This is a genomic window from Streptomyces sp. NPDC059224 (assembly GCF_042754285.1).
Classification (GTDB): domain Bacteria; phylum Actinomycetota; class Actinomycetes; order Streptomycetales; family Streptomycetaceae; genus Streptomyces.
Genome location: NZ_JBHZAN010000038.1, coordinates 20048 through 66789 on the forward strand (window position 1 = coordinate 20048; position 46742 = coordinate 66789).

A 46742-nucleotide genomic window follows, 5' to 3' on the forward strand; every position below is an offset into this window, starting at 1 on the left:
GGTTTTGTTTTTTTTGTTTCCCGCGTCTGCGGGGGGTTGGGGTGGTCGGATTGGTCATGTGTGGTGGGGGGGGGGGGCGGGGGGGCGCGCCCGGGGGTTGGGGGGCGGGCGCACAGGCCGTCGTCGGGAGGAAGCCGGCCGGGTCAGCCCACCAGGCCCAGCTCCCGCGCGATCAGCATGCGCTGTACCTCGCTCGTGCCCTCGCCGATCTCCAGGATCTTCGAGTCGCGCCACATGCGGGCCACCGGGTACTCGTTCATGAAGCCGTAGCCGCCGTGCACCTGGGTGGCGTCGCGGGCGTTGTCCACGGCGACGGTGGAGGAGTAGAGCTTGGCCAGTGCCGCCTCCTTCTTGAAGGGCTCGCCGGCGACCAGGCGGGAGGCCGCGTCGCGCCACGCCAGGCGGGCCGTGTGCGCCTTCATCTCCATGTCGGCGATCTTGAACTGGATGGCCTGGTTGGCGCCGATCGGGCGGCCGAAGGCATGGCGTTCCTTCGCGTACCGCACCGACTCGTCGACGCAGCCCTGCGCGAGGCCGGTGGCGAGGGCCGCGATGGCGATGCGGCCCTCGTCGAGGATGCGCAGGAACTGGGCGTAGCCGCGGCCTTCCGTGCCGAGCAGGTTGGCGGCGGGGACCCGGACGTCGGTGAAGGACAGCTCCCGGGTGTCGGAGGCGTTCCAGCCGACCTTGGAGTAGGGCGCGGCGACCGTGAATCCGGGGGTGCCCGACGGGACGATGACGGACGAGATCTGCGGCTTGCCGTCGGGCTTGCGGCCGGTGACCGCGGTGACGGTGACCAGTCCCGTGATGTCCGTGCCCGAGTTGGTGATGAAGCACTTGGTGCCGTTGATCACCCACTCGCCGGTGGCCTCGTCCAGCCGGGCCGTCGTACGGGTCGCGCCCGCGTCGCTGCCGCCGTCGGGTTCGGTGAGGCCGAAGGCGCCCAGGATCTCGCCGGAGCAGAGCCGGGGCAGCCACTCCCGCTTCTGCTCGTCCGTGCCGAAGAGATGGATCGGCATGGCGCCGAGCGAGACGCCCGCTTCGAGGGTGATCGCCACCGACGAGTCGACGCGGGCCAGTTCCTCCAGGGCGATGCCGAGGGCAAGGTAGTCGCCGCCCATGCCGCCGTACTCCTCGGGGAACGGCAGCCCGAACAGGCCCATGCGGCCCATCTCGCGGACGATCTCGTAGGGGAACTCGTGGCGCTCGTAGAAGTCGCCGATCTTCGGCGCCACGACGTCGTGGGCGAACTCCTCCACCGTGCGGCGGAGTTCGTCCAGTTCGGGGGAGAGGCGGTGGTCCATGGTCGTCACTCCTGGTGGGAGAGGGCGCGGACGGTACGGGACGGGCTGGGTCGGCCCAGTCGTTCGGCCATCCACACGCTGGTGGCGGTGAGTCTGGCGAGGTCGACTCCGGTCTCGATGCCGAGGCCCTGGAGCATCCAGACCAGGTCCTCGGTGGCGAGGTTGCCGGTGGCGGACTTGGCGTACGGGCAGCCGCCGAGCCCGCCGGCGGACGCGTCGACCGTCGTCACGCCGTGTTCCAGGGCCGCGTAGGTGTTCGCGAGCGCCTGGCCGTAGGTGTCGTGGAAGTGCACGCCGATGACGTTCGTCGGCACGCCCTCCTCGTTGAGCAGGGAGAGCAGTTCGAGCACGTGGCCGGGGGTGGCCACGCCGATCGTGTCGCCGAGGCTCAGCTCGTCGCAGCCCATGTCGCGCAGCGCCGTGCAGACCCGGACCACCTGGTGGAGCGGCACCGCGCCCTCCCAGGGATCGCCGAAGCACATCGACACGTAACCGCGGACATGGGCACCGGCGTCCTTCGCCTGCCGGACGACCGGGTCGAAGACCGCGAGCGACTCGTCCACCGTGCGGTTGAGATTGGCCTTGGCGAAGGACTCGGTGGCGCTGGCGAAGACGGCGACCCGGCGGGCGCCGAGGGCCAGCGCCCGGTCCAGGCCCCGCTGGTTGGGCACGAGGACCGGGAGTTCCACGCCGAGCTCGGCGACGAGGGGGAACAGCTCCTCCGCGTCGGCCAGTTGGGGCACCCATTTCGGGTGTACGAAGCTGGTCGCCTCGATCGTCGTCAGGCCCGCGTCGGCCAGCCGGCGGATGAACTCGGCCTTGACCTCGGTGGGGACCGTCGACTTCTCGTTCTGCAGGCCGTCGCGGGCACCGACCTCGTGGATCCGGACCCGGGCGGGGAGATCGGTCGCCGGTACGGCCATGGGAAGCGTCATTTCTCCTCCTCCACCGGGTTGATGACCGCCAGCACCTGGTCCATGGCGACCGTGGCGCCCGGTGTCACGTCGAGCTCGGCGACCGTGCCGGCGTGCGGGGCGGAGATGACGTGCTCCATCTTCATCGCCTCCACCACCAACAGGCTCTGCCCCGCGGCCACTTCGTCGCCGACCGACACCTTCACGACCGTCACGGTGCCCGGCATGGGCGCGGTGAGGGAGTCGGCGCCGGCGTGTGCGGCCCGGTTCAGGGACGCGGCGACCGGGTCGTGGTCGCGGACCTGCCAGGCGTCCCCGTCCCGCCCGATCCAGTCCGCGGTGTGGAGGAAGGTGTGGCGGACCCCGTCCAGGGTGACCGCCACGCGGTCCTGAGTGACGGAGTGCGTGCCCCGCGGGCGGTACTCCACCGGGTCCTGCACCCGCAGGTGGAAGCCGACCGGCTTGGGGGTGCCGCCGAGCCGCCAGCCGCTGGGCACCGAGAAGGGGTCCGTCCAGCCCGCGCCGGCTGCGGGCTCCAGCGCCTCCAGGCGTACGGCCGCGGCGGCCTCGTACACCTCGTCCGGTACGTCGGTGGAGACCAGCTCGTCCACCACCCGTTCGACCAGGCCCGTGTCCAGCTCGCCCGCCACCACCGCCGGATGCCCGAGCAGCCGGCGCAGGAACCCGGCGTTGGTCTGCACGCCCAGGGTGACCGTCCGGGCGAGGGCGCCGCGCAGCTTGCGGAGCGCGGTCTCGCGGTCCGGGCCGTAGGCGATCACCTTGGACAGCATCGGGTCGTAGAGGCTGCCGACCTCGGTGCCCTCGCTGAGCCCGGAGTCGGTGCGGACGCCGTCCCCCGAGGGCTCGTGCAGCAGCAGCACCGTGCCGCCGGTGGGCAGGAAGCCGCGTGCCGGGTCCTCGGCGCAGATCCGGGCCTCCACCGCGTGCCCGGTCAGCCGGACGTCCTCCTGCGCGAACCCGAGCCTTTCGCCGGCCGCCACCCGCAGCTGCCACTCCACCAGGTCGACGCCGGTGACCAGTTCGGTCACCGGGTGCTCCACCTGGAGGCGGGTGTTCATCTCCATGAAGTAGTACGACGAGGGGTCGCCGCCCGGCACGATGAACTCCACCGTGCCCGCGCCCCGGTACCCGCACGAGCGGGCCGCCTGCACCGCGGCCTCGCCCATCGCGGCCCGTGTCGCCTCGTCCAGCAGGACCGACGGCGCCTCCTCGATCACCTTCTGGTGCCGCCGCTGCAGCGAGCACTCGCGCTCGCCGAGGTGCACCACGTTCCCGTGGCCGTCGGCCAGCACCTGGATCTCGATGTGCCGGGGGCGGTCGACCCAGCGCTCGACGAGGAGAGTGTCGTCGCCGAAGGAGGCGCGGGCCTCGCGGCGGGCGGCGGCGATCTCCTCGTCGAGCAGGGTCAGGTCGCGCACCAGCCGCATGCCCTTGCCGCCGCCGCCCGCGGACGGCTTGAGCAGCACGGGCGCACCCAACGCGCGCGCGGCCTCGGCGAGTTCGGGATCACGGCCGCCCGGCACCACCGGCACCCCGGCCGCGCTCACCGTCTCCTTCGCGCGGATCTTGTCGCCCATCAGCGCGATCGCGTCGGCCGGCGGGCCGATGAACACCAGCCCCGCCTCCTGGCAGGCGCGTGCGAAGGCCGCGTTCTCGGCGAGGAAGCCGTAGCCGGGGTGGACCGCCTGGGCGCCGCTCACGGCGGCCGCCGTCAGCAATCGCTCGACGGACAGATAGCTCTCGCCCGCCGGCGCCGGACCGAGCCGTACCGCCGTGTCGGCCTCCCGGACGTGCCGCGCGTCCGCGTCGGCGTCGGAGTACACCGCGACCGAGCGCACGCCCAGCGACCGCAGCGTACGGATGACCCGGACGGCGATCTCGCCCCGGTTGGCCACGAGTACGGTGTCGAACACGAGTCCCCTCCTCACATCCGGAAGACGCCGAACTGGGGCTCACCCAGCGGCGCGTTGCCACAGGCCGTCAGGGCGAGGCCCAGCACCTGGCGGGTTTCGAGGGGGTCGATGACCCCGTCGTCCCAGAGCCGTGCGGTCGCGTAGTAGGCGCTGCCCTGGCGCTCGTACTGCGCGCGCACGGGGGCCTTGAAGGCCTCCTCGTCCTCGGCCGGCCACTCCTCGCCCCGCGCCTCCAGCTGGTCCCGCTTGACGGTCGCCAGCACCGACGCGGCCTGCTCGCCGCCCATGACGGAGATCTTGGCGTTGGGCCACATCCACAGGAAACGGGGGGAGTAGGCCCGGCCGCACATGGAGTAGTTCCCCGCGCCGTACGACCCGCCGACCACCACGGTCAGCTTCGGTACGCGCGTGCAGGCCACCGCCGTCACCATCTTCGCGCCGTGCTTGGCGATGCCGCCGGCCTCGTAGTCCTTGCCCACCATGAAGCCGGAGATGTTCTGCAGGAACACCAGCGGGATGCCGCGCTGGTCGCACAGCTCGATGAAGTGGGCGCCCTTCTGGGCGGACTCGGAGAAGAGGATGCCGTTGTTGCCGATGATCCCGACCGGGTGGCCGTGGATGCGGGCGAAGCCGGTGACCAGGGTCTGCCCGAACTCGCTCTTGAACTCGGCGAACCGGGAGCCGTCGACGACGCGGGCGATGATCTCGCGCACGTCGTAGGGGGTGCGGGAGTCGACCGGGACGGCGCCGTACAGCCCGTAGGGGTCGACCTTGGGCTCGACGACCGGGGCGGCCTCCCAGGGCAGGTCGCGCCGGGCGGGGAGGGTGGCCACGATGTCCCGGAGGATCCGCAGCGCGTGCGCGTCGTCCTCGGCGAGGTGGTCGGTGACACCGGAGACCCGGGAGTGCACCTCGCCGCCGCCCAGCTCCTCCGCCGTCACGACCTCACCGGTGGCCGCCTTCACCAGCGGCGGGCCGCCGAGGAAGATCGTGCCCTGGTTGCGGACGATCACCGCCTCGTCGCTCATCGCCGGGACGTAGGCGCCGCCGGCGGTGCACGAACCGAGGACGGCCGCGATCTGCGGGATGCCGGCCCCCGACATCCGGGCCTGGTTGTAGAAGATCCGCCCGAAGTGGTCGCGGTCCGGGAAGACGTCGTCCTGCATGGGCAGGAAGGCGCCACCGGAGTCCACCAGGTAGAGGCAGGGCAGCCGGTTGTCGAGAGCCACCTCCTGCGCCCGCAGGTGCTTCTTCACGGTCATCGGGTAGTACGTGCCGCCCTTGACCGTGGCGTCGTTGGCGACGATCACGCACTCGCGCCCGCTGACCCGCCCGATGCCGGCGATCACGCCGGCCGCCGGGGCCGCTCCCTCGTACATCCCCTCGGCGGCCAGCGGGGCCAGCTCCAGGAACGGCGAGCCCGGGTCCAGCAGGGTGTCCACCCGGTCCCTGGGCAGCAGCTTGCCGCGCGCGGTGTGCCGGGCCCGCGCCTTCTCGCCGCCGCCCAGCGCGGCCGCGGCCAGCTTGCCGCGCAGCTCCTCGACGAGGACGCGGTGCGCCGCCTCGTTGGCCCGCCAGGCCTCCGAGGCGGGGTCCGCCGCGCTCGTCAGCTCCGGTGCCTGGTCCATGCCCGCGATCCCCTCACTTTGTTAATGAGCGTTAACGCATTTCCCATCAGGTTAACGACCGCTAACCTCCCTGTCTAGAATTGCCTCATGGCCACGAGAACCGATGCCCCGACCCGGCGCGAGCAGATCCTCAAGGAGGCGGCCCGGCTCTTCGCCGAGCGCGGCTTCCACGGTGTCGGCGTGGACGAGATAGGCGCCGCGGTCGGCATCAGCGGGCCCGGTCTCTACCGGCACTTCCCGGGCAAGGACGCGATGCTCGCGGAGCTGCTGGTGGGGATCAGCGGCCAGCTGCTGACGGGCGCGAAGCGGCGGCTGGCGGAGGCCGACGGGGACACCGCGCCCTCGGTGGTCCTGGACTCCCTCATCGAGGGCCACATCGACTTCGCCCTCGACGACCGCCCGCTGATCACCCTGCACGACCGGGAGCTGGACCGCCTGCGCGACAGCGACCGCAAGCTGGTGCGCCAGCTCCAGCGCCAGTACGTCGAACTGTGGGTGGAGGTCCTCCGCGAGGTCTACCCCGCCCTCCCCGAACCCGCGGCCCGTTCCGCGGTGCACTCGGTCTTCGGCCTCCTGAACTCCACCCCGCACCTGGGCCGCCCGGGCTCCCTGCCGGGCCGCGGCGTGACGGCGGTACTGCTGCACCGGATGGCGCGGGGCGCGTTCGGCGCGGCGGCGGACGGCGGCTGACCCGAGGCGCGGGCCGGTGCCGTACCGTCTCGCTACGCTGAATCCATGGGCATGGACTACGCGAGGATGCGCGCGATCGCCGAGGAGCCCGGCGCCTACGCCGAGCGGCTCGAAGGGGCTTGGAGCGTCGAGATCGGCCCGTCAGGCCCGGTACTCGCCATGATGTGCCCGTCGAAGCGGCACGAGGGCACGATCCGTCGCATCTGCAAGCAGCTGGACGAGCAGCTCCTGTCCAGTCACCCTGGCTACATCTGCGCGAGTGGTCCAGAGATCGAACACCCCGCCCTCGGGCGCCATGCGTCTCCCCGACGCGGTCGTCATCCCCGAGGAGGCCCTCGACGAGGAGGAGGGCATCGCCGTTGACGCGACCCAGGTGCTCGCGGCCGTCGAGATCGTCTCGCCGTCCAGTCCGGACAACGACTACGTCGAGAAGCTCGACGACTATCCGGCCATGGGGATCGCCCGTTACCTGATCGTCGATCCGCGCACCGGCACGGTCGAGGTGCCCTCCGAGCCGTGCAAGGGCCGCTACACCCGAAAGGACCCGTACATCTGCGGGGACTCGGTGCCGTTCGGTCCCTGGACGGTGGAGACCTCCGCCTTCCGCCGCTACGGCAGGGCCGGCAACTGACACCCGTATCCCGCGCGTCCGTGTTCCGTGGGTGGGCAAGGTCACCCTGGACGCCTGAACGTACTCGCCGGTACCTTGAGATCTGAGCAAGCGCTTAGACATATCGAAGCCGGTGGAGGTGGCGGCCGTGCGCCGTACGTTGTTCAACGAGGATCACGAGGCGTTCCGGGAGACCCTCCGCGCCTTCATCGAGGCCGAGGTCGTACCCGCGTACGACGAGTGGTTCGCGGCCGGTCAGGCGCCCCGCGACTTCTACTACAAGCTCGCCGAGCTGGGTGTCTTCGGCATCCGCGTCGACGAGGAGTACGGCGGCGCCGGCATCGACTCCTACAAGTTCGAGGCGGTCCTGTACGAGGAGACCGCCCGCGCCGGTGTCTCCTTCGGCGGCTCCGGCGTGCACGTGCTGCTCGGCCTGCCGTACATAAAGCTGCTCGCCACCGACGAGCAGAAGAAGCGTTACCTGCCGAAGTTCGTCTCCGGCGAGGAGATGTGGGCGATCGCGATGACGGAGCCGGGCACCGGGTCCGACCTCGCGGGCATGAAGACCACCGCCAAGCTCTCCGAGGACGGCACCCACTACGTCCTCAACGGCGCCAAGACCTTCATCACCGGCGGTGTGCACGCCGACCGCATGATCGTCTGCGCCCGTACCTCCGCGCCCACCCAGGAGGACCGCCGCCACGGCATCTCCCTGTTCGTGGTGGACACCAAGGCCGAGGGCTACTCGGTCGGCCGCAAGCTCGACAAGCTGGGCCTGAAGACCTCCGACACCGCCGAGCTGGCGTTCGTCGACGTCAAGGTCCCCGCCGAGGACCTCCTCGGCGAGGAGAACAAGGGCTTCTACTACCTCGGCCACAACCTCGCCTCCGAGCGCTGGGGCATCGCCTTCGGCGCCTACGCGCAGGCCAAGGCCGCCGTCCGGTTCGCCAAGCAGTACGTGCAGGAGCGGGTGGTCTTCGGCCAGCCCGTCGCCGCCTTCCAGAACACCAAGTTCGAGCTGGCCGCCTGCCAGGCCGAGGTGGACGCGGCCGAGGCCGTCGTCGACCGCGCCACGGAGGCCCTCGACGCCGGTGAGCTGACCCCGGCCGAGGCCGCCAGCGCCAAGCTGTTCACCACCGAGGTCGCCCACCGCGTCATCGACCGCTGCCTTCAGCTGCACGGCGGCTACGGCTTCATGAACGAGTACCCGATCGCCCGCCTGTACGCGGACAACCGCGTCAACCGCATCTACGGTGGCACCAGCGAGATCATGAAGACGATCATCGCGAAGGACATGGGCCTGTAAGGTCCACGCAATTACCCACCAGTAGAAAAGGTGCCATGAACGAGGCACTGAATGATCTTCTCGATCTGCTCGACCTGGAGCAGATCGAGGAGAACATCTTCCGAGGCCAGTCCCGGTCCGCCGTGGTCCCACGCGTGTTCGGCGGGCAGGTCGCGGCCCAGGCGCTGGTCGCCGCCGGGCGTACCGTCCCGGCGGACCGGCACGCCCACTCGCTGCACGCGTACTTCCTGCGCCCCGGCGACCCGGGCGCTCCCATCGTCTACAACGTCGAGCGGATCCGTGACGGCCGCTCCTTCACCACCCGTCGCGCGGTCGCCGTCCAGCACGGCAGGCCGATCTTCACGCTCTCGGCGTCCTTCCAGCTGTACGAGGACGGCCTGGACCACCAGACGCCGATGCCGCCCGCGCCGGACCCGGAGACCCTGCCCACCTCGGCCGAGCGGCTGCGCGGCTACGACCACCTGCCGGCCACGGTGGTGGAGAAGTTCCTGGAGGCCCGCGAGGCGATCGACCTGCGGTACGTCGAGGAGCCGCCGTTCGGGAAGTTCGGCGAGCCGCGCGATCCGCACAGCCAGGTCTGGTTCCGCACCAACGGCAAGCTCGACGACGACCCCCTGCTGCACGTCGTGCTCGCGACGTACGTCTCCGACATGACCCTGCTCGACTCGGTCCTGCTCGCGCACGGCCGCGGCGGCTGGGCCGTGGGCGACGTGGTGGGGGCCTCGCTGGACCACGCCATGTGGTTCCACCGGCCGTTCCGCGCCGACGAGTGGCTGCTGTACGACCAGGAGTCCCCCTCCGCGTTCGGCGGCCGCGGGCTCGGACAGGCCCGGATCTACACCCAGGACGGTTCACTGGCCATTTCCGTGATCCAGGAGGGTGTCGTCCGCGTCCCCAGGTAGAACTGGGGGCATGTCCGAAACCGAACACAGTGCCGGAGCCGGCCGGAGCGGCGGAGCCGAACAGGGCGGCGGCGAGAGCACCGTCACGGTGATCGTCGCCGCCGTCGCCAACCTCGGGATCGCCCTCGCCAAGGCGGTCGCCGGGGTGATCAGCGGGTCCAGCGCGATGCTGTCCGAGGCGGCGCACTCGTTCGCCGACACGGTCACCGAGCTGCTGCTGCTCACCGCGCTCAGACGCAGCGAGAAACCCGCCGACGAGGACCATCCGCTCGGCTACGGCCCCGAGCGGTACATCTGGGCCATGCTGGCCGCCGTCGCCACCTTCGTCGGCGGCGCGGTCTTCTCCCTCTACGACGGCATCCACACCCTGGTCGCGGGCGAGGAGCCGGGCAGCCCGCTGGTGTCGTACCTCGTGCTGGCGGTCGCCTTCGTGCTGGAGGGGTTCTCGCTGCGTACGGGGCTCAAGCAGGCGTACGGCGAGGCGGCCCGCTTCCGGGTGTCGTTCAGGCTGTATCTCCGGCGCACCCCCGACACCGCCGTGAAGGCCGTGGTGATGGAGGATTCGGCGGCGCTCGTCGGCCTGGTGCTCGCGGCCGGCGGCCTGCTGGGCGGGCAGCTCACCGGCTCCGGCGTCTGGGACGGCCTGGCCTCCCTCCTCATCGGCGTGCTCCTGCTGTACGTCGCCTGGGTGCTGGGCCGCTCGAACGCCGAGTTCCTCATCGGCCGGCCGTTGCCGAAGGCGGTGCGGGAGCGGATCCGCGCGGAGCTGCTGGAGTCCGAGCACATCGTGGCCGTGCTGGAGCTGACCACCCTGGTCCAGGGCCCGAACGAGGCCCTGGTCGCGGCCAAGGTGGACTTCCGGGACGTGTCGACGGCGGCCCAGATCGAGTGGGCCTGCGAACGGGCCGAACAGCGGCTGCGGGCCGCGTTCCCCATGATCGGCCGGGTCTACCTGGACCCCACTCCGGGGCCCGCGACCTCGGAGGATCACGGTCGGTGATCGTCCGACGTGCCGGGCGCTTTGTGCCGGATTAAGCTCTATGAGTGAAATGCCGCACAGTGCATGTGCCGCATAGCGGACGTGCCGCGTAGCGGACGTATGTCCGGCAGAAAGGTATTTCCCATGCGAGTACAGCGCGCGAGGCGCATCGCCGCGATATCCGCCGCCGGTTTGCTGCTGGCCGGTGGAGCGGCGGTCGGCGCCGCGGGTACCGCCTCGGCGGCCCCCGCCTCCTCCCACCAGAACGTGATCACCGGCGGCTTCGGCTGCAACTCCCGCTTCGGCGGCTTCAACAACTGCCGTGGTTACGGCGGCTTCGGCTACGGCGGGGTCGGGGTCGTCCCGGTCGTCCCGGTCGTGGTCGTACCCACCGTCGGCTACGGCATCAGCGGCTTCGGCGGGCTCGGCTACGGCGGCTTCGGCTACGGCGGGCTCGGCTTCTGATCCCACCGGACGCGAACGGACATCAGTCAATTCGGGGTCTAGGCCAGGCCATGAGGTGCGGTTCCCGGCTCCCGGGGGCCGCACCTCGCCCGGTCGTGCCCGGTTACGCGAGCCCCGCCTCCGACAGGAGGTACGCGGTCATCGGGTCGTAGTGGCGCGGGCTGAGCACATGGTCGTCGAGCGGTACGGCGACCTGGAGGGTGCCCTCCGACTCGGCGAGGAAGAGCGCCGGGTCGTTGCAGTCCGCGTACCCGACGGAGTCCAGGCCCGCCTGCGCCGCGTACCCCGCCCAGCCGTGGTCCGCGACGACCAGGTCGGGCAGCGGGCGGCCCTCGCGCTCCAGTCCGCCCAGGATGGCCTTCATGGGCTCACCGGAGTGGGTGTGCCACAGTGTCGCCCCGTGCTCCAGGACGGCCACGTCGGCGAACTGCAGGACGTAGCCCTCGTCCGTCTGCAGTCCGTCCGGGATGACCACGACCTCGCAGCCGGCGGCGCGCAGCGCGGCCGCCGTCGCCCGGTGCACGTCCAGCAGGCCGCCCGGGTGCCCGGTCGCGAACAGCACCCGCTGCTGCCCCTCGGCCGCCTTGCGCAGCCGCGCGGCCAGCCGGTTCAGGCCGTCCACGGTCAGCTCCGGGTCGATGGTGTCCTGGCCGTAGCGGTACTCGGGGTCGTCGTTCACCCCGACCCGTTCGGCCATCACGGCCAGCACGTCCTGCTCGTCGGTCCACCGGTCGCCGAGTTCCAGTCCGAGCCACCAGTTGCGCTCGCCGTTGGCCAGCTTGCGGTAGTGGAGCAGGTTGTTCTCGCGGGGTGTGGCGACATCGCCCGCGATACGGGTCTTCACAAGGTGCTCGACGAGCTCGGCGCGGCTGGGTGTCCCGGGTATCGGCATGGCTCCCATTGTGAGGCAGGGCGCCGTGCGATTCCCCTGCGTATCGCACGCTGGGACGCGCGTCACTCACTCCTGCCGCAGCGCGAACCACAGCTCCATCCGTACGTCCGGATCGTCGAGTTCGCTGCCGAGGAGGGTCGCGCAGCGGGCGATGCGCTGGCGCACGGTGTTGCGGTGGACGGCCAGTGCCACCGCTGTGCGGTCCCAACTGCCGTGCAGGGAGATCCAGGTGCGGAGGGTGCCGACCAGGGCGGGGTGCTCCGCGAGGGGGGCGAGGAGGCCACGGGCGTGGGCCCGGGCGTCCTCGCGGGGGACCAGGGCGTCGAGTCCGGTGTGGGCGCCGTGGCGGATCAGTGGGGAGCGGGTCGCCCGGGCGCGGGCGAGGGCGCGGGCCGCTCGGGCGTCGGCGGCCGGGAGTTCTCGTGCGGGGGCGGGGGCGCTGACGCCGAGGGTCCAGCCGGCCTGCGGTTCGGGTGCGCGGTCTCCGGGAACCAGGACGCGGACGACTTCCCCTTCCGGGTCGATGAGGGGCGAGCCGAGTGCGGCGCCCAGTGCGGTGGCGGCCAGGAGGTCGTGCGGGTGCGGGTGCGCGGGGGCTTGCCCCGCTCCGCGGCGGAGCTGCACATCGGCGAAGTCCCGCGCCCCCGAGAGGCCGGCGCGGTCCCGCCGGTCGTTCCTGCGGGCATGCACGACGAACCAGATGTCGCCCGCCCCCAGCAGCGGCGCCGCCTCCTCCGCCGTGCCGCCCAGCAGCAGCCGTACCAGGGCCGCGGTGCGGGCCGCGCCCGGACCGCTGTGCTGGTCGCCGGTGAGGAGGGTGAGGAGGACCGCGGCCACCGAGGCGATGGTGTGGTCGCCCGGTTCGCGGGCCGGGGTGGCCACCCCGAGGACGAAGCCGGTGCCGAGGGCGTAGGCCGCGAGGTGGGTGCCCGCCGTGGCGTGGGTCGCCGAGGTGGGGGTGCCGGGGCCGGACGGGCGCACGACCGCGGAGAGCTCGGCCAGGGACCCGCGCACCGGATCCTCCGGGTGCCGGCCCGCCGACGCGGTCTCCGTGCCCTCCGGCCCGTACAGCGCGGTCCAGCCGCCGAGCCGCCGGGCCAGCTGCCGGAGCACGGACGGCACCGGGTCGGGACGGGCGGCCGCGGCCGCCAGGCTCTGCTGGGCCTCGGTGACCCGGCGCAGCTCGGCGAGGCGGGCCTGGGCCTGCAGTTGCCAGACCGCGCGCGCGACGGCGGTGAACGGGGTCTGCGGCGGCACCTCCAGCAGCGGGAGGCCGTGGCGGTCGCAGGCGGCGACCAGGGCGCGCGGGACCGCGTCGTGGACGGGGGCGAGGCCGAAGCCGAGGGCGGCGCCGCCCGCCGCCACGATCCGTGACACGTAGTCGTCGAAGTACGTTCCGCCGCTCTCCGCGTCCGGGACGTGGACCCCGGCCGTCAGCAGCAGCTCGCCGCCCAGCAGGTAGGGGTAGGGGTCGGACATCTCCGAGGTGTGGGCCGCGTGGATCACCAGGGCCGGGTCGGACGGGCCGCCGATCCGGCGCAGGGCGAGATCCTCGCGAGCCAGGAGGGCCGCGAGCGGCACGGCGGGCGTGGGGGGAACGGTGGGGTCCGGCATGGTGTGCGTTCTCTCCATCCGGCGAGGCTCGAATGGATGAAACGTACACTTCGCAGTCGCTTTCCGGCCACCTAGTGTCGATGACCGTCACCCACCGGCGAGACCCCCGGCGAAGGAGGGCCCCTGTGGCCGTCGACTACGCAGTGATCGTGATCTATCTGGCCGGCATGCTGGCCATGGGCTGGTGGGGCATGCGCCGTGCCAGGTCCAAGAGCGACTTCCTGGTGGCGGGCCGCCGCCTGGGGCCGGCCATGTACTCCGGCACCATGGCCGCGATCGTCCTCGGCGGCGCGTCCACCATCGGCGGCGTCGGCCTCGGCTACCAGTACGGGCTCTCCGGCGCCTGGATGGTCTTCACCATCGGCCTCGGGCTGCTGGCCCTGTCGGTCTTCTTCTCGGCCCGGATCGCCCGCCTGAAGGTGTACACGGTCTCCGAGATGCTGGACCTGCGGTACGGCGGCCGGGCGGGCGTGATCTCGGGCGTCGTGATGTGGGCGTACACCCTGATGCTCGCCGTCACCTCGACCATCGCGTACGCCACGATCTTCGACGTCCTCTTCGACATGAACCGGACGCTCGCGATCGTCCTCGGCGGCTCGATCGTCGTCGCCTACTCGACGCTCGGCGGCATGTGGTCGATCACGCTCACCGACATGGTGCAGTTCGTGGTGAAGACCATCGGCGTCCTGCTCCTGCTGCTGCCCATCGCGGTGGTGAAGGCGGGCGGGTTCTCCGCGATGAAGGCGAAGCTGCCCACGTCGTACTTCGACCCGCTGGGGATCGGCGGCGAGACGATCTTCACCTACGTGCTGATCTACACGTTCGGGATGCTGATCGGCCAGGACATCTGGCAGCGCGTGTTCACGGCCCGGGGCGACCGGACGGCGAAGTGGGGCGGCACCGTCGCCGGCACCTACTGCCTGGTGTACGCCCTCGCGGGCGCCGTGATCGGCACGGCCGCCAGGGTGCTGTACCCGAAGCTGGGCAGCCCGGACGACGCGTTCGCGACCATCGTCAAGGACGAACTCCCCGTCGGGGTGCGGGGGCTGGTGCTCGCGGCCGCGCTCGCCGCGGTGATGTCGACCTCCTCCGGCGCGCTGATCGCCTGCGCGACCGTCGCCAACAACGACATCTGGTCGCGGATCCGGGGCCGGGCCCGGTCCGGCGACCACGACGAGGTGCGGGGCAACCGCGTCTTCATCCTGATCATGGGTGTCGGGGTGATCGGCACGGCCATCGCCCTCAACGACGTCGTCGAGGCGCTGACCGTGGCGTACAACCTGCTGGTCGGCGGGCTCCTGGTGCCGATCCTCGGCGGGCTGCTGTGGAGGCGCGGCACCGTCCAGGGCGCTCTCGCCGCCGTGACCGTCGGCGGGCTCGCGGTGATCGGCCTGATGGCGGGGTACGGCATCCTCGCCAACGAGCCGGTCTACTACGGCCTCCTCGCCTCCCTCGCCGCCTACGTCGCCGTCTCGCTGGCGACCAGGCCGACCGACGCGGCCGTGCTGGCCAACTGGCGGGACCGGCTCGCGGGCCGCGGCACCCCCGAACTCGTGTCCGAACCGGTCGCCGCCGCCCAGTAAGGTCGTAGCGAGAAGCAGTGCATACGCGACGAAGCGTAGGAAAGAAGGCATGACCTCATGAGCAGCAACGAGACGCCCCGCGGACCCGTCGACTCCTCCCGGATCCCGCGGTACGCCGGTCCCGCGACCTTCGCCCGGCTGCCCCGCCTCGACGAGGTCGGCACCGCCGACGTCGCGGTGGTGGGCGTGCCGTTCGACTCCGGTGTCTCGTACCGGCCGGGCGCCCGCTTCGGCGGCAACGCCATCCGCGAGGCGTCCCGGCTGCTGCGCCCCTACAACCCGGCGCAGGACGCGTCGCCCTTCGCCCTGGCGCAGGTCGCGGACGGCGGCGACATCGCGGTGAACCCGTTCGACATCAAGGAGGCGGTCGAGACGATCGAGGCGGCCGCCGACCAGCTGCTGGGCACCGGCGCCCGGCTGATGACGCTGGGCGGCGACCACACCATCGCCCTGCCGCTGCTGCGCTCGGTGGCGAAGAGGCACGGCCCGGTGGCCCTGCTCCACTTCGACGCCCACCTGGACACCTGGGACACCTACTTCGGCGCCGAGTACACCCACGGCACTCCGTTCCGCCGGGCCGTCGAGGAGGGCATCCTCGACACCTCCGCCCTCTCGCACGTCGGCACCCGCGGCCCGCTGTACGGCAAGCAGGACCTGACCGACGACGAGAAGATGGGCTTCGGCATCGTGACCTCGGCGGACATCTACCGCCGGGGCGCCGACGAGGTCGCCGACCAGCTGCGGCAGCGCATCGGCGACCGTCCGCTGTACATCTCGATCGACATCGACTGCCTGGACCCCGCTCATGCCCCGGGCACCGGTACGCCCGAAGCCGGTGGTATGACGTCCAGGGAACTGCTGGAGATCCTGCGCGGACTCGCCTCCTGCAACCTGGTGTCGGCGGACGTCGTCGAGGTGGCCCCCGCGTACGACCACGCGGAGATCACGTCGGTGGCGGCCTCGCACACCGCCTACGAACTGACCACGATCATGACCCGCCAGATTGCCGAGGCTCGTTCGAAGTGACCCACGACCACGACCTGGTACTCCGCCCGACACAGGCGCAGACCGCGGCCGCACTGAACCCTCCGGCCGGCCGCAACGGCGGGGACCTGGTCGTGGAGACGCTGTCCGGGCTCGGCGCGACGACGGTCTTCGGCCTGCCCGGCCAGCACGCCCTCGGCATGTTCGACGCCCTGCGCCGCTCGTCGCTGCGCTACGTCGGCCTGCGCGTGGAGAACAACGCCGGTTTCGCGGCGGACGCCTACGGAAGGATCACCGGCGAGGCGGCCCCGCTGCTGCTGTCGACCGGCCCGGGCGCGCTGACCTCGCTGGCCGCGCTCCAGGAGGCGGCCTCGGCCTCCGCGCCGGTGCTGGCGATCAGCAGCCAGATCCCGACGGCCGGCCTCGGCGGCGGCCGCCATGGCTACCTGCACGAACTCCCCGACCAGTCGGCCTCCTTCCGGGGCGTGGTGAAGTCCGTCCACACCGTCCGCACCCAGTCGCAGATCCCCTCGGCGCTCGCGGCGGCCTGGGAGTCGGCCCTCTCCGCCCCGCACGGCCCGGTGTGGGTGGAGATCCCCCAGGACGTGCTGCTGGCCCCGACGCCGCTCCCGGTGGTGACGGCGATGGACGCCACCCCCGAGGAGCTGCCGCCGCGCCCCGAACTGACCGCGGTGGCCGCCGACCTGCTGTCCCGCGCGGCCCGCCCGGCGATCATCGCGGGCGGCGGAGTGGTACGGGCGGACGCCGCGGGCAAGCTGCGGCAGCTGGCCGAGAAGCTGAACGCCCCGGTCGTCACCACCTTCGGCGGCAAGGGCGCCTTCCCCTGGCAGCACCCGCTCTCCCTCCAGTCCTGGCTGGAGGACCGCCACACCACGGACTTCCTGGAGGACGCGGACGTCCTCCTGGTCGTCGGTTCGGGCCTGGGTGAACTCTCCTCGAACTACTACACGTTCAAGCCGCGCGGCCGGGTCGTCCAGATCGAGGCGGACCTCGGCAAGCTGGAGGCCAACCACCCGGCGCTCGGCATCCACGCGGACGCCCGGCTCGCCCTCCAGGCCCTGCTGGAGACGGTGTCGCCGCGCGAGGACGACACGGCGGCAGGCCGGGTACGGGAGCTGCTGGCCCGTGTCTCGGAGCGCATCGCCGCCCAGGAACTCACCCTGGAACAGGACGTGCTGGCGTCGGTCCGCCGGGCCCTCCCCGCCGGTTCCCCGTCCTTCTGGGACATGACGATCCTGGCCTACTGGGCCTGGTCGGCGTTCGATGCCCAGGCCCCGAACCTCATGCACTCCGCCCAGGGCGCCGGCGGTCTCGGCTACGGCTTCCCGGCGGCGCTCGGCGCGGCCGCGGCCGATCCGACCCGCCCGGTCCTCGCGGTGTCCGGCGACGGCGGCGCCCTCTACTCCATCGCGGAACTGGCGACGGCGCGCCAGCACGGCCTCCCGGTGACCTGGCTCATCGTCGACGACGGCGGCTACGGCATCCTGCGCGAGTACATGACCGACGCCTTCGGTGAGCCCACGGCCACGGAACTGTCCCGTCCCGACTACGTGGCCCTCGCCGAGTCCTTCGGGGTACCGGGAGTCCGCACCACCCCGCAGACCCTGGAGACGGACCTGGCGAAGGCCCTCGCCGAACCCGGCCCCTCGGTGGTCGTACTCCCGGCCCTGCTGAGGATGTTCGCGCCGACGCACCTGGACTGAGCGTGCGAGGTGCCCCGGGGCCGAGGGGCGGCCGGTGCGGCCTCCCTCCGTGGGCCGGTGTGTCAGTGCGCGCGGACCGACAGGCGGTAGAACCGGGTCGTCTGGGCGGCGTTCTGGTTGTCGTCGCTGACCAGGAGGACCTTGTACGCGCCCTGGGAGCGGCCCGTGACCACCATGCCCTCGATGTTGTCCAGGAGCGGGTTGGGCTGCGGCTGCCGGGCCGTGGCGCCCAGGGCCGGGCAGGTCGCGATGTCCGTGAGCAGGGTCTTCCCGACGAGCCGTACGCCGGGCTGTCCGGTGAGGTCCGTGATGCCTCTGGTGTCGGTGGCGTGCCGCGTGTCGGCCAGGAAGAGGCGGACGGTGTTGCCGACGCCGGCGGTGAAGCCGCGCTCCAGGACGAGCAGGCGGCCGTCGGGCAGCGCCTGCACCTCGGGGACGCCGAGGACCGGGTCGTCGGTGCGGTAGGCGTACTGGGCCGCAGGCCTGAAGTGGCCGCCCCTGGTGCGCTGCCAGGTCTGGAACCGGACGATCCCGGCGGTGTCGCCGGAGAGGGCGTACTCCATGGAGGCCAGCAGGGTGCGGCCGCCGTCCAGGAGGGTCAGGCCCTCGAAGGTCTGGTTGGCGGTGGCCCGCCCGGCCGGGGAGACCAGCAGCGACGCCGGCACCGGGAGGCGGTCCAGGATCCTGCCGTCCACCGAGTAGCGGCGGATCGAGGGCTCGGTCTCGGAGGTGACCAGCCGGGTGCCGTCGCGGTCCACGGCCAGGCCCTCGGAGTCGAGCGCCGCGCCGTTCTCGTCGGCGAGCTGGACGGCCTTCTCCGGCGCGAGCGTCCTCGCGTCCAGGGAGAAGAGCGAGGACCGGTCGGAGAGGGCGGCGAGGGAGCCGTGCCGGTCCAGGGCGAGGGCCGAGAAGTTGCCGACGAAGGTGCCGTCGAAGGTCGTCTTGTCGAGGGCGTCGGAGAAGCCGTCGATGGAGACCGCCGGCGAACAGGCGTTGACCGGGGCTGACTTGGCCGACGCGGTGGCCGGGCCGGCGGCGGACAGACAGGTTGCCGCCGCCAGGCCGGCGGTGACGGTGGCGAGTACGGTTCGCAGACGCATGGCCGTCACCGTAGGGGAGACGGGTGAAGGCCGGGAGACCCGCGCGTGAAAGGCCGGGGCAGGGCCGCGGCACGCTCCGGCCCTGCCCCGGGGCGGGCTCAACTCGCCGCCAGGTCCTTGTGGATGACCTTCGCGATGCCCTGGATCGTGCTGATCCCGTAGTTCATGGTGCTGTTGTCGTGGGACAGCACGGTGATCATGTAGTCGTGGCCGTGGCCCTTGAAGGTGCCGAGGCTGTGCACCCGCCAGCCGTGCGTGGAGCGCGACAGCCAGCCGTTCTTGACGTGCACGGAGACCCCGGAGGGGACGCCGTACGGGGTGCCCCAGCGCTGGGACGAGATGACCTGTCCCATCAGCTTCTGGATGTACGCCCGTGAGTTGTCGCTCAGGACCGTGTTCTTGGCGGTGATCAGGGCGAGCAGCCGCTGCTCGTCGTGGACGTCGATCTGGGTGAGACCCCAGTAGCCGTTGGCGCCCGGGGTGGTCTGGGTCATCCCGGCGGCCGTCAGGAACCCCTTGATCTTCGTCAGGCCGAGCTGCTTCCACAGTTTGGTGGTCGCGTCGTTGTCCGACTTGGTGATCATGGCCGTGGTCAGCTTCTGCTCGGTGGCCGTCAGATAGCGGTTGTGCTTCTTGGCGTCCCACAGCAGCGTGGCCAGCACCGTCACCTTCACGGTGCTCGCCGAGTCGTAGTGCGTGGTGGAACGGAGCGTGCACGTGGTCTTGGTGGAGCGGTCGTAGAGGCCGACGGCGATGGTCCCCTTGCGGTTCGCCATCGCCGCGGTGATGTCCTTCTTCAGCTTCGCGGCCAGGCCCGCCTTCGCGGATGCGCAGCTGACGGTGGGAGCGGCTGCCGAGGCGGGTGCGGCCACCCCCGCGGTGAACGCGGCCCCGCCTGCGATCGCCACCAGCACCCTGGCGCGTCTGGATATCCGGTGAGTCATGACCGGATTGACTCGCGAGTCCGCGCGAATGGTTGTACGAGTGGCGAAGGGTTTGACTAGTCGTTACCGGTATGCGTCGGCGACGGGTGCCGGCGCCCGGGTCAGAGGTCGAGGACGGTCTCGGCGGCCGGTGTGCTGCAGCAGACCAGGACGGTGCCGGGGGCGGGGAGTTCGAGCGGCGGGGTGGTGTAGAGGACGTCGCCCGTCACCAGCGGGGTGACGCAGGTGTGGCAGACACCGGTGCGGCACGACCAGCGGGTCGGGACGTCGCACGCCTCGGCGAGGTCGAGGAGCGAGCCGTGGGCGGGGGACCACGGGGTGGTGATGCCGCTGCGGGCGAAGGTGACGAGGGGACCGGTGCCCGGGGGGCCGGGCGGCTGGTGCGGCCGGACCGCGGCGGTGGCGGTGACACCGGGGTTGAGGGCGGCGAGCGCGCTGAACCGTTCCGTGTGGATCCGCTCGGGACGCAGGCCGTGATCGCGCAGCATGTTCCCGAGGTCGTCCATGAAGGCGGTGGGGCCGCAGAGATAGGCGTCGGCGTCGGACGGGACGCCCAGGGCGGCGAGCGAGGCGGCGGTCGGGCGCCCCCGGGAGACGTGGTGTTCACCGGGACGGGGGCTCTCGGCCGTGTAGTAGATGTGCTCGTGGGCGTCGGGGAGCCGGTCGAGAAGGGCCCGGGTCTCGGCCGCGAAGGCGTGGTGGGCGCGGTCGTGGGCGGTGTGGAGCCACCACAGGGGGCGTGGGTCCCGGGTGGCGGCGAGCCGGTGGAGCATGGCGAGCACCGGAGTGGCCCCGATGCCCGCGGAGGCGAGGACCACCGGGCCGGTGCCCTCTTCGAGGACGAACGTGCCGCGCGGGGCGGCGACGTCCACGAGGTCCCCGGCGCGCAGCCCGGTGTGGATGTAGCCGCTGACCCGTCCGTGCGGCTCGTGCTTGACGCTGATCCGGTAGCCGCCGGTCGCGGACGCCGGGTGCGCCGACGACAGGGAGTAGCTGCGCACCTCGTGGGCGGCCTCGCCGGCGGTGAGGCGGACGGAGAGGAACTGGCCCGGGCGGGCCTGCGGCAGTGGCGTGCCGTCGGGGGTGTCGAGGCGGACGGAGGAGATGTCGGCGCTCTCGCGGACGATCCCGGCGACCCGCAGGGGACGGAAGCCCGGCCACCCCGGCTGCTCTTCTGGCTGCCCGGCGGCGGCGAGCTCCCGGAAGGACTGCTGCCAGCCGGGGCTGAGGGCGGGGATGTCCAGCGCGGTGCGCAGTTTCGCGGGGTCTCGGCCCGGGAGGTAGAGCAGCGCGTCGGTGTCGGCGACGCTGAGCTCTCCCGGCCCTCTGCGGGTGAGGGTGATCTCGTCGCCGGCCCGGACGTGTCCCTCGGTGAGCACCCGCAGGTAGAAGCCCGGGCGGTGGTGGGCGACCAGGAGGGCGGCCATGGTGGGCTCGCCCAGGCGCATGCCGACCCGGTAGCAGGTGACGCGCGGCTGGGTGACCTCGAACTCCGCCTCGCCGATCCGGTACCGGTCGCCGATGCACACCTCGTCGTCGGGCAGGCCGTCGACGGTGAAGTTCTCCCCGAAGCTCCCGAAGTCCAGGTCCTCGCGCCCGAGCTGCTCGCGCCAGTACCGGTAGGACTCGGCCTGGTAGACGAGGACCGCCCGGATCTCGCCGCCGTGCCCTGCCAGGTCGCCCTGGCCGTCACCGTCGACGTTCAGCCGCCGCACCATACGGCTGCCGGACACGGGTTCCTTCCACGCTCCGGTGTGGACGGTCCGGCCCTGCCAGGGCACCTCTCTCGGCAGGCCCACGTTGACGGACAGCAGTGTCCCCATGACGACATCCTGCTGTCTGCGCCGGGATTCCGCGAGCGCAGGGGCGGGACGGGGGACGGGCGAACCCGGCCGCGGTTCGGCGGCGCCCGAAAGGGGCGCGTTGCCGTCGGGCGTCGACCCGATCCGCCGGACAGCCCCTAGTGGTGCCAGGCGCTCCCGCCCGTGTTGTGGATGAAGCGCTGCAGCACCTTGAGAGTGATCAGGTACTCCTCGTCGGAGATGCCCGCCCGGCGCTCCGCCTCCAGCCCGGCCTGGACGGCGGCGGCCTCGCGGTGGCGGGCCCGGCCCTCCTCCGTGAGGCTCAGCAGGCCGTCGGCGTCCTCGGTGATCCAGCCGTGGGCGACGGTGCTGTCGATCTCCGCCTCCAGGGCTTCCGGGCCGGTGTCCAGGTAGCCCCGGAGGACGAGGGACACCTCGGCGCGCGGCCTGGCACCGCCGGCCCCGGCGACCTGGGCCAGGATCCACCACTGCGGCTGGGTGGTGCCGATCTCCGCGAGGGCGGCCCGGGCACGGGTGACCACCGCCTTGGACGCGGCCCAGCTCCAGTAGCCGATGGGCTGGCGAATCAGTTCGGCATCGCTGTGCGAGTACTCCATGGCTGGTCCTTTCCTCTGCCGCCTGCTGCGTCCGGCTGCCTGCTTCGGCACCACCGACCGTAGAAACTCGACCTTGCTTGAGGTCAAGCCCGGCTCGCCCGGGCGGGGCGGCCCAGGTCCATGGACCGAGCGGCACTGCGACCATCGCCCGAGGATTGTTGCGGAGGGATGAAATCCGCTTCCGTCCGCGTTGTGGGCTGCGGAAGAACAGGGCGAACGGGAGGAACCGCGTGGCAGCGCAACAGGGGGAGCGGCAGGGCTGGGCGCGCAGGCTGGCGGGGTATGCCTGGCGGCATCCCCAGGACGTCGTGCTCGCACTCGGGTCCTCACTGGCCGGTATGGCCGTGCTGGCCGTCGTACCGCTGATCACCAAGGTGATCATCGACGACGTGATCGGCGATCACAGCCGGGCCATGGGCCCCTGGGCCGGCGCGCTGGTCGGCGCGGCGGTGCTCGTCTACGTGTCCACCTACGTCCGCCGCTACTACGGCGGCCGGCTCGCCCTGGACGTCCAGCACGACCTGCGGACCGAGATGTACGGCACCATCACCCGGCTCGACGGACGGCGGCAGGACGAGCTGTCCACCGGCCAGGTGGTCGGGCGGGCCACCAGCGACCTCCAGCTGATCCAGGGCCTGCTCTTCATGCTGCCGATGACCATCGGCAACGTTCTCCTCTTCCTGATCTCCCTCGGGATCATGGCCTGGCTGTCGCCGCCGCTGACCCTGGTCGCCCTCGCCGTCGCCCCGGCCCTGTACTGGATCGCCAAGCGCAGCCGCAGCAAGCTCCACCCCGCCACCTGGTACGCCCAGGCCCAGGCCGCCGCCGTCGCCGGCGTGGTCGACGGTGCCGTGAGCGGCGTCCGGGTGGTCAAGGGCTTCGGGCAGGAGGAGCAGGAGACCGGAAAGCTCCGCGAGGTGGGGCGGAGGCTGTTCGCCGGACGGCTGCGCACCATACGGCTGAACAGCAGGTTCACCCCGGCCCTGCAGTCCGTCCCGGCCCTCGGCCAGGTCGCCATGCTGGCGCTCGGCGGCTGGCTGGCCGTCCGCGGCCACATCACCCTCGGCACCTTCGTCGCCTTCTCCTCGTACCTGGCCCAGCTGGTCGGCCCGGTCCGGATGCTCGCCGTGGTCCTCACCGTCGGTCAGCAGGCCCGCGCGGGCACCGAACGCGTGCTGGAGCTGATCGACACCGAGCCGACGATGGAAGAGGGCACGAAGACCCTGCCGGCCGACGCGCCCGCGACCGTCGAGTTCGACGACGTGTTCTTCGGATACGAGCGGGCCCACGGTGGGACCAGCCCGGTCCTGAAGGGGCTGAGCTTCGAGATCCGGCCGGGCGAGACCCTCGCGGTCGTCGGCTCCTCCGGTTCCGGCAAGTCCACGGTCTCCCTGCTCCTGCCGCGCTTCTACGACGTCACCCACGGCGCCGTCCTGGTCGGCGGCCACGACGTCCGCGAGCTGACCTTCGACTCGCTGCGGGCGGCCATCGGCCTGGTCCCGGAGGACTCCTTCCTGTTCTCCGACACGGTCCGCGCGAACATCGCCTACGGCCACCCCGACGCGAGTGACGAGGAGATCCTGGAAGCCGCCCGGGCCGCCCAGGCGGACCGATTCATCGCCGAGCTGCCCGAGGGCTACGACACCAAGGTCGGCGAGCAGGGCCTGACCCTGTCCGGCGGCCAGCGCCAGCGCGTCGCGCTCGCCCGCGCCCTGCTCACCGACCCCCGGCTGCTCGTCCTGGACGACGCCACCTCGGCCGTCGACGCCCGCGTGGAGCACGAGATCCACGAGGCGCTCAGAGACGTGATGCGCGGCCGGACGACCCTCCTCATCGCGCACCGCCGCTCCACCCTCAACCTCGCCGACCGCATCGCCGTCCTCGACGGCGGCCGGCTCGCCGACATCGGCACCCACGAGGAGCTGCAGGAACGGTCCGCGCTCTACCGCCGGCTGCTCACCGACCCCGACGAGCTGGGCGGTGTCTCCCCGGGCCACGCCCTGCCCGCCGTCCCGGCCGAGGACACGACCGTGCGGGACGAACTGGACGCGGAGTTCGACGCCGAGCGAGGCGTGACCCCGCGCCTGTGGACCGGTGACCGTACGCCCAGGGACCTCGCCCTCGCCGGCACCCCCGCCACCCCCGAACTCCTCGCCGAGGTCGACGCGCTGCCCCCGGCCACCGACACCCCCGACATCGACGAGGCGCGGGCGGTGCGCCCCGAGGACTCCTACGGCCTGCGCCGGCTGCTGCGCGGCTTCGGCCGCCCCCTGCTGGTCAGCCTCGCGCTGGTGGCCGTGGACGCGGGCATGGGCCTGCTGCTGCCGGTGCTGATCCGGCACGGCATCGACCAGGGCGTCACCAAGATGGCGCTCGGCGCGGTCTGGGCGGCCTCGCTGCTGGGACTGTTCGCGGTGCTGGCCCAGTGGGCGGCCCAGATCGGCGAGACCCGGATGACCGGCCGGACCGGTGAACGCGTCCTCTACTCGCTCCGGCTGAAGATCTTCGCCCAGCTCCAGCGGCTCGGACTCGACTACTACGAGCGGGAGCTGACCGGCCGGATCATGACGCGGATGACGACGGACGTGGACGCGCTGTCCACCTTCCTGCAGACGGGTCTGGTCACCGCCTTCGTCTCGGTCGTCACCTTCTTCGGCATCATGGTCGTCCTGCTGGTGATCGACGTACAGCTCGCGCTGGTCGTCTTCGCCACCCTGCCGCCGCTGATCGTCGCCACCTTCTTCTTCCGCCGGGCCAGCGTGAAGGCCTACGAACTCGCCCGTGAGCGGGTGTCGGTGGTCAACGCCGACCTTCAGGAGTCGGTGTCGGGTCTCAGGATCGTGCAGGCCTTCCGGCGCGAGGGGGACAGCGGCCGCCGCTTCACCGAGCGCAGCGAGAGCTACCGCCAGGCCCGCATCCGCGGTCAGTGGCTGATATCGGTCTACTTCCCGTTCGTGCAGCTGCTGTCGTCGGTGGCCGCGGCGAGCGTGCTGATGGCGGGCGCCCACCGGGTGGAGGCGGCCACGCTCACCACCGGCGCCCTGGTCGCCTACCTCCTCTACATCGACCTGTTCTTCGCGCCCGTCCAGCAGCTCTCCCAGGTCTTCGACGGCTACCAGCAGGCCACCGTCTCGCTGGGCCGCATCCAGGAACTGCTCCGCGAGCAGACCTCGACCCGGGCGGCGGACCAGCCGCGCGAGGTGCCCGGACTCCGGGGCGAGATCGCCTTCGAGGACGTGCACTTCGCGTACGGGACCGCCGACGACGGCGACGCGGCCCTCGGCGGCATCGACCTGACCATCCCCGCCGGGCAGACGGTCGCCTTCGTCGGCGAGACCGGCGCCGGCAAGTCGACCCTCGTCAAACTGGTCGCGCGGTTCTACGACCCGACGGGCGGCCGGGTGACGGTCGACGGCACGGATCTGCGCACCCTGGACCTCACCTCCTACCGTCACCGCCTGGGGGTCGTCCCGCAGGAGGCGTACCTCTTCCAGGGGACCGTCCGGGACGCCATCGCCTACGGCCGCCCGGCCGCCACGGACGCCGAAGTGGAGGCGGCGGCCCGCGCGGTCGGCGCCCACGAGATGATCGCCACCCTCGAAGGCGGCTACCTGCACGAGGTGGCCGAGCGCGGCCGCAACCTCTCGGCGGGGCAGCGCCAGCTGATCGCCCTGGCCCGCGCGGAACTCGTCGACCCCGACGTGCTGCTCCTCGACGAGGCCACCGCGGCCCTGGACCTGGCGACGGAGGCCCAGGTCAACCTGGCGACGGACCGGCTGGCGGGCCGTCGTACCACCCTCGTGGTGGCCCACCGGCTGACCACGGCCGCCCGCGCCGACCGGGTGGTGGTCATGGACCACGGCCGGGTCGCCGAGGACGGCACCCACGACGAACTCCTCGCCCGCGGCGGCCGTTACGCCGAACTGTGGCGCACCTTCATCGGCCGGTCCGAGGAACCGGAGGAACCCGTCGCCGTGACCAGCTGAGCCGCCGGCGCCCTGACCTGAGGTGATCCAGGGCGTCTCGTGGGGCCCCTGACGGCCGTGCAACCATCCGACATATGTCGTGCGTCCGTACATCAGTACGGACATGGCGGGTGCGCAGCTGCGGTACGGGAGGGGACGACTGTGAACAGTGGTGCGATACGTCGGCGGCTGGCGCTCGGTGCGGCCGTGCTGGCCGCCTCCGGGGTGCTCGCCCTGGCGGCACCGGCCCAGGCGCAGGCCGTGGCGGCGGCCGACTGCGCCGGACGCCAGGTGCGGACGCTGTCCTTCGCCACCGGCACCGTGCACGTCTACCGGCAGGGCGGCTACGTCTGCGCGATCACGCTCCCCAGGACCTCCGGCGGCAAGCGCGTGATGTCCGTCAGCGTCCAGGCCCGCGGCAATCGCCCGGTCGTCGACAAGGGCAAGTACAGGTACCACGCGGGCCCGGTGACCGTGCACGCCGGGCACCGGTGCGTCTGGGTCAGGGGCGCGGTCGGCCGGAGCTCGGTGAGTTCCGGCTGGATTCTGTGCTGAACGCCCCCGCACCCACTCAACACCCCCTGGTGTGAAGGCAGTTGCTCCGATAGCTTCCGGCGCACATCTGTCACACGGATTCCCAGGGGAGTGCGCATGCGCAAGGCGCTCAGATGGCTGCTGGCGCTCACGGTGCTCATAGGCACGCTGAGCACGGCCGGGGTGGCCACCGCCGCCCAGCCGGAGGCCACCGACATCAAGGACCGGCTGCTGGCGATACCGGGCATGAGCCTCATCGAGGAGAAGCCGTACACCGGCTACCGCTACTTCGTCCTGAACTACACGCAGCCGGTCGACCACCGCCACCCGGACCGCGGCACCTTCCAGCAGCGGATCACCGTCCTGCACAAGGACGTCAGCCGGCCGACCGTCTTCTACACCGGCGGCTACAACGTCTCCACGACCCCGAGCCGCCGCGAGCCGACCCAGATCGTCGACGGCAACCAGGTCTCCATGGAGTACCGCTTCTTCACCCCGTCCCGTCCCGACCCGGCCGACTGGACCAAGCTGGACATCTGGCAGGCGGCCAGTGACCAGCACCGCATCTTCGAGGCGCTGAAGAAGGTCTACCCCAGGAACTGGATCTCCACGGGCGGTTCGAAGGGCGGCATGACCGCCACGTACTACGAGCGCTTCTACCCGCGGGACATGGACGGCGTGGTCGCCTACGTCGCCCCGAACGACGTCGTCAACGGCGAGGACTCGGCCTATGACCGCTTCTTCGCGAACGTCGGCACCAAGGAGTGCCGCGACCGGCTGGACGCGGTGCAGCGCGAGGCGCTGGTGCGCCGCGAGCCACTGGAGAGGAAGTACGCGGCCTTCGCCGCCGAGAACGGCTACACCTTCGGCACCATCGGCGGCCTGGACCGCGCCTACGAGGCCGTCGTCCTCGACTACGTCTGGGGCTTCTGGCAGTACAGCCTGCTCTCCGACTGCGGCACGGTCCCGGCGGACGCGGCGAGGGCGACCGACGACGAGATCTGGAACTCCGTCGACACGATCTCCGGCTTCTCCGCCTACACCGACCAGGGCCTGCAGCCGTACACCCCGTACTACTACCAGGCGGGCACCCAACTCGGCGCGCCCACCATCGAGTTCCCGTACATCGGGAAGAAGTACATCCGGTACGGCTACCAGCCGCCCCGCAACTTCGTGCCGCGGTCGATCCCGATGCGCTTCCAGCCGCACGCCATGCGCGACGTCGACACCTGGGTGCGGCACCACGCCCGCCACATGCTCTTCGTGTACGGCCAGAACGACCCGTGGGGAGCGGAGCGCTTCCGTGTCGGCAGGGGTGCGAAGGACTCGTACGTCTTCACCGCGCCCGGTCTCAACCACGGCGCCAACGTCGCCGGCCTGGTCGCCGGCCAGAAGTCCCTGGCCACCGCCCGCATCCTGGACTGGGCGGGGCTGCCGCCCGCCACCGTCACGGCGGCGAAGCCGCTCGCGGCGTACGACGCGAAGCTGGACGTCCGTGACGTGGAGCGCGAACCCGCCCTGCGGCCCTGACTCCGCGCCGGACCGTTCACAGGCGGCGGGCGCAGCCCACCGGGCGTTCGCCGCCGAGCTGGACGTACAGGGCCGTCGAGGCCGGGCACGCGGCCCGCACGGTCACCGCCCGCACGACCTCGTACCGCGGTTTCCGCCTCCCCGAGCCGTCACAGGCCGTCTCCCGGACCTGGCCGTGGCCCGAGCCGTAGACGCAGTCGCCGACGACCGTGCGCGGTCCGCCGCCCCGGCCGGGGTCGCCGGGGTGCGGCGGCTCCAGGTTGCGCATGCAGGCGTAGCCCCGCGGGATCGCACCGGCACCGGCACCGTCGCCGCCCGTGCGCTGGGCGCCGATGCGCAGCACGAAGTCGGTGGTGGCCGGGCAGGCAGGCCCGGCGGCGATCGTTCCGTCGTACCGGGCGAGCACCCGGGCCACCGCCCGTTCGCCGGTGCAGGGCACCTCGGTGGAGCCGGCGGTCCCGAACGAACTGCACTCCCCGGCCGCGAGGAACCGCGCGCCGTACCCCGACGGCGTCGTACTCGCCGCCGGCCGCGCGCCGCCCGCCGGTTCCCCGGACGAGGACGGCAGGCACCCGGCCGACGACAGGACGACGGCGACCGTCACCAGCACCCCCGCGAAACGTCTGTTCCTCATTCCGACCCCCCTGCCGGCGTGGCCCGTGATCAAAACCCACGCCGGCCGTACGGGATGCTTTCCACCCGTTGGGGGCATTACGCCCGATCCATTACGTACGTCTAATACGTCATCCCGTGACCGATCGGATACAGCATCTGCGCCGGATCGTCGGCCCGCTGCACCGGCACCGGCAGCTTGCCGCGGGGTGCCACCCGTCCGGCGATCACCCGGGCCGCGGCCCGCAGTTCGACGTCCGTCCAGGAGTAGGCCGCCAGACACGCCCGCACGCCGGTCAGTTGGGCGACGTCGTACGGATTGCGCACGGCCACCGCCACAACCGGCCGGCCGGTCGCGACCAACTGCTGCACCAGTCGCTGCTGTTGGCTGCCCGCCGTCACGTTGTACGTCCCCACGACCACCGCGTCCACGGCCTGGGCCGCCGCGACCGCCTCGTCGATCGTCGCCGCGGAGGGTGCCGTGCCGGTGGCCAACACGGTCGCGCCGAAGCCGAGTTCGGTGAGGGCGGCGGCGAGCACGCCGGTGGGCGGACCCGTGGTGCCGGACGGGGAGGCCGGGTCGGCGCCCACCACCAGCACCCTGCCGTGCGTGCGGCGCGACAGCGGGAGCAGCCCGCCCTCGTTGACCAGCAGGGTGGTGGTCCGCTCGGCGATCCGGTCGGCGGCGGCCAGGTGCCGGGCCGCGCCCACCACCCGGTCGACGTCCTTGGTGTTGACGTACGGACGGTCGAGCAGCCCCAGCCGGGACTTGAGCCGCAGGATCCGCAGGATCGACTCGTCGAGCCGCGCCTCGGTCAGCTCCCCGTCCTGTACGGCCTTCAGGACCGCGTTCCAGGCCACCTCCAGGGTGGGCGGGTTGAGGAGCTGGTCGACACCCGCCCGCAGGGCGAGCACCGGCACCCGGTCGTCGCCGTACTTGGTGCGCACCCCCTCCATGCCCAGCGAGTCGGTCACCACGACGCCGTCGTAGCCGAGTTCGCCGCGGAGGATGCCGGTGAGGATCGGGTGCGAGAGGGTCGCCGGGTCACCGGAGCCGTCCAGTGCGGGGAACTGGATGTGTGCGGTCATGATCGAGTCGATGCCCGCCCGCACCGCCGCCCGGAAGGGGACCGCGTCCAGCTTCTCCCACAGTTCCCGGCTGTGCGTGATGACCGGGAACCCGGTGTGGCTGTCCACGGCGGTGTCGCCGTGGCCCGGGAAGTGCTTCGCGGTGGCCGCGACCCCGGCGTCCTGGTACCCCTGCGCCTCGGCGGCGACCAGCGCGCCGACCGCGTCCGGATCGGCCCCGAACGACCGTACGCCGATGATGGGGTTGGCCGGGTTCACGTTGACGTCGGCGTCGGGGGAGTAGTCCTGGCGGACGCCCATCGCCCGCAGCTCCGCACCGGAGATCCGGCCGAGGGTACGGGCGTCGGCGCGCGAGCCGCCGGCTCCGACGGCCATCGCGCCCGGGAAGAGGGCCGCGGGCGTGCCGATCCGGCAGACGGCGCCGTGCTCCTGGTCGGTGGCGATGAGCACGGGGAGGCCGCGCGGCTGGTCCAGGGAGGCCTTCTGGATGCCGTTCGACAGCTCGGCGATCTGCCGCGGGTCCCGGGTGTTGTGCGCCCAGGTGAAGTAGATGATCCCGCCGACCCGGTACCGGGCGACCAGCTCGGCGGCCGTGCGGACGCCGATCTCCTGGAGGTTGGCATCGATGTCGGTCTGGTCGGGAGCGGTGGCGGAGTGGCCGTAGACCCGCATCACGAACAGCTGGCCGACCTTCTCCTCAAGCGTCATGCGGGAGATGAGGGAGCGGAGCTTCTTGTCGTCGGCGCTCGGGCGGTCGGCGTTCTTGCCGCCGGAGCCGAAGCCGTACGCGCTGTTGCCGACGGTCAGGCCCGCGGTGACGCCCGCGGTCGCGGCGAGGACGCTGCGTCTGGAGGGCACGTGCGCTCCTTCCGGTGGGGGAACCGGCTGAAGGAAACTTCCGTAGGCACACCAATATTCGGGAAGTTTCTTTCCGTCAAGGGAATGCACAGGGCCTGCCCGGCGCGTCAGCGTGAAGGGCAGGAACGGCACCCGTTCGGCGGCAGCTGTGCGTGCCACCCCCGCGCGTCCTCGGGTTGACGCGCCGGGCAGGCCTCGGCCGAAGGGGCCGCCATCGGCGCAGGGGAGGGGGCGCGTCGATGGCGGCGGGCCGGCGGCCGTGGTGCGGCGGAGGGGGCAGGTCGGCGATCGCGGCCGGCAGCGAGTGCCGCCACCGCATCACGGAGGCTCTTCCGGCAGCCTGCGCGTTGGACGGACGGGGAGGGAGCGGGGTTCCCGCGTCCAGGAAGTCGGGGACCGAGGGGCGCAAGAGCTTCCGGGGGCGCCACCCTGTGCGAGCCGCCCCGGCCGGAACCCGGGCCGCGCGATCACGAGGGCATGCCCCTCGTCGGCATCCCCGGTCCAAGTCCGTGACCGCCGGTGCCCTCTTCCTCGCGGCCGCCGCCGACGGAGTCACCACCCTCGTGCGTCCCCTCCGCCGCGACGGCACCGAGGGTTTTACCGAGGGCCTCACCGGGCTCGGCCACCGCGTCGGCCGCACCACGGACACCTGGCAGGTGGACGGCCGCCCGCAGGGCCCGGCGCCCCGAGGCCGAGGTCCACTGCCGGGACGGGACCACCACCGCCCGCTTCCTGCCCGCGCCGGCCGCGGGCGGCCACGGCAGCCACCGCTTCGACGCCTCCGAGCAGCTGCGCCGCCGCCTCCTCGCTCCCCTCGCCCGACCTGGTCTCGGCGCCCTGCATGGAGATCACGATCGCGATGACGCGGTCGTTCGAGGCGGGGGTGGCGCGGGAGGGGGACACCTTCGTCGTGCCGCCCGGCGGCTACCGGAGACCGTCGTTCCGATCACGCCGTCCCGGGCCCCGGTCTCCTTGGGAGAGGGGCCCTCACGCCGAGTCGTTGAGCAGGCGTGCCAGGTGGTCGCGGCCCGCCGTGAGCAGGTCGGGCAGCGGGGGCGCCGTCTCGTGCCAGCGCTTCTCGTACTCCCAGCACAGCCAGCCGTCCCAGTTGTGCCGGGAGAGCACCTCCACGCAGTCGGAGAGCGGCAGGACCCCTGCCCCGAGCGGCAGCGGGGCGGTGTCCTCGGCCGAGGCGATGTCCTTGACCTGGACGTAGCCGAGGTGCGGGGCCAGGGCCGCGTAGGTCTCGGCGGGCTGCTCGCCGCCCAGCCAGGTGTGCATGACGTCCCAGAGGGATCCGACCATGCGGTGGCCGACCGGGCCGAGGACACGGATCGCGGCGGCGCCGGTGGGGTGCGAGTCGTGCGTCTCCAGCAGGACCCGGACCCCGAGCGCGGCGGCGTCCTCGGCGACCGTGCCGAGCCGCCGGGCGGCGATCGCGTCGGACTCGGCGGCGGGCAGCGCCGGGTCGGCACCGGGGAAGACGCGCACGAAGGGAGCGCCCAAGTCATGGGCGAGCTGGAGGAGTTGGCGCGTCTCGTCGAGGACCGGGGCGTCCTCGCCGGGGGCCGCGACACGCACGTACCCGGCGACGCCCAGGACCTCCACGCCGGCCGCCTTGAACTCGGCGGCCACGTCGGCCCGGGCGGCCGGGCCGAGGCCGGGATGCACCGGCTCCTCCGGATGGGCGCGCAGCTCGACGCCGTGATAGCCGTGGGCGGTGGCGAGCGCCAGCACGTCCGGCACCGGCAGCCCGGGGACTCCGAGGGTGGAGAAGGCGAACCTCATGCCTACCAACCTACTTCTCACCTGCCGGTTCCGTGCAGGTCCAGTCGCCAGTCCTGTCCGACCAGGTCCTTGCCGAAGGAGCGGTGCGGTTTCTCGGCGCTGAGGACGAAGCCGTGCCGCCGGTAGAGGCGGCGGGCGGCGGAGAGGACGTCGTTGGTCCACAGCACCAGGTCGCGGTAGCCGACCCCGCGCGCGAACTCGATCACGGCGGTGACCAGCCGGTCCCCGATGCCGAGCCCCCGCGCCTCCGGTTCGACGAGCAGCAGCCGCAGCCGTGCGGTGCCCGGGGCGTCGTCCCGTACGCACATCACGCACCCCATGGGCCGCCCGGCCCGTTCGGCGATCCAGACCCGCTCCAGGTGCGGGTCGTGGTCCTCGGCGTAGTCGGCGACGATCCGGGCCACCAGGCCCTCGTAGTCGGCGTTCCAGCCGTACTCGGCCGCGTAGAGGGCGGCGTTGCGCTGCACGATCCAGCCCAGGTCGCCGGGGTGCGGCTCGCGCAGCACGACCTCGCCGGCGGCCTCGGGGGTGTGCGCGTCGCCGAGGATCGTACGGATGGTGCGCATGGCCTCGGCGAGCCGTGGCCGCGCACCGGGGTCGACGGCGCCCAGCAGTGAGCCGACCGAGTCCCGGGCACGCTCGTCGAGCAGCTCCGCGGCGGACCGGCCGCCCGCGGTGAGCGACACCCGCCGCCGCCTCGGGTCCTTCTCGGAGGGTGCGCGCTCGATCAGGCCGGCCTCCTCGAACCTGTTGAGGATCCGGCTCAAGTACCCGGCGTCCAGTGCGAGATCGGCCCGCAGGTCGGCCGCGTCGGTGTCGGCGGAGTGCGCGAGCTCGTACAGCACGCGGGCCTCGGTGAGGGTGTACGGGGCGTAGAGGTGGCGGCCGTAGTCGAGGGCGCCGATGAGGTTGGTGTAGAAGCGGTTGAAGGCGCGGATGTCCTGGACGGTCATGGCTGGACCCCGATGGTTGACTGAGTCAGAGATGCCGCGTTTCCGAGGCTAGCCCGCCGCCCCGCCCGGCCGGAAGGCATCGGACCGAACGGCGGTCCCGCGGGCTTCACTTGTTCTTCCTTGTCTGGGCTCGTTCCTGCTTTTGACTTCGTCACCCCCGAGTCGTAGGTTTATACACGAACGTCACTAATGTCCGTTTCAATCGGATATGACGTGGTCCGCCGAAGAGCCCGGGCGGTGCGGAGAACCGGCATCAAGGGCGGCGGACGCGCTTAGAGCTGCGCGCAGGCTCTGGAGTGCACGCAAGTCGGCCCTGAAGCGGGCCGTCGTAACACAACCACACCCTCGGAGAGGGGCGATCATGCGCGCGCACAGCACACGTATCAAGAGGGTCGCCATCGCTGCGATCTCGGCACCGATCCTTGCGCTCGGCGCAGGTGCCGGCATCGCCAGCGCGGCTACCCACGCATCGGCGCCTGACCACGTTGTTTCCTTCCAGGACAACGGCGGTGGCGGCGGAGGTCACGGCGGCGGTGGCGGAGGCCACGGCGGCGGTGGCGGAGGCCACGGCGGCGGTGGCGGCGGTCATGGTGGCGGCGGTTACGGCGGTCACGGTGGCGGCGGCTACGGCGGTCACGGTGGTGGCGGCTACGGCGGCTGGGGCGACAACGGCTACGGCCGTGGCGGCCACGGCGGCTGGGGCGACAACGGCTACGGCGGCTGGGGTGGCGGCTACGGCGGCCACGGTGGCGGTGGCTACGGTGGCGGCGGTCACGGTGGCGGAGGCCACGGCGGCGGCGGCAACGGCGGCGGCGGTGGCGGAGGCCACGGCGGCGGCGGTGGCGGCCGGTGACTGACACTCCCTGACAGTCAGGGGAATGGGTCCGGGTGTCCGGTGTTCGGGCACCCGGACCCACGCGTGTACCCGCCCGGGGTGCGGAGGGCCGGCACCGGGCGGGGGTGATCCGTGGCCGCGGCGCCCGCCGGACGGTGGGTCCGCACCGACCCGGAAGCCGTCTGGGAGACCTCCCCGGCGACCACCTGGGGAATCGTTCCTGCTGGGTCGGTGCCAGGTGATCAGCCTGCTCGTACCACGCCTTGCGTACCGGTGTCACGAGCCCCCCGGGCCCACGGTCCGGCCGGCGCCCCCTGGGTCCGCGCACGCCCGGCTCCGGGCCGGCCGCCCGTCACGGGCCCGCCGTGCGGCAGCCCGCGGGCCGCACCGCGATCAGCCCCGCGGAACGCCCGAAGAGCCCCGTACCATCAGCTCCCCCCGGACCGTGGCGATGCCGCCCGGCGGGGGCTCCTCGCGGCCCATGGCGATGCGACCGGCCCGGGCGCCAGCCTCCGCCAGCGGCAGCCGTACCGTCGTCAGCGACGGCACCGCGTCGATGCTGAACGGCAGGTCGTCGAAGCCGGCCACCGACACGTCCGCCGGGATCCGCAGCCCCGACTCCCGCAGTGCCGCGCACGCGCCCAGCGCCACCGAGTCGTTGGCCGCCACCACCGCGGTCAGCGACGGGTCGCGGCGCAGCAGTTCGAGCGTCGCCTCGTATCCCGCCCGCCGGTCGTAGCGCCCGTGCACGGTCCAGCGCGGGTCCTCCTGGATCCCGGCCGCGGCCAGCGCGGCCCGGTGGCCCTCCAGACGGTGCCGGGTGGTCGTCCGCTCCTCGGGGCCCGCGATGTAGCCGAGGTGCCGGTGGCCCAGCCCGATGAGGTGCTCGGTCAGCTGCTTGCCGCCGCCGCGGTTGTCGAAGGCCAGCGCCACCGCGTCGGTGTCCGGCGCCGGCGGCCGTCCGCACAGCACCACCCGGGTCCCCGCGTCCGCCAGCTTGCGCAGCTTCGCCGCCACGGCCGCCGCGTGCGGCGCGTCCTCCACGGCCCCACCGGTCAGGATCACCGCGGCCGCCCGCTGCCGCTGCAGCAGGGTCAGATAGGTCAGTTCTCGCTCCGGCGACCCGCCGGTGTTGCAGACCACCGCGAGCCGCTCGCCGCCGGCGCGCCCGCCGGGGCCCCCGATCTCCGCCTGGATCGCGCTCGCCATGATCCCGAAGAACGGGTCGGCGATGTCGTTGACGAGGATGCCCACCAGGTCGGAGGTGGCCGCCGCGAGCGCGCTCGCCGGGCCGTTGAGGACGTAGTCCAGGTCGTCCACCGCCCGCAGCACCCGCTCCCGGGTGGACGCCGCCACGGGGTAGTTGCCGTTCAGCACGCGCGACACCGTCGCGGGCGAGACCTGGGCGCGGGCCGCCACGTCCGCCAGGGTCACCGTCATCTCGTCATCCTCCGGTCGCGTGTCTCTTCGTACGCCGTCGTACTCAGCCTGATCAAAGGAAGCCCCCTTGCCGTGCAGACCATAAGGCCATTCACTCCTGCTGTTCGCCCGCTCGAACAACTCGACCCCATCACGGTCTTGTACAGACCAGTGGTGAAAGGCTAGCTTCAGACCATGTAGAAAGCGCTTGCTGCGTTACTGGGACGCACGCGGACGAAGGGAATCACGTGACACGCAAGACGGTGCGTATCGCCATGAACGGCGTGACCGGGCGCATGGGCTACCGCCAGCACCTCGTCCGCTCGATCCTCGCGCTGCGCGAACAGGGCGGTCTCGACCTCGGCGACGGCACCGTGCTGTGGCCGGAACCGATCCTCGTCGGGCGCCGGGAGCACGCGCTGCGCGACATCGCCGACCGGCACGGTCTGTCCGGGGAACACGTCTCCACCGACCTGGAGTCCGTGCTCGCCGACCCGACCGTGGACATCTACTTCGACTCCCAGGTCACCTCGGCCCGCGAGGAGGCACTCCGGCAGGCCATCGCCGCCGGAAAGCACGTCTACACCGAGAAGCCGACCGCGACCGGCCTGGAGGGCGCCCTGGAGCTGGCCCGGCTGGCGGACGCGAAGGGCATCAGGCACGGCGTCGTCCAGGACAAGATCTTCCTGCCCGGCCTGCTGAAGCTGAAGCGGCTCATCGACGGCGGCTTCTTCGGCCGGATCCTGTCGGTCCGCGGCGAGTTCGGCTACTGGGTCTTCGAGGGCGACTGGCAGGAGGCGCAGCGCCCGTCCTGGAACTACCGCGCGCAGGACGGCGGCGGCATCGTCGTCGACATGTTCCCGCACTGGGAGTACGTCCTGCACGAGCTGTTCGGCCGGGTGAAGTCCGTCCAGGCCCTGACCGCCACCCACATCCCGCAGCGCTGGGACGAGACCGGCAAGCCCTACGACGCCACCGCCGACGACGCCGCCTACGCCATCTTCGAACTCGACGGCGGCGCCGTCGCCCAGATCAACTCCTCCTGGGCGGTCCGCGTCAACCGCGACGAACTCGTCGAGTTCCAGGTCGACGGCACCGAGGGCTCGGCGGTCGCCGGGCTGCGCGACTGCCGGGCCCAGCACCGCTCCGCGACCCCCAAGCCGGTGTGGAACCCGGACATCCCGGCCACCGAGGTCTTCCGCGACCAGTGGCAGGAGGTCCCGGACAACGGCGCGTTCGACAACGGCTTCAAGGCCCAGTGGGAACTCTTCCTCAAGCACGTCTACGCCGACGCCCCCTACCACTGGGACCTGCTGGCCGGCGCCCGCGGCGTACAGCTCGCCGAGCTCGGCCTGCGGTCCTCGGCGCAGGGCCGCCGCATCGACGTACCGGAGATCGCGCTGTGACCATCCAGCTCCCGGGCGCCGGCGGGGCGCTGCGGACCTACGAACCGCGCACCGAGCCGCTCGCCGTCACCGACGGCACCCCCTTCACCTCCCGTACGGTCTTCTCGGCGGCCCATGTCGTCGCCGACCCGTTCGCCGACGCCTCCCCCGACTCGGCAGCCGCCGTCGACTGGGACGCCACCCTCGCCTTCCGCCGCCACCTGTGGTCGCACGGCCTGGGCGTCGCCGAGGCGATGGACACCGCCCAGCGCGGCATGGGCCTGGACTGGGCGGGCGCCGCCGAACTGATCCGCCGCAGCGCCGCCGAGGCGAGGGCGGTCGGCGGCCGGATCGCCTGCGGCGTCGGCACCGACCAGATCACCGGCGGCACGCTCGCCGGGATCCGGGCCGCCTACGAGGAGCAGCTCGCGCTCGTCGAGGAGTCCGGCGCCCAGGCCGTCCTGATGGCCTCCCGGGCGCTCGCCGCCACCGCCTCCGGCCCCGAGGACTACCTGGACGTCTACGGGCACCTGCTGCGCCAGGCCGCCGAGCCGGTGGTGCTGCACTGGCTGGGCCCGATGTTCGACCCGGCGCTGGCGGGCTACTGGGGACCGGCCGACCTGGACGCGGCGACGGAGGTGTTCCTGGAGGTCATCGCCGCCCACCCCGACAAGGTCGACGGCGTCAAGGTGTCGCTCCTGGAGGCTCAGCGGGAGATCGACATCCGGCGACGGCTGCCGCAGGGCGTCCGCTGCTACACCGGCGACGACTTCAACTACCCCGAGCTGATCGCCGGCGACGAGCAGGGATTCAGCCACGCCCTGCTCGGCATCTTCGATCCGCTGGGACCGCTGGCGGCGCAGGCGGTACGGGTCCTGGACACGGGCGACACGGCGGGCTTCCGCGCGCTGCTCGACCCGACCGTGGAACTCTCCCGCCACCTCTTCCAGGCCCCCACCCGCTTCTACAAGACGGGCGTGGTGTTCCTGGCCTGGCTCGCCGGCCACCAGGCACACTTCACGATGGTCGGCGGCCTGCAGTCGGCCCGCTCCCTGCCGCACCTCGCCCGCGCCTACGAACTCGCCGACGGCCTGGGGCTGTTCCCCGACCCGAAGCTGGCCGAGGACCGGATGAGGACCCTTCTCGCCCTGTACGGGGTGACCCGGTGACCGGCGACCTGTCCCGCTTCTCGATCAACCAGATGACGGTGAAGCAGCTGTCGCTGCCCGAACTGGCCGACGCCTGCCTGGAACTGGGCGTGCCCGCCGTCGGCCTGTGGCGGGAGCCGGTCCGGTCGTACGGAGTGGAGGCGGCCGCCAAGCTGGTCCGCGAGGCGGGCCTGACCGTCACCACCCTGTGCCGGGGCGGCTTCCTCACCGCGATCGACCCGGGAGCGCGGGCGGCGGCCCTCGCCGACAACCGGCGGGCGGTCGAGGAGGCGGCGGCCCTCGGCACCGACACCCTCGTACTGGTATCCGGCGGCCTGCCCGCGGGCTCCCGGGACCTGCACGGGGCACGGGAGCGGATCGCGGACGCGCTGGGAGAGCTGGGCCCCTACGCACAGCGGCACGGGGTCCGGCTGGCCGTCGAGCCCCTCCATCCCATGTACGCCGCCGACCGCTGCGTGGTCTCCACCCTCGCCCAGGCCCTGGACCTGGCCGAGCGCTTCCCCGCCCACCAGGTCGGCGTCACCGTGGACACCTACCACGTCTGGTGGGACGACCGGGCACCCGCGCAGATCGCCCGGGCCGGCGCGGGCGGCCGCATCCACACCTTCCAACTCGCCGACTGGACCACCCCGTTGCCCGAAGGCGTCCTCAACGGCCGCGGCCAGCTCGGTGACGGCGCGATCGACATGCGGGAGTGGAGGGGGCACGTGGAGGCGGCCGGCTACACCGGCGCCATCGAGGTCGAGCTGTTCAACGACGGCCTGTGGGCCCGGGACGGCCGCGAGGTGCTGACGGAGACGGCGAACCGGTTCGTGGAACACGTGATCCGGTAGCCCGCTTCCGAAAGATCTCCCGCCCCCGTACAACCATCCCCCCGCGCGGCCGGTCGTACCCGGTGTCAGAACCTTCGGGGGGATCCGGGGGGATCGCGGGGTTCTGGCCGGAGGGGGTAGACCGAGGGGGTTCGATCGACGGATCGGGCCCCCTCGAAGCGTGTCCGGGCACCTGCGGGGCGTGCGGCCGGTTCCGGTGTTGTTCGTGGGAGCCCGGTGCCCCAGGCTGCTGCCTGAACGAGACGAATGTTCGACTCGGGGGGCGGTTCTCGTGCTGCGGATTCATTTCACGCCTCAGGACCTGGCTCGCGTCCGGGTGGCGAGCGCCCCCGACCCGCTCTGGGAGATCACCTGCAGCCTGCACCGGTTACAGACCTCGCGGGGCCGCTGGGCGTACGCCGACTGGTACCGCGAGACCCGCGCCACCCTGGCCGGCACCCACCTCGGCGCTGCCGTACGACGGCTCCTGGTCCCGGTGCTGCCCAGGGCCCGCTACCTGCCCGACTTCCTCACCCCGCACGAGTCCGCCGACGGCCTGGACCACGGCCTCGCGGCGATCGTCGACACCCCGCCCGGCCGGGTCGTGCGCGAGATACAGACCCTGGACCGGATCACCGGCGCCCCCGACTGGGCGCCCCGGCTGCTGGAACGCGAGACCCGGGAGGAGCTAGCCAAGCTCCTGCGCACCTATCACGAAGCGGTGATCGCTCCCCACGAGAGCCGGGTCGGCGCCGCCGTCGCCGGCGAGCGCGCCCTGCTCGCGCGCCAGACCCTCGACACCGGCCTCGACGGACTGCTCCGCGGCCTGTCACCGGCCGTCCGCTGGCGGCCGCCGGTCCTGCACGTCGACTACGTCGAGGACCGGGACCTGTACCTGGCCGGCCGCGGACTGCACCTGATCCCCTCGTACTTCTGCTGGCAGTCACCGATCTCGATGGCGGACGACACCCTCCAGCCGGTGCTGGTCTATCCGGTGCACGGCGTCCGCGCGACCGCCCCCGACGCCCCGCCGGACGCCACGCTCGCCGCGCTGCTCGGCCGGACCCGTGCGGCGGCGCTGCGCTGTCTCGCGTTCGGCGCGACCACCTCCGAACTGGCCCGACTGCTCGGCGTGTCGGTGCCTACGGCCTCCCACCACACCACCGTGCTGCGCGACGCCGGCCTGGTCTTCAGCCACCGCCACCACAACACGGTGCTGCACTCCCTCACCCCGCTCGGCGCCGCCATGCTCAGGCCGGCTTCCGCCCCGCCGCCCACAGGAGTCAGGGAGGCACCGCCGGAGCAGCGGACTCCACTGCCTGGCGCGGGACTTTAGAGCCCCGTCGAAGGGCGTGGTCCACGGGGCGGGTGCTCTGCGAGCGTTTCGGTTGCTCGATCCGGCCACAACCGATCACCGCAAGGGGGAACCATGAGGAAGGCCATCGCCGCGGGCGCGCTCGCGCTCGTCTCCGCCGCAGGCTGTCTGGTGCTCGCGCCCGCCGCGTCCGCCGCCCCGGCCGCCTGTGTGACCGTGACGCTGAAGACCGGGGCCTACCAGGGCGTCGGCGGCACCGCGACCAAGTCGTCGTCCAGCAGCTGCGGCGACCTCAACCTGACCTACTCGGACGACTCCACCTCCACGTACGGCGACGAGTACGCCGGGCGTCTGTACCACTCCTCCAGCAGCTCCTGGGTGACCTGCAACAAGGGTTACGTCTGGGCCTCCGACGGCAGCCACAGCGTCAACGACTCCACCTACTGGCTGTGCACCGACGTGTCCGGCGGCACGAAGTTCACCGTGGCGAGCTACTACGACGGCGGCGACACCGTCCACATCACGCACTGACCCGGTGCCGCAGCTCCAGGGGTGCCGTGGGCCCGAGCGGCCCGCGGCACCCGCTCCCACCCCCGCAGGCAGGACCCCATGATCCGGATGCTCCGTGCGGCCCGCTCCGCCGCCGCTCTCGCCCTGCTCGCCGCCGTCACGGCCACCGCCTGCACGGCCGGCCCGGCTCAGCAGCCCGTCGCCGGCCCCCGCGCGGCCACCGTGACCCCGGCCCGGCTCAGCGACACCCTGCCGGCCGACCCGGTGCGGATGGTGCTGCCCGCGACCGGCGCCGAGTCCCGCTGGACGCAGGGGCTGGACGTGTTCGTACGGCAGGTGCAGCGCGTCGCGGCGGCCTCCTGCGCCCGTGACCGTGGCTTCACCCTGCCCGACCAGGTCCCGCTCGCCTTCATCCGCTACTACGAACTCCCCGACCTGGACTTCATCGCGCGGCACGGCACCAGCGAGAGCGCCACCGTGCCCGCCCCGTCGGCGAGCCCCGCCCCGGCCCGCACCGGATCCGCCGCCGACGTGCGTGCCTGTCTCGCCGAGGGCACGGCCGCCGCCCGGGCCCTGCGCGAGCGCTATGCGGGCGTCCAGGGCCAGTGGTTCGGCACGCTCACCACCCTGCGCCGCGATCCGGCCACCCTCGACGCCCTCGGCACACTGCCGGACTGCCTGGCCCGGTACGGCGTCCGGGCCCGCGACGAGAACGCCTTCTTCGCCCTCGCCGACGCCAGGATGCAGACCGCCGGCCCGGACGGACCCGCCTCGGGGGAGAACACGTTGGGGCGGGCGTACGCCACCTGCATGCGCCCGGTGGAAGCGGTACGGGAGCCCGCCCGCGCCGAGCTGCGCACCCGTTTCCTGGCCGCACCCGGACACGCGGACGCGGTCCGCGCGGTGCGCACCACCCTCGTCCCGGCCCTGCGCGCCGCCCAGCGGCGCTACGGCGTGCCGCTGGTGTTCCCCCAGCCGTGACACCGGGCTCCGCGGCGCCCTAGAAGAACACCCCGCACCGCAGCAGCACGTTCGCGTACGGCCGGGCCTCACCGGTGCGCACCACCAGGCGGGCGCCGCCCGACAGCTCCTTCAGCCGTTCGTGCGGGACCAGGGCCAGGTCGGGAAAGTGCCCGTCCAGCAGTCCGGCCGCGGCCGGATTGGCCTCGCGTATCTCGGTCGCGGCCGTGGCGCCCTCCACGACCAGCTCGGACAGCAGCCCCTCCAGCACCTCCGCGAAGGACGGCACCCCGGCCCGGAAGGCCAGGTCCACGACGCGCGGCCCGTGCGGGATCGGCATCCCGGCATCGCAGACCAGCACTCCGTGCCCGTGCCCCAACTCCGCGAGCGCGCCCGACAGGTGGCGGTTGAGGATCCCCGTCTTCTTCACAGCGCCTCGACCTCCGCCGCCGTCGGGTACGAGTCCTGCGCGCCCCGCCTCGTCACCGCGGCCGCGCCGACCCGGGCCGCGTACGCCGCCGCCTCGGCGAGCGACGCACCCGCCCCGAGCCGTACCGCGAGGGCCGCGGTGAAGGCGTCCCCGGCGCCCGTGGTGTCCACCGCGTCCACCTTCACCGACGGGACGGACTCGCTCCCGTGCCCGTCGGCGACCAGCGCGCCCGCCGCGCCCAGCGTCACCACCACCGACTTCGGGCCCCTGGCGAGCAGGAGCCGCGCCCAGTCGGCCGGCTCCTCGCCCGCGGCGGCCGCACCGAGGAGCACCTTCGCCTCGTGCTCGTTGACGATCAGCGGGTCACAGGCCGCGAGGACCTCGTCCGGAAGGGGCCGCGGCGGGGACGGGTTGAGCACGAACCGGCTGCCGGGGGCCAGGTTCCGTACCACCTCCACCACCGTCTCCAGCGGGATCTCCAGCTGCGCGGAGACCACCCGGGAGGCCTGGAGGAGCCCGCCCGCGGCCCGTACGTCCGCCGGTACGAGCCGGCCGTTCGCGCCCGGTGAGACCACGATGCTGTTGTCTCCGGAGGGATCCACGGTGATCAGGGCGACGCCCGTGGGCGCCCCGCCCACCAGTACGCCCGCCGTGTCCACCCCGGCGGCCCGCTGCGAGTCGAGCAGCAGCCCGCCGTGCGCGTCGTCGCCGACCCGGGCCAGCAGGGCGGTGCGGGCACCGAGCCGGGAGGCCGCGACCGCCTGGTTCGCGCCCTTGCCACCGGGGTGCGTGGCGAGGTCGCCGCCGAGCACGGTCTCACCGGCGGCCGGCCGCCGCTCGACCCCGATCACCAGGTCGGCGTTGGCCGATCCCACGACCAGGAGGTCGTAGTCGTACATGAAGTGACTCCCTAAGAGAACGAGTTGAGGCGGCCGGGCCCGGCGGGTGCCGACCGGCCGCCTCCTTGGTACCTCAGCCCGTGAACCCGGCCACGTTCTCCTTCGTGACCACCTTCACCGGCACCTTGATCGTCGAGGCGACCTTCTTGTCCTGGATGGCCTTGAGCGCGTTGTCCACGGCGATCTTCCCGAGCTGCGAGGGCTGCTGGGCGACCGACGCGTACAGCGTGCCGTTCTTGACCGCGGTCAGGCCGTCGGGGGTGCCGTCGAAGCCGACCACCGAGACCGACTTGCCGGCCTTGGAGCCGAGCGCCTTGATCGCGCCGAGGGCCATCTCGTCGTTGGCGGCGATGACGCCCTGGACGTCCGGGTGGGCCTGGAGCAGGTTCGACATCACGTCGAGGCCCTTGGTCCGGTCGAAGTCGGCCGGCTGCTGGGCCACCACCTGGATGCCGGGGAAGGCCTTCAGGCCGTTGGCGAAGCCCTGCGCGCGTTCGCGGGCGGCGGAGGTACCGGCCTGGCCCTGCAGGATCACGATCTTGCCGTGGCCGCCGAGCTTGTCGCCGATCGTCTTGGCGGCCAGCTCACCGCCGGTGACGTTGTCGGAGGCGACCAGCGCGTCGGTCCTGGCGTTGTTGACGCCACGGTCGACGGCGATGACCGGGATGTCCGCCTTGTTGGCGGCCTTCACGGAGTTGCTCGCCGCGTCCGAGTCCACCGGGTTGACGATGACCGCGCCCAGTCCCGAACTGGTGAAGTTCTGGAGCTGGTTGGCCTGCTGCGAAGCGTCGTTCTGGGCGTCCGTGACGGTCAGGTCCACGCCCAGTTTCTTCGCCTCGGCCTGCGCGCCGGAGCGGATCTGCACGAAGAACGGGTTGTTCAGGGTGGACAGGGACAGGCCGACCTTCGGGTTGTCGGAGGAGGAACCGGTGTGCAGCAGGGAGGTCGCGGCGACGAGTCCGACGGTGACGGCGGCCGCGAGCGCGTACGTCCCCGCCTGCTTGCCCTTGTTGCCCCCGGTACCTGCGGCCACCGGGGTGGCGCCGGCCTTGCGGCGCACGGTGTCCAGGAGCACGGCGAGCGCGATGACGACACCGATGACGACCTGCTGCCAGAACGCGGAGACGTTCAGCAGGTTGAGGCCGTTGCGCAGCACCGCCAGGATCAGCGCGCCGATCAGCGTGCCGGAGGCCTTGCCGGTACCGCCGGCCAGCGACGCGCCGCCGATCACCACTGCCGCGATGGCGTCCAGTTCGTAGCCGTTGGCGGCCTGCGGCTGCGCCGAGGAGAGCCGGGAGGCCAGCACGATGCCGGCGACGGCCGCGAACAGTCCGGACAGCGCGTAGATGGCGAGCTTCTGCTTGTTGACCCGCAGCCCGGACAGCCGGGCGGCCTCCTCGTTGCCGCCGATCGCGTACATCGAACGTCCGATGTAGGTCCGGCCGAGCACGAAGGCGGCGATGAGCCCCATGACGACCATCACCAGGACCGGCACCGGCAGCCAGCCGCCGAGCGTGTCACCGAGGTGGGAGACCGAGGCGGGGAAGGCGATCGGGGAGCCGTCGGAGATGACCAGCGCCAGGCCGCGGCCCACCGAGAGCAGCGCGAGCGTCGCGATGAACGGCGGCAGCTTGCCGTACGCGATGAGGAAGCCGTTGACCAGACCGGCCGCTATGCCGGTGGCGACGGCCAGCACCACGGCCAGGAACACCGGCACCCCGTGCGAGGTGGCACTCCACGCCAGCACGGTGGCCGACAGGGCGGCGACCGAACCGACCGACAGGTCGATGCCCGCCGCGACGATCACGAAGGTCGAGCCGAAGGCGAGGATGGCGACCACGGCCGCCTGGACGCCGACGTTCAGCAGGTTGTCGGTGGTCAGGAAGTCACCCGACAGCGCCGACATGGCGATGACGAGGACGATCAGCGCGGTGAGCGCGCCGTTGTCGAGGAGCAGCCGGCGCACGCCGGAGACGCCACCGGCGCCCGCGTTCTTGCTCTTGAGGGTGTCAGTGGCCACGTCCGGCCTCCTTGTCGGTTGTGGTGGTGGGGGTGGAGACGGCGAGAGCCATCACGGAGTCCTGGGTGGCCCGGTCGGCGGAGAGCTCGCCCGCGATCCGGCCCTGCGCCATCACCAGGACCCGGTCGCTCATCCCGAGGACCTCGGGCAGATCGCTGGAGATCATCAGGACGGCGGCCCCGGCGGCCGTCAGTTCGTTGATCAGCTGGTAGATCTCGACCTTGGCGCCGACGTCGATACCGCGCGTCGGCTCGTCGAGGATCAGCACCTTCGTGTCGGCCAGCAGCCACTTGCCGATGACGACCTTCTGCTGGTTGCCGCCGGAGAGGGTGCGCACGTGCTGGCCGAGCCCGGCCATCCGCACGCCCAGCTGCCCGGCGATCCGCTCGGCGGCGACATGCTGCCCCCGCAGGTCGACGATCCCGGCCCGGGTCGCCCGGCGCAGGGTCACCAGCCCGAGGTTCTCCTCGACGGAGGCGTCCAGGACCAGTCCCTGCCCCTTGCGGTCCTCGGGGACGAGCCCGATCCCGGCGGCCATGGCCGCGTTGACGTCGTGCCGCTTCAGCGCCGTACCGGAGACCTGCACGGCCCCCCTGTCGTACGGATCGGCACCGAACACGGCCCGCACGACCTCGGTACGGCCGGCACCGACCAGCCCCGCGATGCCGACGACCTCACCGGCGCGCACCTGGAAGCTGATGTCGTGGAAGACGCCGTCCCGGGTCAGCCCGTCCACGGACAGCAGCACGGCACCGGTCTCGGCCCGCTCGCGCGGGTACTGCTGCTCGATGGACCGCCCGACCATGAGCCGGACCAGTTCGTCCTCGGCGGTGGTGGCGGGCACCTGGCCCACGCTCTTGCCGTCCCGGATGACGGTCACCCGGTCCCCGACCGCGGCGATCTCCTCCAGGTGGTGGGTGATGAAGACGATCCCCACCCCGTCCTCGCGCAGCTGCCGCACGATCGCGAAGAGCTTCTCCACCTCCTCCGAGGTGAGCACGGCGGTCGGCTCGTCCATGATGAGCACGCGCGCGTCCAGGCTGAGTGCCTTGGCGATCTCGACCATCTGGAGGCGGGCGATACCGAGCTCCCGTACCCGCGCACGCGGTGAGACGTTCACGCCGACCCGCTTGAGCAGGGCCTCGGCGTCGGCCTCCATCCGCTTCCGGTCGATCATCCCGAGGCGGCGCGGCTGCCGGCCCAGGAAGATGTTCTCGGCGACCGTGAGATCGGGTACCAGGTTGAACTCCTGGTAGATGGTGGCGATCCCGAGGCGCTCGGAGTCCTGCGCACCATGGATGCGCACCTCCTCGCCGCCGGCCAGGATCCGCCCCTCGTCCGGGGTGTAGGCGCCGGAGAGCATCTTGATGAGGGTGCTCTTGCCCGCTCCGTTCTCACCGAGGAGTACGTGCACCTCGCCCCGGCGCAGATCGAAGTCGACGCCGTCGAGCGCGACCACGCCGGGGAAGGATTTCCGTATGCCCTCGATGCGCAGCAACTCGTCCGGGTTGCTCACGACGTGCTCCTTTGCACAGGGGTCTGGTTCATTCCGGGACGTGGGGGGGGGGGGGGGGGGCGGCCCCCCCCGCGCGGGGGGGGGGGGGTGGTGGGAGGGCGGCCCCCCGAAACCGAGCTAAAGGGGCGGCCCGCGGGCCGCCCCCCCCCCC

Annotated in this window: 38 protein-coding genes and 1 pseudogene; 19 read left to right on the top strand and 20 right to left on the bottom strand. The window is 72.4% G+C overall.

What is annotated here, in order from left to right:
* Positions 1 to 143: 143 nt before the first annotated feature.
* The 4 genes from ACFXI4_RS34830 to ACFXI4_RS34845 are packed head-to-tail and all read right to left on the bottom strand — an operon-like array spanning position 144 to position 5780.
* The gene (locus tag ACFXI4_RS34830; protein WP_384998668.1) at positions 144 to 1304 is read right to left on the bottom strand and encodes an acyl-CoA dehydrogenase family protein; all 1161 of its coding nucleotides are present in this window, start codon (positions 1302 to 1304) and stop codon (positions 144 to 146) included.
* A 5-nt stretch (positions 1305 to 1309) separates the two neighbouring features.
* Positions 1310 to 2239 carry a hydroxymethylglutaryl-CoA lyase gene (locus ACFXI4_RS34835; protein WP_384998671.1) on the bottom strand — a complete coding sequence of 310 codons (930 nt, stop codon included), beginning with the start codon at positions 2237 to 2239 and terminating at the stop codon, positions 1310 to 1312.
* Entirely contained in the window at positions 2236 to 4152 is a 1917-nt protein-coding gene (locus ACFXI4_RS34840; protein ID WP_384998674.1) for an acetyl/propionyl/methylcrotonyl-CoA carboxylase subunit alpha, read from the bottom strand. The genes ACFXI4_RS34835 and ACFXI4_RS34840 overlap by 4 nt, the downstream gene beginning before the upstream one ends.
* 11 nt (positions 4153 to 4163) lie before the next feature.
* On the bottom strand, positions 4164 to 5780 hold the full coding sequence (locus tag ACFXI4_RS34845; RefSeq protein WP_384998676.1) for a carboxyl transferase domain-containing protein: 1617 nt from the start codon (positions 5778 to 5780) through the stop codon (positions 4164 to 4166).
* Between the two features lie 87 nt (positions 5781 to 5867).
* Between ACFXI4_RS34845 and ACFXI4_RS34850 the strand changes: the two genes are divergently transcribed.
* From ACFXI4_RS34850 to ACFXI4_RS34875, 6 genes and pseudogenes are all read left to right on the top strand, one after another.
* The gene (locus tag ACFXI4_RS34850; protein ID WP_384998679.1) at positions 5868 to 6470 is read left to right on the top strand and encodes a TetR/AcrR family transcriptional regulator; all 603 of its coding nucleotides are present in this window, start codon (positions 5868 to 5870) and stop codon (positions 6468 to 6470) included.
* 51 nt (positions 6471 to 6521) lie between these two features.
* Positions 6522 to 7101: pseudogene (locus ACFXI4_RS34855) on the top strand (Uma2 family endonuclease).
* Between the two features lie 127 nt (positions 7102 to 7228).
* Complete coding sequence (locus tag ACFXI4_RS34860) at positions 7229 to 8386, top strand: acyl-CoA dehydrogenase family protein (protein ID WP_362725504.1); 1158 nt, start codon at positions 7229 to 7231, stop codon at positions 8384 to 8386.
* A gap of 35 nt (positions 8387 to 8421) precedes the next feature.
* The gene (locus ACFXI4_RS34865; protein ID WP_384998683.1) at positions 8422 to 9288 is read left to right on the top strand and encodes an acyl-CoA thioesterase; all 867 of its coding nucleotides are present in this window, start codon (positions 8422 to 8424) and stop codon (positions 9286 to 9288) included.
* Between the two features lie 10 nt (positions 9289 to 9298).
* A complete protein-coding gene (locus ACFXI4_RS34870; protein ID WP_384998686.1) occupies positions 9299 to 10288 on the top strand; it encodes a cation diffusion facilitator family transporter in 990 nt (329 codons plus the stop codon).
* A gap of 123 nt (positions 10289 to 10411) precedes the next feature.
* Positions 10412 to 10732 (top strand): hypothetical protein, encoded by a 321-nt coding sequence (locus tag ACFXI4_RS34875; protein WP_384998689.1) that lies wholly within the window; start codon positions 10412 to 10414, stop codon positions 10730 to 10732.
* A 103-nt stretch (positions 10733 to 10835) separates the two neighbouring features.
* Here ACFXI4_RS34875 and ACFXI4_RS34880 read toward each other — a convergent pair whose 3' ends face one another.
* Positions 10836 to 11624: a phosphatase gene (locus ACFXI4_RS34880; RefSeq protein WP_362725515.1), complete on the bottom strand. Its 789-nt coding sequence runs from the start codon at positions 11622 to 11624 to the stop codon at positions 10836 to 10838.
* Between the two features lie 66 nt (positions 11625 to 11690).
* A complete protein-coding gene (locus ACFXI4_RS34885; protein ID WP_384998692.1) occupies positions 11691 to 13238 on the bottom strand; it encodes a PucR family transcriptional regulator ligand-binding domain-containing protein in 1548 nt (515 codons plus the stop codon).
* A gap of 125 nt (positions 13239 to 13363) precedes the next feature.
* On the opposite strand from ACFXI4_RS34885, the gene ACFXI4_RS34890 reads away from it, so the two are divergent.
* Genes ACFXI4_RS34890 through ACFXI4_RS34900 form a run of 3 tightly spaced genes read left to right on the top strand, consistent with a single transcriptional unit; the run spans position 13364 to position 17529 of the window.
* Positions 13364 to 14821: a sodium:solute symporter gene (locus tag ACFXI4_RS34890; RefSeq protein WP_384998695.1), complete on the top strand. Its 1458-nt coding sequence runs from the start codon at positions 13364 to 13366 to the stop codon at positions 14819 to 14821.
* Between the two features lie 57 nt (positions 14822 to 14878).
* Positions 14879 to 15847 carry an agmatinase gene (speB, locus tag ACFXI4_RS34895; RefSeq protein WP_384998698.1) on the top strand — a complete coding sequence of 323 codons (969 nt, stop codon included), beginning with the start codon at positions 14879 to 14881 and terminating at the stop codon, positions 15845 to 15847.
* Entirely contained in the window at positions 15844 to 17529 is a 1686-nt protein-coding gene (locus tag ACFXI4_RS34900) for a thiamine pyrophosphate-binding protein (protein ID WP_384998701.1), read from the top strand. The genes speB and ACFXI4_RS34900 overlap by 4 nt, the downstream gene beginning before the upstream one ends.
* Before the next feature lie 62 nt (positions 17530 to 17591).
* Here the strand turns inward: ACFXI4_RS34900 and ACFXI4_RS34905 are convergent, their stop codons facing one another.
* The 4 genes from ACFXI4_RS34905 to ACFXI4_RS34920 all read right to left on the bottom strand — a co-directional run bounded on the left by ACFXI4_RS34905 (position 17592) and on the right by ACFXI4_RS34920 (position 21992).
* Positions 17592 to 18629, bottom strand: a complete 1038-nt coding sequence (locus ACFXI4_RS34905) for an esterase-like activity of phytase family protein (protein ID WP_384998704.1) — start codon at positions 18627 to 18629, stop codon at positions 17592 to 17594.
* Positions 18630 to 18727: 98 nt separating this feature from the next.
* On the bottom strand, positions 18728 to 19573 hold the full coding sequence (locus ACFXI4_RS34910; RefSeq protein ID WP_362724139.1) for a serine hydrolase: 846 nt from the start codon (positions 19571 to 19573) through the stop codon (positions 18728 to 18730).
* A gap of 101 nt (positions 19574 to 19674) precedes the next feature.
* Positions 19675 to 21396 (bottom strand): MOSC domain-containing protein, encoded by a 1722-nt coding sequence (locus tag ACFXI4_RS34915; RefSeq protein WP_384998708.1) that lies wholly within the window; start codon positions 21394 to 21396, stop codon positions 19675 to 19677.
* A 137-nt stretch (positions 21397 to 21533) separates the two neighbouring features.
* A complete protein-coding gene (locus tag ACFXI4_RS34920; protein WP_362724774.1) occupies positions 21534 to 21992 on the bottom strand; it encodes a MarR family winged helix-turn-helix transcriptional regulator in 459 nt (152 codons plus the stop codon).
* A gap of 230 nt (positions 21993 to 22222) precedes the next feature.
* Between ACFXI4_RS34920 and ACFXI4_RS34925 the strand changes: the two genes are divergently transcribed.
* The 3 genes from ACFXI4_RS34925 to ACFXI4_RS34935 all read left to right on the top strand — a co-directional run bounded on the left by ACFXI4_RS34925 (position 22223) and on the right by ACFXI4_RS34935 (position 28021).
* Positions 22223 to 25978: an ABC transporter ATP-binding protein gene (locus ACFXI4_RS34925; RefSeq protein ID WP_384998711.1), complete on the top strand. Its 3756-nt coding sequence runs from the start codon at positions 22223 to 22225 to the stop codon at positions 25976 to 25978.
* Between the two features lie 141 nt (positions 25979 to 26119).
* Entirely contained in the window at positions 26120 to 26512 is a 393-nt protein-coding gene (locus ACFXI4_RS34930) for a hypothetical protein (protein WP_384998714.1), read from the top strand.
* 96 nt (positions 26513 to 26608) lie between these two features.
* A complete protein-coding gene (locus ACFXI4_RS34935) occupies positions 26609 to 28021 on the top strand; it encodes a S28 family serine protease (protein ID WP_384998719.1) in 1413 nt (470 codons plus the stop codon).
* 16 nt (positions 28022 to 28037) lie between these two features.
* On the opposite strand, the gene ACFXI4_RS34940 is transcribed toward ACFXI4_RS34935, so the two are convergent.
* From ACFXI4_RS34940 to ACFXI4_RS34960, 5 genes are all read right to left on the bottom strand, one after another.
* Positions 28038 to 28655, bottom strand: coding sequence for a hypothetical protein (locus ACFXI4_RS34940; RefSeq protein WP_384998722.1), 618 nt, complete (start codon positions 28653 to 28655; stop codon positions 28038 to 28040).
* A gap of 101 nt (positions 28656 to 28756) precedes the next feature.
* Positions 28757 to 30580 carry a glycoside hydrolase family 3 protein gene (locus tag ACFXI4_RS34945; RefSeq protein WP_384998724.1) on the bottom strand — a complete coding sequence of 608 codons (1824 nt, stop codon included), beginning with the start codon at positions 30578 to 30580 and terminating at the stop codon, positions 28757 to 28759.
* Between the two features lie 467 nt (positions 30581 to 31047).
* Positions 31048 to 31302 carry a hypothetical protein gene (locus tag ACFXI4_RS34950; protein ID WP_384998727.1) on the bottom strand — a complete coding sequence of 85 codons (255 nt, stop codon included), beginning with the start codon at positions 31300 to 31302 and terminating at the stop codon, positions 31048 to 31050.
* A 265-nt stretch (positions 31303 to 31567) separates the two neighbouring features.
* Complete coding sequence (locus ACFXI4_RS34955; RefSeq protein ID WP_362729555.1) at positions 31568 to 32368, bottom strand: sugar phosphate isomerase/epimerase family protein; 801 nt, start codon at positions 32366 to 32368, stop codon at positions 31568 to 31570.
* Positions 32369 to 32385: 17 nt separating this feature from the next.
* Positions 32386 to 33321, bottom strand: coding sequence for a GNAT family N-acetyltransferase (locus tag ACFXI4_RS34960; protein WP_384998730.1), 936 nt, complete (start codon positions 33319 to 33321; stop codon positions 32386 to 32388).
* A gap of 361 nt (positions 33322 to 33682) precedes the next feature.
* On the opposite strand from ACFXI4_RS34960, the gene ACFXI4_RS34965 reads away from it, so the two are divergent.
* The gene (locus ACFXI4_RS34965) at positions 33683 to 34174 is read left to right on the top strand and encodes a hypothetical protein (protein ID WP_384998733.1); all 492 of its coding nucleotides are present in this window, start codon (positions 33683 to 33685) and stop codon (positions 34172 to 34174) included.
* A 375-nt stretch (positions 34175 to 34549) separates the two neighbouring features.
* Here the strand turns inward: ACFXI4_RS34965 and ACFXI4_RS34970 are convergent, their stop codons facing one another.
* The gene (locus tag ACFXI4_RS34970; protein WP_384998736.1) at positions 34550 to 35596 is read right to left on the bottom strand and encodes a LacI family DNA-binding transcriptional regulator; all 1047 of its coding nucleotides are present in this window, start codon (positions 35594 to 35596) and stop codon (positions 34550 to 34552) included.
* 227 nt (positions 35597 to 35823) lie between these two features.
* On the opposite strand from ACFXI4_RS34970, the gene ACFXI4_RS34975 reads away from it, so the two are divergent.
* The 6 genes from ACFXI4_RS34975 (at position 35824) to ACFXI4_RS35000 (ending at position 41747) form a co-directional block, all read left to right on the top strand.
* Positions 35824 to 36981 (top strand): Gfo/Idh/MocA family protein, encoded by a 1158-nt coding sequence (locus ACFXI4_RS34975; protein ID WP_384998739.1) that lies wholly within the window; start codon positions 35824 to 35826, stop codon positions 36979 to 36981.
* Positions 36978 to 38129, top strand: a complete 1152-nt coding sequence (locus tag ACFXI4_RS34980; RefSeq protein WP_384998742.1) for a dihydrodipicolinate synthase family protein — start codon at positions 36978 to 36980, stop codon at positions 38127 to 38129. The genes ACFXI4_RS34975 and ACFXI4_RS34980 overlap by 4 nt, the downstream gene beginning before the upstream one ends.
* Before the next feature lie 32 nt (positions 38130 to 38161).
* On the top strand, positions 38162 to 38962 hold the full coding sequence (locus tag ACFXI4_RS34985) for a sugar phosphate isomerase/epimerase family protein (RefSeq protein WP_362725835.1): 801 nt from the start codon (positions 38162 to 38164) through the stop codon (positions 38960 to 38962).
* A 271-nt stretch (positions 38963 to 39233) separates the two neighbouring features.
* Positions 39234 to 40277: a DUF5937 family protein gene (locus tag ACFXI4_RS34990; RefSeq protein WP_384998745.1), complete on the top strand. Its 1044-nt coding sequence runs from the start codon at positions 39234 to 39236 to the stop codon at positions 40275 to 40277.
* 93 nt (positions 40278 to 40370) lie between these two features.
* Positions 40371 to 40787, top strand: coding sequence for a hypothetical protein (locus tag ACFXI4_RS34995; RefSeq protein ID WP_362725832.1), 417 nt, complete (start codon positions 40371 to 40373; stop codon positions 40785 to 40787).
* Positions 40788 to 40865: 78 nt separating this feature from the next.
* Positions 40866 to 41747 (top strand): hypothetical protein, encoded by an 882-nt coding sequence (locus ACFXI4_RS35000; protein WP_384998748.1) that lies wholly within the window; start codon positions 40866 to 40868, stop codon positions 41745 to 41747.
* Positions 41748 to 41766: 19 nt separating this feature from the next.
* Here ACFXI4_RS35000 and rbsD read toward each other — a convergent pair whose 3' ends face one another.
* The 4 genes from rbsD to ACFXI4_RS35020 form a co-directional block, all read right to left on the bottom strand.
* Entirely contained in the window at positions 41767 to 42156 is a 390-nt protein-coding gene (rbsD, locus tag ACFXI4_RS35005) for a D-ribose pyranase (protein ID WP_384998751.1), read from the bottom strand.
* Complete coding sequence (locus tag ACFXI4_RS35010) at positions 42153 to 43055, bottom strand: ribokinase (protein ID WP_384998754.1); 903 nt, start codon at positions 43053 to 43055, stop codon at positions 42153 to 42155. The genes rbsD and ACFXI4_RS35010 overlap by 4 nt, the downstream gene beginning before the upstream one ends.
* A 73-nt stretch (positions 43056 to 43128) precedes the next feature.
* Positions 43129 to 45075, bottom strand: coding sequence for a substrate-binding domain-containing protein (locus ACFXI4_RS35015; RefSeq protein ID WP_362715616.1), 1947 nt, complete (start codon positions 45073 to 45075; stop codon positions 43129 to 43131).
* A complete protein-coding gene (locus tag ACFXI4_RS35020) occupies positions 45065 to 46591 on the bottom strand; it encodes a sugar ABC transporter ATP-binding protein (protein ID WP_384998757.1) in 1527 nt (508 codons plus the stop codon). Before ACFXI4_RS35020 ends, ACFXI4_RS35015 begins: the two co-directional genes overlap by 11 nt.
* Positions 46592 to 46742: the final 151 nt, after the last annotated feature.

Excerpts from the sequence above, each read along its gene's own strand:
- ACFXI4_RS34870 (WP_384998686.1), top strand. The coding sequence starts at position 9,299 with ATGTCCGAAACCGAACACAGTGCCGGAGCCGGCCGGAGCGGCGGAGCC.
- ACFXI4_RS34905 (WP_384998704.1), bottom strand. The coding sequence starts at position 18,629 with ATGCGTCTGCGAACCGTACTCGCCACCGTCACCGCCGGCCTGGCGGCG.
- ACFXI4_RS34850 (WP_384998679.1), top strand. The coding sequence starts at position 5,868 with ATGGCCACGAGAACCGATGCCCCGACCCGGCGCGAGCAGATCCTCAAG.
- ACFXI4_RS34915 (WP_384998708.1), bottom strand. The coding sequence starts at position 21,396 with ATGGGGACACTGCTGTCCGTCAACGTGGGCCTGCCGAGAGAGGTGCCC.
- ACFXI4_RS34865 (WP_384998683.1), top strand. The coding sequence starts at position 8,422 with ATGAACGAGGCACTGAATGATCTTCTCGATCTGCTCGACCTGGAGCAG.
- ACFXI4_RS34885 (WP_384998692.1), bottom strand. The coding sequence starts at position 13,238 with ATGCCGGACCCCACCGTTCCCCCCACGCCCGCCGTGCCGCTCGCGGCC.
- ACFXI4_RS34935 (WP_384998719.1), top strand. The coding sequence starts at position 26,609 with ATGCGCAAGGCGCTCAGATGGCTGCTGGCGCTCACGGTGCTCATAGGC.
- ACFXI4_RS34875 (WP_384998689.1), top strand. The coding sequence starts at position 10,412 with ATGCGAGTACAGCGCGCGAGGCGCATCGCCGCGATATCCGCCGCCGGT.
- ACFXI4_RS34920 (WP_362724774.1), bottom strand. The coding sequence starts at position 21,992 with ATGGAGTACTCGCACAGCGATGCCGAACTGATTCGCCAGCCCATCGGC.
- ACFXI4_RS34965 (WP_384998733.1), top strand. The coding sequence starts at position 33,683 with ATGCGCGCGCACAGCACACGTATCAAGAGGGTCGCCATCGCTGCGATC.
- ACFXI4_RS34845 (WP_384998676.1), bottom strand. The coding sequence starts at position 5,780 with ATGGACCAGGCACCGGAGCTGACGAGCGCGGCGGACCCCGCCTCGGAG.
- ACFXI4_RS34995 (WP_362725832.1), top strand. The coding sequence starts at position 40,371 with ATGAGGAAGGCCATCGCCGCGGGCGCGCTCGCGCTCGTCTCCGCCGCA.
- ACFXI4_RS35000 (WP_384998748.1), top strand. The coding sequence starts at position 40,866 with ATGATCCGGATGCTCCGTGCGGCCCGCTCCGCCGCCGCTCTCGCCCTG.
- ACFXI4_RS34910 (WP_362724139.1), bottom strand. The coding sequence starts at position 19,573 with ATGACTCACCGGATATCCAGACGCGCCAGGGTGCTGGTGGCGATCGCA.
- ACFXI4_RS34955 (WP_362729555.1), bottom strand. The coding sequence starts at position 32,368 with ATGAGGTTCGCCTTCTCCACCCTCGGAGTCCCCGGGCTGCCGGTGCCG.
- ACFXI4_RS34830 (WP_384998668.1), bottom strand. The coding sequence starts at position 1,304 with ATGGACCACCGCCTCTCCCCCGAACTGGACGAACTCCGCCGCACGGTG.
- ACFXI4_RS34985 (WP_362725835.1), top strand. The coding sequence starts at position 38,162 with ATGACGGTGAAGCAGCTGTCGCTGCCCGAACTGGCCGACGCCTGCCTG.
- ACFXI4_RS34970 (WP_384998736.1), bottom strand. The coding sequence starts at position 35,596 with ATGACGGTGACCCTGGCGGACGTGGCGGCCCGCGCCCAGGTCTCGCCC.
- ACFXI4_RS34880 (WP_362725515.1), bottom strand. The coding sequence starts at position 11,624 with ATGCCGATACCCGGGACACCCAGCCGCGCCGAGCTCGTCGAGCACCTT.
- ACFXI4_RS34835 (WP_384998671.1), bottom strand. The coding sequence starts at position 2,239 with ATGACGCTTCCCATGGCCGTACCGGCGACCGATCTCCCCGCCCGGGTC.
- ACFXI4_RS34960 (WP_384998730.1), bottom strand. The coding sequence starts at position 33,321 with ATGACCGTCCAGGACATCCGCGCCTTCAACCGCTTCTACACCAACCTC.
- ACFXI4_RS34940 (WP_384998722.1), bottom strand. The coding sequence starts at position 28,655 with ATGAGGAACAGACGTTTCGCGGGGGTGCTGGTGACGGTCGCCGTCGTC.
- ACFXI4_RS35010 (WP_384998754.1), bottom strand. The coding sequence starts at position 43,055 with ATGTACGACTACGACCTCCTGGTCGTGGGATCGGCCAACGCCGACCTG.
- speB (WP_384998698.1), top strand. The coding sequence starts at position 14,879 with ATGAGCAGCAACGAGACGCCCCGCGGACCCGTCGACTCCTCCCGGATC.